This window comes from Plantactinospora sp. A48, assembly GCF_055793945.1.
Map to the genome: position 1 here is coordinate 1 of NZ_JBTIXF010000042.1, position 57,366 is coordinate 57,366.

General features: G+C 71.4%; 46 protein-coding genes, 2 tRNA genes and 4 pseudogenes (1 of these 52 only partly in view). 27 read left to right on the forward strand and 25 right to left on the reverse strand.

Translation table 11 applies throughout. From position 1 onward, the window contains the following. The 8 genes and pseudogenes from ACXN5W_RS20425 to ACXN5W_RS20460 form a co-directional block, all read right to left on the reverse strand. On the reverse strand, window positions 1-772 hold a 772-nt coding region (locus ACXN5W_RS20425; RefSeq protein ID WP_473159939.1), incomplete at its 3' end, for an IS3 family transposase. Beyond that, a complete protein-coding gene (locus tag ACXN5W_RS20430) occupies window positions 769-1,068 on the reverse strand; it encodes a transposase (RefSeq protein WP_269678633.1) in 300 nt (99 codons plus the stop codon). The genes ACXN5W_RS20425 and ACXN5W_RS20430, both read right to left, overlap by 4 nt. A 32-nt stretch (window positions 1,069-1,100) precedes the next feature. Further along, the gene (locus tag ACXN5W_RS20435; protein WP_473159940.1) at window positions 1,101-1,787 is read right to left on the reverse strand and encodes an IS3 family transposase; all 687 of its coding nucleotides are present in this window, start codon (window positions 1,785-1,787) and stop codon (window positions 1,101-1,103) included. Continuing rightward, window positions 1,784-2,083, reverse strand: coding sequence for a transposase (locus ACXN5W_RS20440; RefSeq protein ID WP_269678633.1), 300 nt, complete (start codon window positions 2,081-2,083; stop codon window positions 1,784-1,786). Before ACXN5W_RS20440 ends, ACXN5W_RS20435 begins: the two co-directional genes overlap by 4 nt. Before the next feature lie 250 nt (window positions 2,084-2,333). After that, window positions 2,334-3,919: pseudogene (locus ACXN5W_RS20445) on the reverse strand (IS1634 family transposase). 245 nt (window positions 3,920-4,164) lie between these two features. Next, window positions 4,165-4,611, reverse strand: coding sequence for a hypothetical protein (locus ACXN5W_RS20450; protein WP_473159941.1), 447 nt, complete (start codon window positions 4,609-4,611; stop codon window positions 4,165-4,167). Window positions 4,612-4,613: 2 nt separating this feature from the next. Continuing rightward, window positions 4,614-7,013 carry a hypothetical protein gene (locus ACXN5W_RS20455; RefSeq protein WP_473159942.1) on the reverse strand — a complete coding sequence of 800 codons (2,400 nt, stop codon included), beginning with the start codon at window positions 7,011-7,013 and terminating at the stop codon, window positions 4,614-4,616. 602 nt (window positions 7,014-7,615) lie between these two features. Further along, window positions 7,616-7,691: transfer RNA gene (locus ACXN5W_RS20460), tRNA-Lys, on the reverse strand. 358 nt (window positions 7,692-8,049) lie between these two features. On the opposite strand from ACXN5W_RS20460, the gene ACXN5W_RS20465 reads away from it, so the two are divergent. Continuing rightward, window positions 8,050-9,306: a L,D-transpeptidase gene (locus ACXN5W_RS20465; RefSeq protein WP_473159943.1), complete on the forward strand. Its 1,257-nt coding sequence runs from the start codon at window positions 8,050-8,052 to the stop codon at window positions 9,304-9,306. Between the two features lie 93 nt (window positions 9,307-9,399). Here ACXN5W_RS20465 and ACXN5W_RS20470 read toward each other — a convergent pair. Then, a tRNA-His gene (locus ACXN5W_RS20470) sits at window positions 9,400-9,475 on the reverse strand. A gap of 100 nt (window positions 9,476-9,575) precedes the next feature. Further along, the gene (gene orn, locus ACXN5W_RS20475) at window positions 9,576-10,172 is read right to left on the reverse strand and encodes an oligoribonuclease (protein ID WP_473159944.1); all 597 of its coding nucleotides are present in this window, start codon (window positions 10,170-10,172) and stop codon (window positions 9,576-9,578) included. A 67-nt stretch (window positions 10,173-10,239) separates the two neighbouring features. Between orn and ACXN5W_RS20480 the strand changes: the two are divergent. After that, window positions 10,240-11,511, forward strand: a pseudogene (locus tag ACXN5W_RS20480) (glycosyltransferase 87 family protein); the annotation flags it as partial. Between the two features lie 503 nt (window positions 11,512-12,014). On the opposite strand, the gene ACXN5W_RS20485 reads toward ACXN5W_RS20480, so the two are convergent. Further along, the gene (locus ACXN5W_RS20485; RefSeq protein WP_473159945.1) at window positions 12,015-12,776 is read right to left on the reverse strand and encodes a YcnI family copper-binding membrane protein; all 762 of its coding nucleotides are present in this window, start codon (window positions 12,774-12,776) and stop codon (window positions 12,015-12,017) included. Between the two features lie 14 nt (window positions 12,777-12,790). Beyond that, on the reverse strand, window positions 12,791-14,443 hold the full coding sequence (locus ACXN5W_RS20490) for a copper resistance CopC/CopD family protein (RefSeq protein WP_473159946.1): 1,653 nt from the start codon (window positions 14,441-14,443) through the stop codon (window positions 12,791-12,793). A gap of 443 nt (window positions 14,444-14,886) precedes the next feature. Here ACXN5W_RS20490 and ACXN5W_RS20495 point away from each other — a divergent pair, with 443 nt between their 5' ends. The 4 genes from ACXN5W_RS20495 (at window position 14,887) to ACXN5W_RS20510 (ending at window position 17,762) form a co-directional block, all read left to right on the forward strand. Continuing rightward, window positions 14,887-15,438, forward strand: coding sequence for a sigma-70 family RNA polymerase sigma factor (locus tag ACXN5W_RS20495; protein WP_473159979.1), 552 nt, complete (start codon window positions 14,887-14,889; stop codon window positions 15,436-15,438). 45 nt (window positions 15,439-15,483) lie between these two features. Further along, on the forward strand, window positions 15,484-16,002 hold the full coding sequence (locus ACXN5W_RS20500) for a MauE/DoxX family redox-associated membrane protein (protein ID WP_473159947.1): 519 nt from the start codon (window positions 15,484-15,486) through the stop codon (window positions 16,000-16,002). After that, complete coding sequence (locus ACXN5W_RS20505; protein WP_473159948.1) at window positions 15,995-16,711, forward strand: DsbA family protein; 717 nt, start codon at window positions 15,995-15,997, stop codon at window positions 16,709-16,711. The genes ACXN5W_RS20500 and ACXN5W_RS20505 overlap by 8 nt, the downstream gene beginning before the upstream one ends. Before the next feature lie 244 nt (window positions 16,712-16,955). After that, window positions 16,956-17,762 carry a sugar phosphate isomerase/epimerase family protein gene (locus ACXN5W_RS20510; RefSeq protein WP_473159949.1) on the forward strand — a complete coding sequence of 269 codons (807 nt, stop codon included), beginning with the start codon at window positions 16,956-16,958 and terminating at the stop codon, window positions 17,760-17,762. Window positions 17,763-17,969: 207 nt separating this feature from the next. On the opposite strand, the gene ACXN5W_RS20515 is transcribed toward ACXN5W_RS20510, so the two are convergent. Further along, a complete protein-coding gene (locus ACXN5W_RS20515; protein ID WP_473159950.1) occupies window positions 17,970-18,611 on the reverse strand; it encodes a CGNR zinc finger domain-containing protein in 642 nt (213 codons plus the stop codon). A gap of 376 nt (window positions 18,612-18,987) precedes the next feature. Here ACXN5W_RS20515 and ACXN5W_RS20520 point away from each other — a divergent pair, with 376 nt between their 5' ends. The 6 genes from ACXN5W_RS20520 (at window position 18,988) to ACXN5W_RS20545 (ending at window position 25,174) form a co-directional block, all read left to right on the forward strand. Then, entirely contained in the window at window positions 18,988-19,908 is a 921-nt protein-coding gene (locus tag ACXN5W_RS20520) for a proline dehydrogenase family protein (RefSeq protein WP_473159951.1), read from the forward strand. A 180-nt stretch (window positions 19,909-20,088) separates the two neighbouring features. Further along, window positions 20,089-21,819, forward strand: a complete 1,731-nt coding sequence (locus ACXN5W_RS20525; RefSeq protein WP_473159952.1) for a hypothetical protein — start codon at window positions 20,089-20,091, stop codon at window positions 21,817-21,819. Window positions 21,820-22,284: 465 nt separating this feature from the next. Beyond that, entirely contained in the window at window positions 22,285-22,497 is a 213-nt protein-coding gene (locus ACXN5W_RS20530) for a helix-turn-helix domain-containing protein (RefSeq protein ID WP_473159953.1), read from the forward strand. Window positions 22,498-22,688: 191 nt separating this feature from the next. Then, the gene (locus ACXN5W_RS20535) at window positions 22,689-22,790 is read left to right on the forward strand and encodes a 30S ribosomal protein bS22 (protein ID WP_007465623.1); all 102 of its coding nucleotides are present in this window, start codon (window positions 22,689-22,691) and stop codon (window positions 22,788-22,790) included. Window positions 22,791-22,913: 123 nt separating this feature from the next. Then, window positions 22,914-23,987: an NAD-dependent epimerase/dehydratase family protein gene (locus tag ACXN5W_RS20540; RefSeq protein ID WP_473159954.1), complete on the forward strand. Its 1,074-nt coding sequence runs from the start codon at window positions 22,914-22,916 to the stop codon at window positions 23,985-23,987. 314 nt (window positions 23,988-24,301) lie between these two features. Then, entirely contained in the window at window positions 24,302-25,174 is an 873-nt protein-coding gene (locus ACXN5W_RS20545; protein ID WP_473159980.1) for a lysophospholipid acyltransferase family protein, read from the forward strand. Window positions 25,175-25,483: 309 nt separating this feature from the next. Here the strand turns inward: ACXN5W_RS20545 and ACXN5W_RS20550 are convergent. Next, window positions 25,484-26,347, reverse strand: a pseudogene (locus ACXN5W_RS20550) (DUF5667 domain-containing protein); the annotation flags it as partial. Window positions 26,348-26,579: 232 nt separating this feature from the next. Further along, entirely contained in the window at window positions 26,580-27,548 is a 969-nt protein-coding gene (locus ACXN5W_RS20555; RefSeq protein ID WP_473159955.1) for an ECF subfamily RNA polymerase sigma factor, BldN family, read from the reverse strand. 660 nt (window positions 27,549-28,208) lie between these two features. Here ACXN5W_RS20555 and ACXN5W_RS20560 point away from each other — a divergent pair. Together ACXN5W_RS20560 and ACXN5W_RS20565 are read left to right on the forward strand one after the other, a co-directional pair. Continuing rightward, a complete protein-coding gene (locus ACXN5W_RS20560) occupies window positions 28,209-28,475 on the forward strand; it encodes a glutaredoxin family protein (protein WP_473159956.1) in 267 nt (88 codons plus the stop codon). Window positions 28,476-28,503: 28 nt separating this feature from the next. After that, on the forward strand, window positions 28,504-29,154 hold the full coding sequence (locus ACXN5W_RS20565) for an HAD family hydrolase (RefSeq protein ID WP_473159957.1): 651 nt from the start codon (window positions 28,504-28,506) through the stop codon (window positions 29,152-29,154). Between the two features lie 239 nt (window positions 29,155-29,393). On the opposite strand, the gene ACXN5W_RS20570 is transcribed toward ACXN5W_RS20565, so the two are convergent. Together ACXN5W_RS20570 and ACXN5W_RS20575 are read right to left on the reverse strand one after the other, a co-directional pair. After that, window positions 29,394-30,059 carry a response regulator transcription factor gene (locus ACXN5W_RS20570; RefSeq protein ID WP_473159958.1) on the reverse strand — a complete coding sequence of 222 codons (666 nt, stop codon included), beginning with the start codon at window positions 30,057-30,059 and terminating at the stop codon, window positions 29,394-29,396. Window positions 30,060-30,174: 115 nt separating this feature from the next. Then, window positions 30,175-31,494 carry a sensor histidine kinase gene (locus tag ACXN5W_RS20575; RefSeq protein ID WP_473159959.1) on the reverse strand — a complete coding sequence of 440 codons (1,320 nt, stop codon included), beginning with the start codon at window positions 31,492-31,494 and terminating at the stop codon, window positions 30,175-30,177. Window positions 31,495-31,940: 446 nt separating this feature from the next. Between ACXN5W_RS20575 and ACXN5W_RS20580 the strand changes: the two genes are divergently transcribed. The 6 genes and pseudogenes from ACXN5W_RS20580 (at window position 31,941) to ACXN5W_RS20605 (ending at window position 39,024) form a co-directional block, all read left to right on the forward strand. After that, complete coding sequence (locus ACXN5W_RS20580; protein WP_473159960.1) at window positions 31,941-32,702, forward strand: redox-sensing transcriptional repressor Rex; 762 nt, start codon at window positions 31,941-31,943, stop codon at window positions 32,700-32,702. After that, window positions 32,699-34,060: pseudogene (locus tag ACXN5W_RS20585) on the forward strand (glutamyl-tRNA reductase); the annotation flags it as partial. The gene ACXN5W_RS20580 and the pseudogene ACXN5W_RS20585, both read left to right, overlap by 4 nt. Window positions 34,061-34,161: 101 nt before the next feature. Then, window positions 34,162-35,133 (forward strand): hydroxymethylbilane synthase, encoded by a 972-nt coding sequence (hemC, locus tag ACXN5W_RS20590; RefSeq protein WP_473159961.1) that lies wholly within the window; start codon window positions 34,162-34,164, stop codon window positions 35,131-35,133. Beyond that, window positions 35,130-36,710, forward strand: a complete 1,581-nt coding sequence (locus ACXN5W_RS20595; protein ID WP_473159962.1) for a bifunctional uroporphyrinogen-III C-methyltransferase/uroporphyrinogen-III synthase — start codon at window positions 35,130-35,132, stop codon at window positions 36,708-36,710. Before hemC ends, ACXN5W_RS20595 begins: the two co-directional genes overlap by 4 nt. 20 nt (window positions 36,711-36,730) lie before the next feature. Continuing rightward, window positions 36,731-37,714 carry a porphobilinogen synthase gene (gene hemB, locus ACXN5W_RS20600; RefSeq protein WP_473159963.1) on the forward strand — a complete coding sequence of 328 codons (984 nt, stop codon included), beginning with the start codon at window positions 36,731-36,733 and terminating at the stop codon, window positions 37,712-37,714. Between the two features lie 743 nt (window positions 37,715-38,457). Further along, window positions 38,458-39,024, forward strand: coding sequence for a helix-turn-helix domain-containing protein (locus tag ACXN5W_RS20605; RefSeq protein ID WP_473159964.1), 567 nt, complete (start codon window positions 38,458-38,460; stop codon window positions 39,022-39,024). A gap of 165 nt (window positions 39,025-39,189) precedes the next feature. On the opposite strand, the gene ACXN5W_RS20610 is transcribed toward ACXN5W_RS20605, so the two are convergent. The 3 genes from ACXN5W_RS20610 to ACXN5W_RS20620 all read right to left on the reverse strand — a co-directional run bounded on the left by ACXN5W_RS20610 (window position 39,190) and on the right by ACXN5W_RS20620 (window position 44,895). After that, on the reverse strand, window positions 39,190-42,450 hold the full coding sequence (locus ACXN5W_RS20610; protein ID WP_473159965.1) for a lamin tail domain-containing protein: 3,261 nt from the start codon (window positions 42,448-42,450) through the stop codon (window positions 39,190-39,192). 162 nt (window positions 42,451-42,612) lie between these two features. Further along, window positions 42,613-43,644, reverse strand: coding sequence for a GNAT family N-acetyltransferase (locus ACXN5W_RS20615; protein WP_473159966.1), 1,032 nt, complete (start codon window positions 43,642-43,644; stop codon window positions 42,613-42,615). A gap of 72 nt (window positions 43,645-43,716) precedes the next feature. Then, window positions 43,717-44,895: a lytic transglycosylase domain-containing protein gene (locus ACXN5W_RS20620; RefSeq protein ID WP_473159967.1), complete on the reverse strand. Its 1,179-nt coding sequence runs from the start codon at window positions 44,893-44,895 to the stop codon at window positions 43,717-43,719. A gap of 38 nt (window positions 44,896-44,933) precedes the next feature. On the opposite strand from ACXN5W_RS20620, the gene ACXN5W_RS20625 reads away from it, so the two are divergent. From ACXN5W_RS20625 to ACXN5W_RS20635, 3 genes are all read left to right on the forward strand, one after another. Next, on the forward strand, window positions 44,934-45,155 hold the full coding sequence (locus ACXN5W_RS20625) for an FmdB family zinc ribbon protein (RefSeq protein WP_473159968.1): 222 nt from the start codon (window positions 44,934-44,936) through the stop codon (window positions 45,153-45,155). Between the two features lie 191 nt (window positions 45,156-45,346). Beyond that, on the forward strand, window positions 45,347-48,196 hold the full coding sequence (locus tag ACXN5W_RS20630) for an ATP-binding protein (RefSeq protein WP_473159969.1): 2,850 nt from the start codon (window positions 45,347-45,349) through the stop codon (window positions 48,194-48,196). Window positions 48,197-48,234: 38 nt separating this feature from the next. Continuing rightward, window positions 48,235-48,864: a TetR/AcrR family transcriptional regulator gene (locus ACXN5W_RS20635; RefSeq protein ID WP_473159970.1), complete on the forward strand. Its 630-nt coding sequence runs from the start codon at window positions 48,235-48,237 to the stop codon at window positions 48,862-48,864. A 41-nt stretch (window positions 48,865-48,905) separates the two neighbouring features. Here ACXN5W_RS20635 and ACXN5W_RS20640 read toward each other — a convergent pair whose 3' ends face one another. Both ACXN5W_RS20640 and ACXN5W_RS20645 read right to left on the reverse strand, forming a co-directional pair. Next, the gene (locus ACXN5W_RS20640; protein ID WP_473159971.1) at window positions 48,906-50,102 is read right to left on the reverse strand and encodes an FAD-dependent monooxygenase; all 1,197 of its coding nucleotides are present in this window, start codon (window positions 50,100-50,102) and stop codon (window positions 48,906-48,908) included. A 153-nt stretch (window positions 50,103-50,255) separates the two neighbouring features. Continuing rightward, the gene (locus ACXN5W_RS20645) at window positions 50,256-51,662 is read right to left on the reverse strand and encodes an aminotransferase-like domain-containing protein (protein ID WP_473159972.1); all 1,407 of its coding nucleotides are present in this window, start codon (window positions 51,660-51,662) and stop codon (window positions 50,256-50,258) included. On the opposite strand from ACXN5W_RS20645, the gene ACXN5W_RS20650 reads away from it, so the two are divergent. The 3 genes from ACXN5W_RS20650 to ACXN5W_RS20660 all read left to right on the forward strand — a co-directional run bounded on the left by ACXN5W_RS20650 (window position 51,661) and on the right by ACXN5W_RS20660 (window position 54,683). Then, the gene (locus tag ACXN5W_RS20650; RefSeq protein WP_473159973.1) at window positions 51,661-52,599 is read left to right on the forward strand and encodes a DMT family transporter; all 939 of its coding nucleotides are present in this window, start codon (window positions 51,661-51,663) and stop codon (window positions 52,597-52,599) included. The genes ACXN5W_RS20645 and ACXN5W_RS20650 overlap by 2 nt on opposite strands. A gap of 157 nt (window positions 52,600-52,756) precedes the next feature. Further along, window positions 52,757-53,389: an NADPH-dependent F420 reductase gene (locus ACXN5W_RS20655; protein WP_473159974.1), complete on the forward strand. Its 633-nt coding sequence runs from the start codon at window positions 52,757-52,759 to the stop codon at window positions 53,387-53,389. Between the two features lie 133 nt (window positions 53,390-53,522). Beyond that, window positions 53,523-54,683 (forward strand): hypothetical protein, encoded by a 1,161-nt coding sequence (locus tag ACXN5W_RS20660; RefSeq protein WP_473159981.1) that lies wholly within the window; start codon window positions 53,523-53,525, stop codon window positions 54,681-54,683. 16 nt (window positions 54,684-54,699) lie between these two features. Here ACXN5W_RS20660 and crcB read toward each other — a convergent pair whose 3' ends face one another. From crcB to ACXN5W_RS20675, 3 genes are all read right to left on the reverse strand, one after another. Beyond that, the gene (gene crcB / locus ACXN5W_RS20665) at window positions 54,700-55,059 is read right to left on the reverse strand and encodes a fluoride efflux transporter CrcB (protein ID WP_473159975.1); all 360 of its coding nucleotides are present in this window, start codon (window positions 55,057-55,059) and stop codon (window positions 54,700-54,702) included. Next, the gene (locus ACXN5W_RS20670) at window positions 55,056-55,613 is read right to left on the reverse strand and encodes a fluoride efflux transporter FluC (RefSeq protein WP_473159976.1); all 558 of its coding nucleotides are present in this window, start codon (window positions 55,611-55,613) and stop codon (window positions 55,056-55,058) included. Before ACXN5W_RS20670 ends, crcB begins: the two co-directional genes overlap by 4 nt. Window positions 55,614-55,893: 280 nt before the next feature. Then, entirely contained in the window at window positions 55,894-56,748 is an 855-nt protein-coding gene (locus ACXN5W_RS20675) for an alpha/beta fold hydrolase (protein WP_473159977.1), read from the reverse strand. A gap of 245 nt (window positions 56,749-56,993) precedes the next feature. Here ACXN5W_RS20675 and ACXN5W_RS20680 point away from each other — a divergent pair, with 245 nt between their 5' ends. Next, on the forward strand, window positions 56,994-57,366 hold the beginning of the coding sequence (locus tag ACXN5W_RS20680; RefSeq protein WP_473159978.1) for a magnesium and cobalt transport protein CorA. The gene runs 647 nt beyond the window's last position; only the first 373 of its 1,020 coding nucleotides appear in the window; its start codon is at window positions 56,994-56,996; its stop codon lies beyond the right edge, outside the window.

The following is a 57,366-nucleotide window of genomic DNA, read 5'->3' on the forward strand; positions in this document are numbered from 1 at the left end:
TCCTCAGGCGGGCTTCGGTGCGGGTGCGGAAGTGGCGGCGGTGGACGTACTCGACCTTGATGGTGGAGAAGGTGGCCTCGGCGACGGCGTTGTCGAAGCACGACCCGACCCGCCCCATGGACTGGCGTACCTTCCACCGGTTGCAGGCTCGGGCGAAGTCGGCCGAGGTGTACTCGCTGCCTCTGTCGCTGTGGAAGATCACCCCGTCGACGTTGCCGCCTCGGGTGACGGCGGCCATGTTCAGCGCGGCGACGACCAGCCCGGCGTCGTGGTGGGCGCCCATCGCGTAGCCGAGGATGCGACGGGAGTACAGGTCGATGACGGTGGCCAGGTAGAGCTTGCCCTCGTCGGTGCGGATCTCGGTCATGTCGCCGCACCAGGCGACATCCGGCGCGGGCGCGGTGAACCTGCGTTTGACCAGGTCCGGCGCGGCCGGACGTGTGCCCTGGCGGGTCAGGTTCCGGCGGCGGCGCCTGGCGCGGGCGGTCAGGCCGGCGTCGGCCATGAGCTGCGCGATCGTGTTGTCCGAGACCTGCCAGCCGGACTCGCGCAGCTCGACGCCGATGCGAGGGCTGCCGTAGGTGCCGCCCGAGTCGTCGAACACCTTCTGGACCGCAGCCGACAATCGGATACGCCGGTCATCGCGGCGAGTGGGCGTCCGGTCCCGCCACTTGTAGAACCACGACTCGGACACCCCCAACGCCCGGCAGGTCACCGCGTGCGGCACGGAATGCTCGGTCCTCTGGGAAGCGATGAAGGCGGCCACGCTCACCGGCCCGTCGCCTCTTTGACCCACAGGACCACGGATCGCTTGAGGACATCACGCTCCATCGCCAGCTCGGCGTTTTCCCGCCGCAACCGGGCCAACTCCGCCCGCTCGTCCTCGGCCAACTGCCCCGCAGCAGCCTCACCGCGAGCCTCGCGGTCCCTCTTCACCCAGTTCGCCAGGGTCCCGCTGTTGATCCCCAGATCGCGGGCGACCTGAGCGATCGACTTACCCGTCTCCCGCACGATGCGCACCGCGCCCGCCCGGAACTCCGGATCGAACTGCCGTCTCGTCTCAGCCATGAACCTCTATCCCTCAAGCTCTGGCCTCCACGCTACGAGGGGAAGGGCAACCCGACCCGCCCCATGGACTGGCGTACCTTCCACCGGTTGCAGGCTCGGGCGAAGTCGGCCGAGGTGTACTCGCTGCCTCTGTCGCTGTGGAAGATCACCCCGTCGACGTTGCCGCCTCGGGTGACGGCGGCCATGTTCAGCGCGGCGACGACCAGCCCGGCGTCGTGGTGGGCGCCCATCGCGTAGCCGAGGATGCGACGGGAGTACAGGTCGATGACGGTGGCCAGGTAGAGCTTGCCCTCGTCGGTGCGGATCTCGGTCATGTCGCCGCACCAGGCGACATCCGGCGCGGGCGCGGTGAACCTGCGTTTGACCAGGTCCGGCGCGGCCGGACGTGTGCCCTGGCGGGTCAGGTTCCGGCGGCGGCGCCTGGCGCGGGCGGTCAGGCCGGCGTCGGCCATGAGCTGCGCGATCGTGTTGTCCGAGACCTGCCAGCCGGACTCGCGCAGCTCGACGCCGATGCGAGGGCTGCCGTAGGTGCCGCCCGAGTCGTCGAACACCTTCTGGACCGCAGCCGACAATCGGATACGCCGGTCATCGCGGCGAGTGGGCGTCCGGTCCCGCCACTTGTAGAACCACGACTCGGACACCCCCAACGCCCGGCAGGTCACCGCGTGCGGCACGGAATGCTCGGTCCTCTGGGAAGCGATGAAGGCGGCCACGCTCACCGGCCCGTCGCCTCTTTGACCCACAGGACCACGGATCGCTTGAGGACATCACGCTCCATCGCCAGCTCGGCGTTTTCCCGCCGCAACCGGGCCAACTCCGCCCGCTCGTCCTCGGCCAACTGCCCCGCAGCAGCCTCACCGCGAGCCTCGCGGTCCCTCTTCACCCAGTTCGCCAGGGTCCCGCTGTTGATCCCCAGATCGCGGGCGACCTGAGCGATCGACTTACCCGTCTCCCGCACGATGCGCACCGCGCCCGCCCGGAACTCCGGATCGAACTGCCGTCTCGTCTCAGCCATGAACCTCTATCCCTCAAGCTCTGGCCTCCACGCTACGAGGGGAAGGGCAAATGCTCTGCCAGTTGAGCTAACGACCCAGGCATGGATCATCCCACCGACCGAGCCCATGCGGCTAGGGACTATCGGCACCGCCGAACCCGCGAAGGGAAAGACACGGCCCGCGCCACCGAGGCTACGCTCGCTGGCGCGCCCAACCGAGCGGATCTCAGCAGCATTACGGATGGTCGTCGTATGACCCGACTTGGCTCATTTAGTGCGTGCCGTGGATGAGGTTGAGTGCGGTTTGGAGTTCGGCGGGTAGGGGGTCGGCTGCGGTGATGCTGTGGTCGCCGGCCTGGATGGTGATCGTTCGGTAGCGGCGGGTGGTGGTGACGAAGCGTTTGATGGTCCAGCCGGTGGTGGTTTCGATCCAGCGGGACACGGCCAGGGCTGCGAACACGATGGTCAGGTGGGCTTCGATCGATTCGCGGGTGTGGTGGTAGATCGGCCGGGCGGCCAGATCGGTCTTGCTCATCCGGAAGGACTTCTCGACCTGGAGCAGTCGGCTGTAGGCGCTGATGACCTGTGGTGGGTCGGGGTTCGGGAGGTTGGTGATGTAGCCCTTGATCCCGGCCAGGGAACGGTTTTTGGCTTCCAGGCTCCGGTTGATGCTTTTGGTCGCGCCGGTCAGGCGCACGTACCGGTTCCGCTTGACCGCTGTTTTGCCGGCGACGGCGTTCTCGGCCTTGGCGACCTGGGTGTCGATACCGCGTAGGGTGCGTCGGGCCCGGTCAGCGCGGTACTGGTAGAAGATGGTGTGGTCGCGGCGTTTGTCACCGGGGCCGGCGGGCCAGGGTTGGATGAATACGTGCCCGTCGGGGACCCTGTGTCGGGGTGGGCGTCGCGCCAGGTCTGGACGACGTAGGGCACGTCGGGGACGCGGGCGCCGAGGATGAATGACAGTCCAGCTTGTTCGATCGCGCGTTTGTTCGCCTCGGACACCATCCCTGCGTCGGCGATGACGGTGACGTCGGACAGGCGGTGTGCGTCGAGGAAGGCCCGTAGGACCGGCAGCATGGTGGTGGTCTCGGCCCGGTTGCCCTCGAACGCGTGGACCATCAGCGGGAACCCCGACCCGCCGGTGAGCAGTCCGACGGTGATCTGCGGTTCGAGACGCCGCTCCTTGCTGAAGCCGGGCTCGCGGAACCCGTCGCCTTCGTCGGTCTCGAAGTACAGCGTGGTGACGTCGTAGAGCAGGAACGTCGCCGGCCCTAACCTGACGTGCGCAGCGCAGGCGCGTGCCAGCCTTGCCCGCCATGGACCACCGGCCGGATCACAGGTCGGCTCAGCGTCGTCGGCGACCGATACGCCCTCGGTCCTCTCGCCAGCGGCGGAAGCCTTGCCGCCCGTGGCATACAGCCGCAGCCGCCGCTTGATCGTCGCGTACGACGGCGCCCACGCGCCGGCCTCGTCCAACACCCGCACGGAGTCGAGTTTGCTGGTCGGCTCGATGATCCTGGCCAGGACCAACGCCTTGAACACAGCGTCCTGCTCGGCCGCCACAGCAAACCCCAAGGCGTCGTACCCACGACCCAACGCGTCCAACAGATGCCCGGCACGAGTGGACGTGATCGGCAACGGGCAGCCCCCGTTGGCCGGGCTGTCTGGCAGGCGCAGGTCCAACTCGCCCTGCCCCGCGGACAGCCGCTGCCGGGCCACCGCCTCGAGTAGTTCCAGGTCCGCGTCGGTGTGCGCGGACCCGATGTGCTCGATATCCCGCGATCCCCGACGCTGGGAGTGCACGATCTGCACCGCCCGCGCCCCGGACGCCGTCTTCACCGTCCGCACGTACGCCACAGCCGACACGATAGAACCCGACCCGTTTAGTGCGTGCCTCCCGACGCAACACCCCAGGTCACAGCCCCACAGACCCCAAAATCAGCAAACCGTGAGCCAAGTCGGGTTTCACAACAGGGTGGAGGCATGCAGCAGCGCCCTGAACCCCCACGATGGGCCCTCATGATGTCCCTGCCGTCAAGGGAGGTCTCACCGCCCTGACGGATAGCAGCGGACGCCGCCCGCTGCCATCCGTCGCCGTCGGTTTAGGTCCCTGTAGTGGCGATTAACAGCGGCAAGTCGCGCGCGGCGGCGACGTCTGCGAGACCTGGGTAGAGGTTCTCCTCAAGCGCGTCGACCGCCGACGTCCACGAGTCAAGATCCTCGCGGGACGGCACTGGATCCGGATTGCGGCCGTGAAGAATCTCGCAGATCGCCCCGTATGCCTCCAGCGCTCCCGCAATCACCCGCATGCGTCTGACCTGGGCTCCGGGCGACAGCCCGGGCTCGCCGATGCTGAGGTATAGCCGCCGTTCGATCATGGATATGTCTGGCTTCACGGCTATCACGCTCCGGGGCAGCTTGGCCGCTGCGCGTTCGATGCGGACACGGAGCACCAGCGCTGCCAGCGGCGCTTTCTCGGCTCTGCTCCCAGGCCACCCCTGATAAGCGGCTTGGAGATCCGTTATCTGCACGTCCGGGTAGGTGGCCATTTTCAGCTACCGATCTTTTGGACGGCTTTGATGATCTTCCGGGTTTGGCGCACCCAAAGCTGGGGTTCTCCGTCCGGGGCGCGGCCATGCGCGGCGCCGTTGAGCGCATGCACTGTCGGCGCAAAGCTGCTGATGTCGATGACCTGTAGGCCGGCGCGACGGGCGTAGTTGTTGAGCAGCGCCAGCTGATCGAGAGTCTTTCGCGCCTTCCGTAGTTCGGCGACGACTGTGGCCTCCGGCGAACCGATTCGTCGCCCCAGCATCTCGATCTGAGCGACTACTTCGGCGTCCACGGCCTGACGGCACATGGTCAAGGTCATCGCAGTGACGGCCTCCGGAGTTCCGATGGGCGACTCCTTCTCCGCGCCGAGGATCCGCTGGATTTCGTCTAGTCGCTGGATTCCAGGGCTGGCCACATGTCTCACCCGGACCTGCGGCCGGCCATCACCATGTCGGTCCATCCGGATGTGCGTCGGCATGGCGCCCAAGCCGCGAAGCTCGCGCCAAAGACGGTCGTCGTGGGTGAACACAACGACCTGGAAGCGCTCGGCAAGGGTGATCAGGTGCTGGGCCAGATACCGCACACGCCAGGTATCGAACGCGTGGATCGGGTCGTCAAGCATGAGGAATCCGAACGGGCTCTCCGACTGCGTAGCCCGGGGCAGGTACGTGGCCAGTGAGAGCGCGTTGCGTTGTCCGGTGCTCAAGACCGCGGAGCTGTTCTTGCCGGTCGGCAGCGCAACATCACCGTCAGCAAGGTCCAATGACACGCTCCGCCGGAGCTTCGTACCGCCGGTCAGCGCGATGCCGGTCAGTTTGAGGTCCGCGTCGGGGTTGAGCACCGACCACAACTCCATCACCTCCTTCCCAATAGGCGCGAAAATGTCCTCACGCGCGGTCCGGATCCATCGATCGACCCTCCGGTCCAACCGCTCGGCCACAGCAAGCCGCATCAGCGCCGGCCGTTCTCGGGCATGGACGTCCATCCACGCCCCAATGTGCGCACGGACCGTAGCTTGGGCGGAGATGACGTCGTCACGCCGGGCGAGAAGTCCGTCTCGAACCTTCCCGTACCAGGCGGCCAAGTCAGCGCTCTCGTCCAGCGCATCCGTCAGCGACGCCACGGACGGCGTGACAGTGGCGAATTCGGTGGCCATGCGAACGAGCCGGTCCCACTGCCTTATCCGGAGTTCGGTAGCCGGATCTTCCATCTCGCTAAGCGTCCGGCGCAGGGAGTCCGTCAACATGGCCGGAAAACATCCGCCGAGGTCCCGCAGCGCCCCTTCTGCCGCAGTGGTCGCGGCACGGAGGCCCCGGGTGGCCGTCCTCAGCCGGTCGGCTTCTTCGGTGGCTAGGCGAACCCACTCATGCCCCGCTGTCTGGCATACCGGACACACATCCCGATGACGGAGGTCGTCTAGACGCGCATCGCCAGTGACGAGGGCCCTCTGGAGCACGCCGAGGAGGGTGCTCGCCCCGGCCGCATCCGTACGGCCGGCGTCACTTAGCCGGACGAGGGCCCCGACCGCCCGGTCTCGAAGCCCGTCATCCACAGCCCAGTTGTCGGGCAAACCAAGTGGCGGTGGCGCCGTCGCCGGCAGGGTCTCGGCTAGCGCAACGATTCGTGCCTTCGTCTCATCATCCGGGAACGCTCCGTAGTCACGCAACATCATGGCCAGTTCCGCCTGACCGACCTTGACGATGCCGTTCAGCGCGCTCGCGTGCGCGGCCTCCACCGCTCGCCGAGCGGCCGTACCCTTCTCCCGATCAGCCTTGAGAATGGCTTGCAGTTCTTCCAGCGCGGTCAGCTCTAGCGCATCTTTCAGGAACGCATGGAGATTGCTCGGATCCTGAATAACCTGGGACATCTCCGGATACAGCAGCACCGGCATGTACCGTTCGAATGCCTCCGTCCATTCGCTGGGTGGCGTGCTGAGGCCACCGCCAACGTCCCGCCATCGGACGACTTCGTCCGCCCCGCAAACAATCTCTATTTCTCGACGTCCGTTACTGAGCGTGACAACGATGTCGCGATCTGGATAATGAACATTTCTCGCTAGTACTTGATAAGACCGCTTAGTTCCGCCACTGAGAGTGTGCCGGACGCCGTCAGCGATACTCGTCTTCCCCGTGCTGTTGCGGGCAGTGACGACGGTGAGGCCTGCGGTCGGACTCAGATCTAGGTCGACGGCTTCCTCGCCAACTCCGATGTGACCGCGCACGTGCACGCTTCTGACGTACCAGGGCCCGTCTGCGGTGGTGACGCTCGTCGTCGCATCCGGGTTCTTCGCTCGGATCAGTTCCAGGAGTAGATCCCGCGTGTCGGGCTCAAGACCCGCTGCTGCGACGGCGATGTCACCCCAGGTGAGCAGGACACGTTGCGGAGAGTGTTCGGCGACCACGAAGATCCCTTCAAGTCTGCTGGCCGTGGACAGTCGCCGCGTTTGCCTCGTGCCTGACAACAACGGATGGAGTGGGCCTACAACCGACCCAGCAGCGAGCCGCACAACATATCGCAACCACCACCTCACACCAAACACATTCAATGACGAGTTATCGGGACTCTTTGTACTGGTGTTCTAAATAGCAGGTCAGCGAGCCAAGGTGAGACTAAAACACATTGGCGACTCACCGCAAAAGGTTCGAACATCTGTAGCACCAGCCATTCGCAACCATGATCGTTATTGTCAACGACCTCAGCTGGACGCGAGATCGACCGAGAAGGTTGAGGACACAATTGGCAGGAACATTGGACAGGTCGCCGCTCTTATGCCAGTCTTCAGGGCTCCTGACATCGCCGCTCGCCGGCCAGGCGACGATCACCCGTTCCATGAACGATCGCCAGCGAGGACGACCCGATGCGACGTCCACCAAGGCGACACCAGTCCGCCGCTGGCCAGATCGGTCCAACGGCTCCCGAGCACCCACCGAAGCACCGGGCCGCCGCCGAAACACGAAAAAGGCCCCGACCGGCAGAGAACTGCCAGATCAGGGCCTTGCTCGTTGGTGCGCCGCCAGGGACTCGAACCCCGAACCCGCGGATTAAGAGTCCGCTGCTCTGCCAGTTGAGCTAGCGGCGCTCGCTGACAACGGGGGAAACCCTAGCACGCCGTCGGGAGCGGTTTCCAACCAGATCGACGAGCCGGGTCGCCACCTCCGGGACCGGTCCCGGACCGGCCCAAACAGCCCATCCGGGACGACTCACCCCGAGCATCAACGGCGACTGCCGGGCCGTCGACGGGTCCAACGTGCCACCGGTACGGGCCACTCCGCCTACCCGGCCATCCGACGGCCTCTCCAAGCAGGTGAATTATGTTGAATATTCTCCGCGATAGTCGCTTTTGCGGCGTGGCTCCGCTCACCGCTCGGATCCGGGAGGGCCGCTCGCGCGTCTGTGGGGCACGATGGACGCCGGGGACCAGGACTGTGAGGGGATCAATGCGAGTGACCGGGGACCGGATCCGATGGGTGGGGGCGACACGATCGCGGGCGCTGGCAGCGGTGATCCTCGCCACGATATTGGCGTTGACCGCCGGCTGTTCGGACAAGGGCGGCGGCCCGTCGTGGCAGGGCGGTGGCCAGGTCGGCGATTCGAAGCCCAAGGCCAGCGTGACGATCAGCGCACCGGCGACGGACGCGAAGGATGTTCCGGCCGCCACCGCGATCGCCTTCGAGGCCAAGGACGCCACCAAGAGCACGGTCGAGCTGAAGGACGCCGCCGGCAAGGCCGTTGAGGGCGCGCTGAGCGCCGACGGCAAGAGTTGGCTGCCGGACGGCGCGTTGCAGTACGGCACCGCGTACACGGCGACGGTGAGCGCGACCGGCGACGACGGCAAGGTCGCGACGGCGACCAGCAGCTTCACCACGATGGCCAAGCCGGCCAACCAGGTACGGGTGACCAGCTTCATCGGCGACAACCAGGTCGTCGGCGTCGGCATGCCGCTGATCGTGAAGTTCGGTCGGGCCATCCCGGAGAACGTCCGGGCCGACGTGCAGCGCCGGATGACGGTGCGGACCACGCCGGCCCAGGAGGGCGCCTGGCGGTGGATCAGCCCGACCGAGGTGCACTTCCGGCCCAGGGAGTTCTGGAAGGCCAACACCCGGCTGGAGTACAAGATCCAGGTGGGTGGCCTGCCGATGGGCGCCGGCTGGTACGGCAAGTCGGACCTGACCATCGACGCCAAGGTCGGCCCGTCGTTCGTGATGACCGTCGACAACAGGACCAAGCGGATGACGGTCACCAAGGACGGCAAGGCGATCAAGACCATCCTGGTGAGCCTCGGCAAGAAGAGCACCCCGTCGTCCAGCGGCACCATGCTGGTGATGGAGAAGTTCCGGCACACCGTCTTCGACACCACCACCGAGCTGGGTCCGGATGACGGCTACCGCACCGACATCGACTTCGCCCAGCGGATCACGTACGGCGGGGAGTTCATCCACGCCGCGCCCTGGTCGGAGGGCAAGCAGGGCTCGGTCAACGTGTCACACGGTTGCGTGAACGTCTCGATGGCCGACGGCGGCTGGCTGTTCGGCCAGACCCGGATCGGCGACCCGATCACCGTGAAGGGCACCGAGCGTCAGTTGCAGAACGGCAACGGCTGGACCGACTGGAACCTCGACTGGGACGACTACGTCAAGGGCAGCGCGATCCCGTACCAGCCGGGGCAGACCACCAGCACGGCGCCGGGCGAGTAACGGGAGCGGACGACCGCCCCCGACATGGCCCCTACAGCACTCAGGCCCCCTCCGACGGAGGGGGCCTGAGTGGTAGTGGAGAAAATCCACTGATGGGGTGACTGATGGGATTTGAACCCACGACACCCGGGACCACAACCCGGTGCTCTGCCAACTGAGCTACAGCCACCATGTCGCCGCGCCGCGCGGCAGCGCCGGACGGGACGTACGAATGATAGCCGTATCCCCCGCCGCCGCGTCGAGCGGGTTCCCCCGACGGCGTCGCCGGCTCAGAGTTCCGCGGCGATCGCCTTGGCGCTGCTGACGTCCGGCCCCGGCAGGGGTACGAAGATCGTCCGGCGGTAGTACTCCAGTTCCCGGATGCTCTCCCGGATGTCCGCCAGGGCCCGGTGCGCGAGTCCCTTGGCCGGCTGCCCGAAGTACACCCGGGGGTACCAACGGCGGCACAACTCCTTTATCGACGAGACGTCGATCATGCGGTAGTGCAGGTGCGCGTCGAGTCGCCGCATGTCCCGGGCCAGGAAGCCCCGGTCGGTGGCGATCGAGTTCCCGCACAGCGGGGCCGTGCGCGGATCCTTCACGTGGCTGGTCACGTACTCCAGCACCATGTCCTCGGCCTCTTCGAGGGTGACGGTCGAGCGCCGCGCCTCCTCGGTGAGCCCGGACTTCTCGTGCATAGTCCGCACGATCTCGGGCATGGCGCCGAGCGCGTGCTCATCCGCGTGGATCACCACGTCCACGCCGTCGCCCAGCACGTTGAGATCCCGGTCGGTGACCAGTGCCGCGACCTCGATCAGTTTGTCCGTCCCGAGGTCGAGGCCGGTCATCTCACAGTCGACCCAGACAAGGAGATCAGCCACCGACACAGCGTACGCGCCGCCAGACGGTACGCGCCTCGGCACGGCGGCCGGTGCCGCCCGCTAGGGTTTCTCCGTGCCCGCCGAACCCGCCGCATCCCCGCCCCGTCCCCAGGTCGGTAGGGGCGGCGCACGCACCGGGGGCCTCATCGCCACCGTCGCGCTCTTCCTCGCGGTCCCCCTGCTGTACCTGCTCGGCACGCCGCACAGCTTCTACGACCTCAAGATCTACATCAGCGCCATGCGCTGGTGGGCGGACGGGCACCCGCTCTACGACTACGCGCAGCCGGACTTCCTCCAGGGACACCTCTACTTCACCTATCCGCCCCTGACCGCGCTGCTGCTGCGGCCGTTCGCCGCCGTACCGGGCGGTCACGCGCTGGGGATCACCATTGTGATCTTCACGATCCTCACCGTCGCCGCCGTCGTGCTGACCACCTGGTGGCTGGTGGCGCCGATCGCCGACCGGCGCGGCTGGTCCCGCTGGCTGGCCGCCGGCATCGCGGTCCCGCTGGTGTTCGCCGTCGAGAGCACCCGTGAAACGATCACCTTCGGCCAGATCAACATGCTGCTCGTGGTGCTCATCCTGGCCGACCTGCTGATCGTCGTACCCCGGCATTCGCGCTGGGCCGGCGTGGGGATCGGGCTGGCGACGGCCCTCAAGCTCTACCCGGGCATCTTCATCGTCTACCTGCTGGCCACCCGGCGGTGGCGGGCGGCGGCCACCGCCAGCGCCACGGCGGCCGGAGTCACGCTGCTGGTCGCGGCGGTCACCCCGGGCGACTCGTGGCGGTTCTGGACCCACGAGCTGTGGAACGCCGACCGGGTCGGCAGCCGGCCGGACTACACGGGCAACCAGTCGCTGTACGGGCTGCTGTGGCGGTTGACCGTGCCGGACCGCCCCGACCGGCCACTCTGGCTGGCCCTGGTCCTCGTGATCGCCGCGCTCGGGCTGTGGCGGGCCGCCCGCGCCGCCCGCGCCGGCGACGAACTGACCGGGCTCACCCTCACCGGGCTGGTCGGGGCGCTGGCCAGCCCGATCACCTGGACGCACCACGTCTACTGGTTCATCCCGGCCGTCGTGGTGCTGGTCGACGCCGGGCTCGGCCAACGGGACGGGCGGACCGCCGGTCCGGACGGGCCGACGTCCGCGCCGCGCCGCCGGCGTCGCGGGTGGCTGGTCTTCGCCCTGCTCGTGTACGCCGGCAGCGTCTACGGGGTGGTGTCCTTCCACGACTGGGGCATCCGGCTGGACCGCACCGACGATCCCGCGGCCTTCCTGCTGCGCAACCTGTACGTGGTGCTGGCGCTGCTGCTGATCGCGGTGCTGCCGGCCCGCCGTCGACCAACCCCGGCCACCGCGGCCATCGCCGCCACCGCGACCACCCCGGCCACCGCGACCACCCCGGCCACCGCGGACGAGCCGGCCACCGCGGACGAGCCGGAAGGCAGGGCCGAGCCGGGTGTTCTGGCCGAACCAGGTGATGAGACCGAGCCGAGCGCCGGGGCCGACCGTGACACCGGGGCCGACCGTGACACCGGGGCCGACCGGGACGCCGGGTTCCTGCGCGCCGACCACCCCCGGTAAATCTCGTTCCTATCCGAGATCCTGTTCCTATCCGAGATCTTGGAGTTCTCTTACCCCCGGCGGGGTAGCAGAATTCCAAGATCTCGGTGGCTGGCTGGACCCGACCGGCGGGCCAGGCTGGGAGGGCCGGACGGCGGGCCAGGCCGACCGGCCGGCCGGCCGAGCCAGGCAGGGGCGGCCGAGTCAGGCAGGGGCGGTCGGCCGGCCGAGTCAGGCAGGGGGGCCACACCGGCCGGGTCAGGCTGGGAGGGCCGAATGGTGGGTCAGGCTGGGGGGGCCGAACGGCGGGTGCGCAGGAAGGCCAGCCCGCCGAGGATCAGCCCGGCCAGACCCACCACCAGGCCGGCCACCCCGAAGCCCAGCGCCGTCCCGGCGCCGTCGTCAGCGCCGTCGGCGTCGGATGCGTCGGACGCGGTCGTCGTACCGGCGGAGGTCACCGGCGCGCCCGACGCCGGGCCGTCGGTGGGTTCGGCCGACGCGGCGGTCAGGGTCAGCACCGGGGCCGGGTCCTCCGGCTCGTCGGCGCCGGCCTGTGGCTCCTCGATCCACCGTGCCACGGTCCCGTCCGAGTACGTCTGGAGCACCTTGAAGACCATTTTGTCGGCCTGCGGCAGCGGCCCCAGGGAGACCGGGAACTCCTGGAACTGACCGGGCTTGACGGCGGCGTCCCCGGTGGCGGTCCAGGTGATCGTCGCGGGCGCCTCGGTGACCTGGCTACCGTGCAGCTCCACCGGCTTGTCGAGCTTTCGCTTCTCCACCAGCACGGTCCAGCCGGCCACCGGCATCGTGGAGACCGAACCGACCGGCGCGTTCTCCGGCAGCGTCACCTGCACCTTGGTGGTGGAGGCCTTGTCGCTCTCGTTCGGCACCCGGAACGCGACCCGGGCGTACCCGCCCTGGACCGCCTCGTTCGGGTTGACCGTGACGTGCGCGGCGGCCGGTGCGGCCAGGCCGAGCACGCCGAGTGCGGCGGTGCCGACGGTGAGGACGGCGGCCACCAGGCCGCGACGCCGGTATCGGGACATTGAGAAGGTCCTTTCTAGCGGATCGGCACGGTGGCGGTCACCGATGCCTGGTCGATCTCGGAGATCCGCAGCGTGAAGCGCAACTGCCAGGAGCCGGCCGTGGGCGTGCTGATCTCTCCGGAAGCGTGGTTGTCGGTGATCGGCAGCAGCGGGATGCTGATCGGATCCACCCCGCGTTCGGGCAGGGCCGCCGTCGCCTTCCACTCCAGAACCCGTAGCGGCTGGTTGCCCGGGGTGTACGCGTACAGGTGCAGCGTGTTGTTTCCGGTCCGGGCCGGTTCGATCTCCACCTGCAACGAGTAGAGCGAGCTGGTCAGGTTGGCCGAGTAGTACGTCGGCGCGCCCGGGGTGCCGCCACCGGCCGCCGTGCGGGCCGGGGTCTGCTGCACCAGGGTGGCCGAGAGGGCCAGCACCACGGCCAGCACGGCGATCTCCAGCCAGACCAACCGGCGCAGTCCGGTCGCCACCTGGCGCCGCACGGCCCGCCGGGAGAAGGCGGCCACCCCGAGCACCAGCCCGAGCAGTCCGATCTTGACGAGCAGCAGCCGGCCGTACCCGGTGTCGACCAGCGCCGCCGGGGTGCCGACCTCGATCAACGCCTGGACCGTCCCGGCCAGCACCAGCGCGGTGACCGCGAGCGCGGCCCACCGGGACCAGATGGGCAGGATCGCCCCCAGCTCCTCGTCGGTGGCCCGGGGCAGCAGGAACCCGGCCAGCATCACCAGGCCGCCCAGCCACACCGACATGCTGGCCAGGTGAACCACGTCCATCACCACCGAGACCACCGGCACCGGGGAGGCCGCCGGGTGACCGGCGACCGCCCAGGTGCCCAACCCGGCGACCGCGAGGACGCCCAGCAGGACCAGATCGGTCCGGCCGGCCTGACCGGACAGCACCGGCCGCAGCAGGATCAGGGCCGCCACCAGTACGCCCAACCGGACCAGCAGCGCCGCCCCGAAGGTGCTGCCCAGGACGTCGCCGAGCTGGCTCGCGCGCACGTCGAACAGCCCACCGCCCGCGCTGTACGGCACCTGGAGCCACAGCCCGGCCACGGTGGCCAGCGCCACCAACCCGACACCGGTGTACGCCACCCGGGCCGGCCCGCGCCGGGACAGCCGGCGCGGCCACAGCAGGGACACCACCAGGAGCGAACCGATCAGCAGCGCCAGACCCGCGTACCCGACGTACTTGGCGACCTTGACGGCGGTGGACACCACCGGGTCGACCCGGCTGGTGCCCTGGCTGTCGACGGGCGGCGTCGAGGGTGCCCCCACCGAGTACGTGTAGCCGCCCGCCACCGGGTGGGTGTCGGCCGAGATCACCCGGTAGGTCACCAGGTAGGTGCCGTTGGGCCCGGACGGGTCGACCTTGATGGTCAGCACACCGCCGGACACGGTGGGCTCGCCCCGGTCCACCCGGCTGCCGTCCGGCCCGATCACCCGGACCCGGTCCGGCACCCGCCGCACGCTCTCGCTGAAGGTGAGCACCACCTCGCTCGGGGCGCTGGCGACGACGGCGCCGTTCGACGGGCTGCTGCTGACCAGGACGGCGTGCGCGCTGGCCGGCGACGCCGGCCCGAGCAGCGCCAGCAGCGCCGTCACCAGTAGACCGACGGCCGCGGCGACCCGCGCCGCCCGGGAATGCTTCGCAGGGGTCATGCCGGACATGTTCGCTGATCACGCTCGGGTCGGCGAACCGCGGGAGGCCACCCCTGGCGCACCGACCGGACCCGCCCGGCCCTGGCGGCGCCGGACACCGCGCCGGCGGCGCCGCTCCGCCCAGAGGCTGTGGTCACGCACCGGTAGTCGGCGGTGCCGGCCGGAAAGTTCCCGGCCACCGCGACCGGCGCCCGCCGAACCGGCAACCGGCCGATCCACCGGAGGCCGACGCCACCGCCACCCCGAACCCCGACCATCGGAAGCCGGCGCCGTCCCGAACCCGGGCCATCGGTCGGTTCGTCGGCAGCCCGAACCCGGATGAGCGGCGGGTTCCGGCCGGGAACCGGACGACAAGGGCCGAACGGTCCAGCTTCGGCCAGGTGGCCCGCGTACCCTCTGTTGACGTGATCCCCGCCGACGAACCCGACAGCGCCCACGACCCGGACCCGGCGCTGGCCGCCGGGACGCCACCCGGCCCGGACGCGGTGACCGGCTGGGCGCTGGCCGCCCGCGCCGGTGACCCGGCCGCCCAGGCGGCCTTCGTCCGGGCCACCCAGGTGGAGGTCTGGCGGTTCGCCGCCGCGCTGGTCGACCCCGGCAGCGCCGACGACCTGACCCAGGAGACCTACCTGCGGGCGTTCCGGGCGCTGCCGAGTTTCGCCGGCCGGTCCAGCGCGCGCACCTGGCTGCTCGGGATCGCCCGCCGGGCCTGCGCCGACCACCTGCGCACGGTCGTCCGCCGGCGCCGGTTGGACGCCCGGCTGACCGCGCAGGCCCGCACCCAGACACCGCACCCCGACCCGGCCGGCCAACTCGGCGCCGCCGACCTGCTCCGGCGCCTCCCGCCCGACCGGCGGGAGGCGTTCGTGCTCACCCAGGTGCTCGGCCTGTCCTACGCCGAGGCCGCCGAGGTCGAGGGGGTACCCGTGGGCACCATCCGGTCCCGGGTGGCCCGGGCCCGCGCCGACCTGGTGGACGCCGTCGGCCAGGCGATGGCGAACTGACCTCATGAACCGGAACCCGCACCCCGATCGGAACGACTAACCACCGTGACTGCCTCGACCGCTCCCCCCGCCCGCTGGCCGGTGGTCCGTCCCTGGCTGGGCACCCTGGTCCGGCTGGGACTCGCCGCCGTCTGGCTCGTCGCCGGCGCCAGCAAGGTCGGTGACCTGGCCGCCTCCGGCCGCGCCGTCAACGCGTACCGCCTGCTGCCGTACGACGTCGCCACCGTGATCGGCGCGGCGCTGCCGTTCGTGGAACTCGCCCTCGGGGTGCTGCTGCTGGTCGGCCTGGCCACCCGGCTCGCCGCCGGGGTGGCCACGGCGCTGCTGGCGGTCTTCATCGCCGGCATCGCCTCGGCGTGGTCCCGTGGCCTGTCCATCGACTGCGGCTGCTTCGGCAGCGGCGGGCAGCTCGGTGCGGGCCAGCACCCGACATACGGACCGGAGATCCTGCGGGACATCGGGTTCGTCATCCTCGCCGGCTTCCTGCTGATCTGGCCGCGTACCGCGGTGTCGGTGGACGGTTGGCTGGCGCACGACACCGGTACGGAGGAGATCGATGAGTAGTCGCAAGGACCAGAAGAGTTCGGCCCGGGTGGTCCGCGAGCAACTGGCCCGGGAGCGACGCCGGAAGCGCACCCTGTGGACCTCCATCGCCGCCGTGGCGGTCCTGGTGATCGCCGGCCTGATCGGGTACGGCGTCTGGGCGAGCCAGCGGCCGACCGACACCACCGCGCCGTCCGGCACCGTGGCCGACGGCACCGCGGTGGCGCTCGGCTCCGGCCCGGTGACCATCGACATCTACGAGGACTTCCAGTGCCCGGTCTGCAAGCAGTTCGAGCAGCAGTCCGGGGCCACCATCGACCAGTTGGTGGCTGACAACAAGGTGAAGGTGCAGTACCACCCGATCGCCATCCTGGACCGGTTCTCCTCCACCAACTACTCGACCCGGTCGGCCGCCGCGGCCGGCTGCGCGGCGCCGACCGGCAAGTTCCGGGACTACGCGAAGGCGCTGTTCGCGCAGCAACCGGCCGAGGGCAGCGCCGGGCTGACCAACGACCAGCTCGTGGACATCGGCACCCAGGCCGGGATCAGCGGCGGGGACTTCGCCAGCTGCGTACGGGACCAGCGGTTCAAGGGTTGGACCCAGAGCACCACCGAGGCGGCCACCAAGTCTGGGGTGAACGGCACGCCCACGGTGCTGGTGAACGGCACCAAGATCGACACACCGACCCCGGACAACATCACCGCCGCCGTGCAGGCGGCCGCGAAGTAAGGGTGTGGGGTTGGGGTTGGGGGCCGGACGACCCGCTCTGGGCGGTCAGGCTTGATCCCGACGCGGGTCGCCCGGCCCCAACCCTTCGCTGGGTGGCCCGCTCTGGGCGGTCAGGTCTGGTCCCGACGCGGGTCGCCCGGCCCAACCCTGCTCCGGGCGGCTCGCTCTGGGCGGGCAGGTTGGCACTCGGGTGGCGGGGCGGCTGGCGCGGGTGGGGTGAGCGGAACGGGGCTACGCTGAGGACGTGACTTCCCGCGTCCCGGTCCTGCTGTCCAGCTCCTCGGTCTTCCCGGAGCCGACCGCGGCGGCGTTCGAGCTGGCCGCCCGGCTCGGCTACGACGGCGTCGAGGTGATGGTCTGGACCGACGCGGTCAGCCAGGACGCCGGAGCCCTGCGAGGCCTGGCCGAGCACTACGGGGTGCCCGTGCTGTCGGTCCACGCGCCGTGCCTGCTGGTGACCCAGCGGGTGTGGAGTTCCGATCCGTGGGAGCGGCTCCGCCGCGCGGCCGGGCTGGCCGAGAGCCTGTCGGCGCCCACGGTGGTGGTGCATCCGCCGTTCACCTGGCAGCGTGACTACGCGCGTACCTTCGCCGACGGGTTGACCCGGCTGGAAGGTGCGCACCCTGACCTGAGCTTCGCCGTGGAGAACATGTATCCGGTCCGGATGGCGGGGCGGAGCTTCGTTCCCTACCTTCCGGGCTGGGACCCGACGGAGGCCGGCTACTCGGCGTACACCCTTGACCTGTCACACTGCGCCGCCGCCCACCAGGACTCGCTCGAGATGGCCGACCGGATGGGCGCAGGCCTGGCTCACGTACACCTCGGGGACGGCACGGGGGAGGGGCGCGACGAGCACCTCGTGCCGGGGCGAGGCAACCAGCCCTGCGCCGAACTGCTCGCCTCCCTCGCCGGCCGGGGCTTCGCCGGTGCGGTGGCCGTCGAGGTCGCCACCCGGGGCGCCCGGAGCCGGGCCCAGCGCGAGGCGGATCTGCGGGCCTCCCTGGAGTTCGCCCGCCAACACCTCACCGCGCCGAGCCCGGTCCGCAGCTGACCGTCGCGGGCCAAGGCTTCTGGACGCGGCTGACCGCCGCGGGCCAAGGCTTCTGGACGCGGCTGATCGTCGCGGGCGGGGCTTCGGGGCCCGCGGTGGTCACGACGTCGAGCCTGGTCCGTCGGCTGTCGCGGGTCGGGTCCGGGCTCCGGACACGGGTGATCGCCGCGGGTCGGGATTCGGGCCGCGGTTGACTGGCGGGCGGCGTCAGCCGACCGGTGCCAGCGGGGCCGGCACGGCTGCCGGAACCCGCTCCGCGGCGCTGGCCTGCGCGCCCACGGTCGCGCCGGCCTGCACGCCCACGGTGCCACCGGCCTGCGCGCCGACGGCGGCCCGCTTGCGAGCCCGGTGCGCTGCCACATGCGACCGGGTCGCGCAGCGCTCCGAGCAGAAGCGCCGGCAGCAGTTCGACGAGGTGTCCAGATACACGTTGCCGCACCTGTCGTCCGCGCAGACCCCGAACCGGGAGCCGCCGAACTCGCAGAGCCAGACCGACAGCCCCCACACCGCACCGGCGATGAACTCGGCGCTGACCGAGGCCCCCCGGCTCGTGACGTGCATGTGCCAGTCCCGTTCGTCATCGTGACCCGAGATGCGCGGCTGGACCGGGAAGGTCTCCAGCAGCGAGTTCAACTCGGTCACCGCTTCGGCGTCCCGGCCGGTCGTGCCCAGCTCGAAGACGTCACGCAGGCGCTTCTGCGCCCGCCGGAAAATCGCCAGATCCCGCTCGGCGACCTCGTCCCGCATCCAGAGGTTCTCGTCGCCGAACACGGCCCGCAGGCCGTCGAGGTCGTCCAGCCGGGCGTTGACCAGATCAACCCCGGTCCGGGCGTACGCGTCGAAGTCCACCCGACAACCGTAGACGACTCACGGCGGTTGCGGTGTGTCCCCGTAGCGTGACGGGAACCCCCCGTGTTCGTCGATGGGCGCCAGGGAATTCCGGCGGTCCGTCCGGGAGCATCGGCGGTGCGTCCGGAAGCGTCGGCGGCGCGTCCGGGAGTGTTGGCAGCCCGTCGGGAGTGTTGGTGGCCCGTCCGGAAGCGGCCGGCGGCACCCTGGGCGGGGCCAACTGGGCGTGCACGGCCGGGCCGGAGCGGTCCGGTATTAACGGCCGGGCTTCCCGTACCACCACGCTGGTGGACAGCCGCGCCCGCCGGAGCGGTCCGGGCGGCGGGGCGGTCCGGTGCCCAGGACCGGTCGTCGGGTCGGGAGTTAGGCTCGGGCCATGCTCCGATCGGTAATTCTCGCCGCGTCCCGGTCATCCCGGGTCGAGCGGCTCGTCGCGACGGCCCCGTACACCCGGGACGTCGTTGGCCGGTTCGTCGCCGGCACCACCTCGGACGACGCGCTCCGCGCCACCCGCGAACTCGTCGCCGTCGGGCTCAACGTCACCCTCGACCATCTCGGCGAGGACACCGTCACGGCGGAGCAGGCCGTCGCCGTCCGGGAGGCGTACCTCGAACTGCTGGCCGGGTTGCGGGCCGCCGGCCTGACCGGGTCGGCCGAGGTCAGCGTGAAGCTTTCGGCCGTCGGCCAGGCCTTCGACGAGAAGCTGGCGTACGAGAACGCGCGGGCGATCTGCGCCGCCGCCGCCGACGCCGGTACCACGGTCACGCTGGACATGGAGGATCACACCACCACCGACTCGACGCTGGACATCCTGGCCAAGCTGCGGGTCGACCACCCGGATACGGGCGCCGTCCTCCAGGCGTACCTGCGGCGGACCGAGTCCGACTGCCGCGAGTTGGCTGGCGCGGGGTCCCGGGTGCGGCTGTGCAAGGGGGCGTACAAGGAGCCGGAGTCGGTGGCGTACCAGTCGGGCGTGGACGTGGACAAGTCGTACATCCGGTGCATGAACGTACTGATGGCCGGCGAGGGATACCCGATGCTCGCCACCCACGATCCCCGGCTGATCGCGATCGGCCAGGACCGGGCCCGCTGGTTCGACCGGACCCCGGACTCGTTCGAGTTCCAGATGCTCTACGGCATCCGACCCGATGAGCAGACCCGGCTGGCCGGCGAGGGTCACACCGTGCGGGTGTACGTCCCGTACGGCGACCAGTGGTACGGCTACCTGATGCGCCGGCTCGCGGAGCGGCCCGCCAACGTCGCCTTCTTCGCCCGCGCGCTCGCATCGAGGAAGTAGCGCGGAGGTCACCGGGGATTGCCACCCCGGGTGCAGAGATCAACACGAGTTCGGCGAAATAGGGGTATCCGGCCGGGTGGGACACCCCTGTTTCGCCGACAATGAGATGATCTCCGCCCGCTGTCCAGGTCTGCCGGACGGGCGGTTGGCGTATCTCGGACAGGGCCGTAGTCTCCGCCCGTGACCGACCGGACACCGCAGCCCGCAGAGACCCCGACCGGCTCGCCGGCCGGAGTGCCGGCACCGGTGCCGACCGCGCCGGTGCCGACCGCGCCGGTGGCGCCCGCGTCCGGGTCGCCGGCCGGTGTTGATGTGCCGACCGCGCCGGTGGCGCCCGCGTCCGGGCCGCCGGCCGGTGGCGATGTGCCGACCGCGCCGGTGGTGTCCGCGTCCGGGTCGCCGGCCAGCGCCGATCATCCGGTCAATCCGTCAGGTGCCGACCCGGCGAACCCGATCCGCCCGAACAGCGCCGAGTCGACTCTGCCGGTCCACCCGGTCAGTGTCGGACCGGATCAGCCGGATCAGCCGGAACAGCCGGGGCAACCGGAACAGCCGGGGCAGCCGGGGCAGCCGGGGCAGCCGGGGCAGCCGGGCGGTGTCGGGCGTGCGCCGGAGGATCCACCGGGTGGGCCGGTGCGTCGTAGCCGGTGGCCGCTGTGGCTGGCGCTCGGGCTGGTCGGCGTACTCCTGCTCTGCCTGACCCCGCTCGGCGTGCTGGCGGCGACCCTCGTCGACCGGCAGGGTGGTCCGGCGCGCGGACCGGCGCCCAGCCCGCGCGCCGGTGACCCGTCCACGGTCACCGGCGCCTGGCTGCGGGATCGGGTCGCGGAGCAGCTCGACCGGCAGTCCGCCGCGTTGCTCGCCGGCGACCAGGCGGGCTTCCTCGCCGTGGGTGATCCAGCCGGGACGGCGGTGGCGACGCTCAAGCACCAGTACGCCGCACTCCGGGCGCTGCACGTGCGGGTCTGGCGGACCGAGGTGGGGGCCCGGCCGACGCCCGTCGCGGACCGGCCGGGTGAGTGGCGGTTCCTGGTGACCTACCAGTACTGCTTCGAGACGGCCGCCTGCGCGCCGAGCCCGTTGGTGGTGGCCACCCACTGGGCGGACGACGGGCGTGCGCCGCGACTGCTGTCCATCGAACCGTCGGGCGCGGATGTCAACGGCCCCCGGCCTTGGCAGGTCAGCGATCTGGTGGCGGTCGCCGGCCGGCGGGTGACCGTGGCCACCACCCCGGCCCTGCGGGGGCGGCTGCCGGATCTGCTGGACCGGGCGGAGCGGGCGGCGGTGGTGGCCGACCGGTACGCCGTGACCGGGGTACCGCCGGGCCGGTACGTCGTCTACTACGCGGGTCCGGCCGAGTGGCGCAGCTGGTACGGCGGCGACCTGCCGAAGTGGACCGGCGGTTACGCCACCCCGGTCGGCGGTGGGCACCACGACGTGGTGTTGAACGCCGACGACCTGACCGGCAACCACGCGGCCCTCGATCCGTTGCTGCGGCACGAGATGACACACGTCGCCTCGCTGTCCGACCGGAACCGGGTCGGTCCGGAGAACTGGTGGCTGGTGGAAGGGCTGGCCGAGCAGGCCGCCGCCAACGGCCGGCAGCCGAGCCGGTCCCCGGATCTCGGCGCGGTCCGGCGGCTCGTCCGGGACGGCTGGACCGGTCGGCTGGCTGACCTGCGGCCGGGCGACGACACCCCCGACTGGCGGGTGGTGGCCGGTTACGGGGGTAGCTATCTCGCGGTCCACCAGTTGATAGAACGGTTCGGCCGGGCCGCCACCTTCGAGTTCTTCCGCGCCGTGGTGCAGGAGGGGAAGACGTCGGATCAGGCGTCCCGGCTGGCGTTCGGGGGAGCGTGGGAGCCGCTTGCCGCGGACTGTGTGACGTACCTGCGCGACCTGGCCGGCTGATCCACCCACCGGCGCGACCGGCCGGTCGATCCACCGGCGCGACCGGCCGATCCACCGGCGCGGCCGACCCGGTCCGGTGGGACGAGGGTCACGGTGTGGTACAGGTCGATGATCCGGCCGAAAAGGTTGCCGACCGACCGCGCCAGCCGGCGGCGAGCCTGGGATAGTGAACGTCGCTCCCAGCGCGGAGCCCCGGTCCGCGTCCGGAAGCGAACCGGGGCACCCGTCCGGTGGTCACGGTGGCGCCGCCGTGACCACCGGGCGCCCGTCGAAGGGCGCCGGACGTCTCCCGAGTCACCTGAGTCACAGACCGGTCAGTGCGAAACTTTCATGATCAAAGGCCCGAAGGCATCGCGCCGGTAACAGCCGTCCCGCTACCGTACTGGTAACACGCGCGTTGCCCGCCGTGACGGACACGGTCGTCATCAGGTGGCCCGCGCCGGGGATGGGATGGGTTGGTGAGCCATGGCGGGATCACCACAGTCCGACGGTCGGTTGTCGGAGGTCAGGTTCCTGACGGTCGCCGAGGTGGCGTCGCTCATGCGGGTGTCCAAGATGACGGTCTACCGACTGGTGCACTCGGGTGAGCTGACCGCGGTCCGGGTCGGGCGGTCGTTCCGGGTGCCGGAACACGTCGTACACGAGTATCTGCGGGGAGCGTTCCAGGAGAGCGCGTAGCGTCCGGACGCCTTCTCCCCGGGGCCGCGTTGGCCTTGATCGGAACCGGCGGTTACCCTGGACCGCGACCGTGACCCCATTCCGGTGTGCTATGCCACCAGCCGGGTCCGGTCCGTTGTCCAGCTCGGTTCCCGGGTTACCCGATTGTGGTTCCCGGGCCGACCCGCACGTTGCATCAGAAGGGCTGTCGTATGGGCTCGGTGGTCAAGAAGCGCCGCAAGCGCATGGCTAAGAAGAAGCACCGCAAGCTGCTGCGCAAGACCCGCGTCCAGCGTCGCCGTCTCGGCAAGTGACCCGTTGGCCGGGCCCCGGCCCGGCCAACGGAAGCGCCGGCCCTTCGTCGACCTTCGGAGGAACGCGGTGATCAGCTCCCGGCAGCCCGGTCTCGACCGGTCCACGCCGGCGGGAAGCACGCCATGACCCTCGGCCACACCTTCGGTGTGCCGGGGGTCGTCGTGGTGACCGGGGTCAGCCGCTACCTCGGCGCCAACGTCGCCGCGCGGCTGGCCGCCGACCCGGCGGTGGGGCACGTGGTCGGGCTCGACCCGCAGGACCCGCCACTCGAGCTGGCGCCGCTGCTCGACGGCGTCGAGCGGATCCGCGCGGACGCCGGTTCGGTGCCCACGGTTGTCGCCGACCTGCACGCGGAGGCCGTCGTACACCTTGCGCTGGTCACGGCACCCGACAAGCAGCAGGGTGGCCGGGCGGCGATGAAGGAACAGAACGTCATCGGGACGATGCAGCTGCTCGCGGCGTGCCAGCGAGCGCCGATGCTGCGCAAGCTCGTGATCCGGTCGTCGACCGCCGCGTACGGCGCGTCGTTCCGGGATCCGGCCGTGTTCACCGAGGAAACCGAGCCCCGCGAGGTACCGCGGGGCGGTTTCGCCCGGGACATCCTGGATATCGAGGGGTACGTCCGGGGCTTCCGGCGGCGGCGGTCCGAGGTGACCGCCACGGTGCTGCGGTTCGCCCCGTTCATCGGGTCGGCCGCCGACACCACCCTGACCCGGTACTTCTCCCGGCCGGTCGTGCCGACCGTGCTCGGCCGGGATCCCCGCCTCCAGTTTCTGCACATCGACGACGCGCTGGAGGTGCTGCACCGGTCGGTCGTCGAGGATCACCAGGGCACCTTCAACGTGGCCGGCGCCGGTGTGCTGGCACTGTCCCAGGCCATCCGCCGGGCCGGCCGGATCCCCCTGCCGGTGCCCGAACCGGGGCTGTCCGGGGCCGCCGGGGTGGCCCGTACCCTCGGATTCGACCGTTACGGCCTGGACCAGGTCGACCTGATCGTCCACGGCCGGGTGGTGGACACCACCCGGCTGATCAGCGAGTTCGGCTACACCCCCCGGACCACTGCGGCGGCCTTCGACGACTTCATCCGGGCCCACCTCGACGGCGCGCTGGTGCACGGTAACCGGCTCGCCGCGGCCGAGCAGGCGATCCTGGACGGCGTCCGGCAGGTCCGCGCGTCCGCTCGGCGGTCGTCATGAGCGAACGTGATGACCACCGGGACGCGGTGTCGACAGGTGACGCCGACTGCGGCAGCGTCCCGTCGGCTGACGCCGACTCCGGCAGCGTCCCGTCGGCTGACGGCGGCTCCGGCGCCGGTCCGTCGGAGCGGAGCAACGGTCACCGTCCCGAGCCGCCGGCTGGACTGGCCGGACCCTCGCGGAACGGCACGGCGGCGGGCGGCTCGTCGCGGAACGGTACGGCGGCGGGCGGCTCGTCGCGGAACGGCACGGCGGTGGGTGGCTCGTCGCGGAACGGCATCGCGGCCAGCGGATCGCCGCTGAACGGCGCGGCGGTGGGTTCGCCGGCGGTGGCCGACCAGCCGGGTGAGGTGTGGGACCGGCGGGTCGCCCGGGGGCTGGCCTTCCTGCGCCGCCGACTCTCCGGGCAGTACGAGGTGGACGAGTTCGGGTTCGACCCGGAGCTGACCGACCAGCTCTTCCACCCGGTGCTGCGACTCCTCTACCGGGACTGGTTCCGGACCCGGATCACCGGAGTCGAGAACCTGCCGGCCACCGGACCGGCCCTGCTGGTGGGCAACCACTCCGGGACCGTGGCGTTGGACGCGCTGATCCTGTCCGCCGTCGTACACGATCGGCACCCGGCGCGGCGGCACCTGCGGCTGCTCGGCGCGGACCTGGTCTTCCGGATGCCTGTGGTTTCCGAACTGGCCCGCAAGTCCGGCGGCACGGTGGCCTGCAACCCGGATGCCGAACGGCTGCTCAACCGGGGGGAGCTGGTCGGCGTCTTCCCCGAGGGATTCAAGGGGATCGGCAAGCTCTACGCCGAGCGGTACCGGTTGCAGCGGTTCGGCCGGGGCGGCTTTGTCTCGGCGGCGCTCCGTACCGGCACGCCGATCGTCCCGGTGGCCATCGTCGGGGCCGAGGAGACGTATCCGATGCTGGCCGACGTCAAGCCGCTGGCCCGACTGCTCAAGCTGCCGTACTTCCCGGTCACGCCGACCTTCCCGTGGCTCGGCCCGCTCGGCGTCATCCCGTTGCCCAGCAAGTGGCTGATCCAGTTCTGCGAGCCCATCCCGACCGAGCACCTGACCGACCAGGCCGATGACCCGCTGGTCGTGTTCAACCTCGCCGATCAGGTCCGGGAGACCATCCAGCAGACCCTGCTGGAGTTGCTGCAACGCCGTCCCGATCCGTTCGGCCCCTGACCGGGCCAGGGTCTGAGGCCCGAGTCGGGTCCGACCGGTCCGACCCGACGTCTGAGCCGGGTCGACCCGAGTCGGGCCCATGGTCCGAGTGGGGTCCATGGCCCGAGCCGGGTCAGAACCGGGAGAGCGCGGTTGTCAGCGGCCCGAGTCCGCGGGCTGCGGCGGAGCCAACTTCCCGTGGTCGTCGCCGGGCAGGCCGGTGATCGGGGTCATCGACGGAAGGTCACCCCGGGTCCCACGGGGTTGGCTGGACGGTCGGACCAGCGACCGCTCCGGCGTCGGGTCGCCGGGATCGGCGGCGGCGGGCTGCCGGCTCACCGGGCAGGTGCGGGGCAGCGGGCCCAGCGAATCCGACCGGATGGAGGGCTCGACACCGCAGGCCAACCCGGCGGACAGCGCCCGGGTCCGGGCCTCGATCTCGTCCAGCAGCGCGAGGGACGCGGTGGTCCGATCCCGACCCGGCCGGTCCGCCTGGCTGGCCAGGGAGTTGAGCTGCCGGCGCTGGTCGGCGGCGAAGGAGCCGATCAGGTCGAGGGAGTGCTGGTCGCGGCGCTGCACCGCGGCGTCGGTCAGCAGTCGTACGCCCTGCCGGGAGTCCGCGTCCATGTCGTCGAGCACCGCGGCGAACCCGATCGCGTCCCGCATCTCGGCCGCCTCGGCCAACCGGGTCCGGGCGAAACCGAGGAAGAGCTGACCGCGTCCGGTTTCGGAACCGCTGAGTGCGAGTTGCGCGCGTTCGGTGGACCGCTTCATCCCGTACAGCGCGTCACCGGGGACGGCGTCCTCGCTGGCGGCGGAGATCCCGGACAGCGCGACCGCACCGGATGCGATACCGATCACCAGGGCCGCGCGGATCCGGGTACGCCGGCCCAGCTTCAGCAATCCACGTCGACCCTCCTGACCAACGGACTCGTCAACGGTCTCGATCCCCGGGCGGGTGCCCAGGCCCTCGCGGTCGGCGGTGGCCAGCAGCGAGGCACGCAGCTCGGCCCGGAAGCCGGGCGCGACGTCCGCACCGAGGGGTTGCTCACCGCGCAAATGGTCACTGAGCGCGACCAGACCGTACAGCTCCTGGTCGAGCCGGGACCGGGCCCGATGACGGCGGCCTCCGTCGGCCTCAATGAGTTGCGCGAATCGTTCGGCGCGCCGGCGATTGGTGACCGGGTTGACCATGCCGCACCTCCCTTCGCTGATCACGACCGCGCGGTCGGCAACCCGATGCGGCCGTTGCGATGGCGGCGACAGAAACCGAGACCGGTAACGATCACGAAGGGGCCGGAGTATCGGCCCGTCAGATCCGGGGAAGGTGGGCAACCGCCGTTCGCACCCGGAAAAACGGTCGGTGAACCAAACCGGTTACGGGGTGGTCAACATGTCGGGCGAAAGGGTGAGGGGCCCCTCGGCGTCACGGCTGAAAACCCTCGGGCAACAATCGGGCCAGGGCGCGGACCGCACGGTACTGGAGAGCCTTGATCGCGCCCTCGTTCTTTCCCATCGTCCGTGCCGTCTCGGCCACCGAAAAGCCCTGCAGGAAGCGCAACACGATGCACTCCTGCTGCTCGGGGTTGAGCTGCTTGACCGCGGTCAGCAGAGCGACGTTGGTGATGTGCTCCACCACCGCCGCCTCCGGGCTGCCCTCCGGGCCCCGGTCCTCCCGGTCGGCGTCCAGGACGTCCCCGGTGGTCACCTCCAGCCGGTACCGGCCGGACTTGAAGTGGTCGGCCACCAGGTTGCGGGCGATGGTGACCAGCCAGGCACCGAGGTCACGGCCCTGCCAGGTGAAGCTGCCGATGCGTTTGAGGGCCCGTAGGAAGGTGTCCGAGGTGAGGTCCTCGGCCAGTTGCCGGTTGCCCACCCGGAAGTAGACGAACCGGAAGACCGTGTCGACGTACCGGTCGTAGATGAGGCCGAACGCCTCCGTCTCGCCGGCCTGGGCGCGTTCGACCAGGCTCCAGACCTCGGTGGCCGGATCCGAGGGGTCCGGACGGGACGGGAAGCCGGTCGAGGGACGTGGCACCCCGGTCGGTGGCTGCTCGGGAATGATCGGCAGGATCGTGGTCTCGGTGTTCGACGAGTCCACCGGCGGTGGGTTCGGGGCCCGGTGCTGTCCCGGCCCCGGTTGTGCCGGCATCGTCGGCCGGGTCGGCGCGGCTATTCGGCCGTTGCCCAGTGGCTTGTTGCCGGATGGCAGGTGCCGGGCCGGTGTGTCGTTGTGCGGTGGACGGTTTTGGGTCCGACGACCCACGCCACCGCCCCGCACGGCGGCGCTCAACATGTCCGTGACCGACGTACGCAACTGGGCGAGTCCCTCGTTGCTCTGGGCTCCGCGCTGGTCGCGGCCGGCCGGCCCGTCTGAGTAGGCGTGTGCGGTCACTTGCCCTCCCCAACCCGGCCGCGCCCGTACCGGGCCGGCCCTCGGGTCCCATCGGTGGCGGTGTTGCGGTGAGGTGTCGGGCCGGGGTGCCTCGCGGCGGGATGTGTGCGCTCGCGGAGCTGACGCGCACCCATGAGGTGCGGGTCCGATGCACTGACAGGCACGGGCGGCCTCCTCGGGCTGAGGGGTGTCGACTCACAGCAAAAGGGGTGAGCCGACCCGAGTGATGATAGGGCCAACGTCACCCGTATGTGGTGAGTCCGTTACACAGAGCCAGAGTATTTCCCAGGTCGGCATACGGATGCCGGACACTTTGTCCGCTGTCGGATGCCGGACAATTGGCAGGCTGGACCGTTTGGGCACGACTCGGATAGCGCGACACGCCGAGGTCGGGACGATTCACTCGGCGTGTCGAATATGTGATCGGAAATGGACCCTGGCGTTCGGCTCAGATGCGCCGACGGCGGTCCCATTCACGGTACCGCTGACTGTCTCGGATAGTCGAGAGATCGTGGATATCTAAGTGCAAATTGCCAGTTGACCCTGAAAGTTCCTCGCCACCGCCGCGTTTTCCCGGACCTCGGCGTCGGTAGGGTGCGCAGGACGCCGCTGGCGGCCGGTAACCGGCCGCGGGTGGGCGGGAGACGGTGGAGGTGTCGGATGGGTGTGGACGTGGACGCCCGGCTCACATTGATCACCCGACCGGGCTGTCACCTGTGCGAGGTGGCCCGGGAGGCGATCGGGCGGGTGGCGGCGGCCACCGGGGACCGGTGGGTCGAGGTGGACGTCACCAACGATCTGGAGTTGGAGCGGGAGTACGGCGACCGGCTCCCGGTCGTGCTGTTGGACGGGCGGGAACACGGGTACTGGCGGGTCGAGGAGGACCGGCTGCGGCGCGATCTGACCGCGTCACGCCGGACCGGATGACGTCGTCCGGCTGGCGTATCGTGCCAGCATGGCCCCCGCGCGTACCCACCTCGTCTGGGACTGGAACGGCACCCTGCTGAACGACCTGACCCTGGTCGTCGACTCGACAAACGCGGTGTTCGCCAGCCTCGGCGGACGGGCCGTCACGGTCGACCAGCACCGGACGCTGTTCCGCCGGCCGATCGCCGACTACTACACCGAGGTCCTGGGTCGGGTGGTCGACTCCGACGAGTTCGAGCGGCTGGACAAGCTCTTCCACGACGCGTACCGGTTGGGGCTCACCTCCTGCGAGTTGGCCGCCGACGCGACCGGCGCGATCCGGTCCTGGTCCGGCAGCCAGTCGCTGCTGTCCATGTGGTTCCACGACGAACTCGTACCGACCATCGAGACGTACGGGCTGGCCGGGCTGTTCCAGCGGGTCGACGGCCTGCGCGGCACCGTGGGCGGGGACCGCAAGGCCGAGCACCTGGCCCGGCACCTCGCCGCGCTGGAGATCGACGGCAGGTCCACCGTGCTGATCGGTGATTCCATCGACGACGCGGACGCGGCAGAGTCGGTCGGCGCCCGGTGCGTGCTCTACACCGGTGGCTTCACCGACCCCGAGCGGCTGCGCTCCTCCGGGAGGCCGGTCGCCGACTCACTGACCGACGCCGTCCACCTGGCCACCACCCTCACCTGAGCACCCAAGAGGTTCGCTGGCACCCACGGTTCCACCGATGCCACCGCGGGTTCCGCCGACCCCGCCGACGGCGGGTCCGCCGATCCGACCCGCGGGTTCCACCGACCCCGCCCACGACGGGATCAAGCCTGACCGCCCAGAGCGGGCGGGGTCGGTGGAACCCGCAACCCGCCCCCGCATGAGGCGGAATCCGCCCCATCGGTGGAACCCGCCCCCGCATGAGGCGGAATCCGCCCCACCTATCCCCGCAGGTACGCGAGCACCGCGAGCACGCGGCGGTGCTGCTCCTCGTCGGGCGGCAACTGGAGTTTCGTGAAGATGTTCCGGACGTGCTTCTCCACGGCGCCGTCGCTGACCACCAGGGTCCGGGCGATGGCGGTGTTGGACCGGCCTTCGGCCATCAGCGACAGCACCTCACGTTCGCGGGGCGTCAGGTCCCGCAGCGGGTCGTCGCGGCGGCGTCGTACCAGGAGTTGACCCACCACCTCCGGGTCCAGCACCGTCCCGCCGGCCGCCACCCGGCGTAACGCGTCGAGGAACTCGTCGATCGCGGCCACCCGGTCCTTGAGCAGGTACCCGATCCCGCCGACCGGCCCGCCTCCGGTGCTGCGCACGGTCGCGAGCAGGTCGTCGGCGTAGGAGACCTCGACGTACTGGGAGAGGACCAGGACCGGCGTCCGGGGGACGAGCCGGCGGGCTTCGACGGCCGCCCGCAGCCCCTCGTCGGTGTGCGAAGGGGGCATCCGGACATCCACGATCGACACGTCGGGCCGGTGCGCCACCACGGCCTCGACCAGGGCGGGGCCGTCGCCGACCGCCGCCACCACCTCATGTCCCTGCTCGGTCAGCAGGCGGACCAGGCCCTCCCGGAGGAGTACGGCATCATCGGCGATCACCACGCGCATGGGTTCCGTGTCTACCACCCCGCCGCCGCCACCGTCACCCGGTCGGGCTCCGTCCGTCGGATGGCTCGGGGTTCGGTACGCCGGTCGGGTCGGCCGTTCCCCGTACGCCGGTCGGTCAGCGCGCCGGATCCGGCCGGGCCGGCAGTTCGGCGCGCAGCAAGGTGGGCCCACCCGGCGGGCTGGTCACCGAGAGGTCGCCGTCGGCGGCTGTGACCCGGTCACCGATGCCGGCCAGGCCGTGTCCCTTGGCGACGTGCGCGCCGCCGGCACCGTTGTCGGTCACCTCGACGACGAGCCGCTGGCCGGAGAGGCTGACGGCAAGCCGGCACTCGGTGGCCCGGCTGTGCTTGGCGACGTTGGTCAGCGCCTCGGCGACCACGAAGTACGCGGTGCTCTCGATCGTCGGGTCCAGTCGGCCGCCGGCGGCGCTCAGCCGGGGGTCCACGGTCAGTTCGATCGGGATGATCCCGCGGGCGGCCAGCGCCGCCAGGGCGCTCGGCAGACCCCGGTCCACCAGGATCGGTGGGGCGATGCCCCGGGACAGCGCCCGCAGTTCGGTGAGGGTGTCCCGGGTTTGCGCGACCGCCTCGTCCAACGTCCGTCGGGCCGCCTCCGGGTCGACGGCGAGCTGCTGCTGAGCCCGACCGAGGTCCATCGCCAACCGGACCAGCCGCTGCTGCGGGCCGTCGTGGATGTCCCGTTCCAGCCGGCGCAGCGCGGTCGCCTCGGCCGATGCGGCGGCGGCCTTCTGCCGCTCCAGCACGGTGATCCGGTCGCGCATCTCGGCCACGCCGGTGAGCAGCGCACGGCCCAGGCTGGCCCGCAGCAGGGCGCAACCTCGGACGACCAGCGGCAGGGTGATCAGGAAGAACGCGCCGATCGCGGTGTTGAGGCCGATCCGGGCGGTGGCGGAGTCACCGAGCCCCAGCAGCTCGTTGAGGCCGGTCTCGTCCGGGGAGCGGGGGATCGCCCAGTCGTATGCCCAGTAGAGGCTGCCGCCGATCGCCCCGAGCCACCAGACCAGGGTGATCACCGTGGTCACGATGGAGAGGGGGAAGCTGAGGAAGCCGTGCGCCAGGTCGAGCCAGGACTGGGCGTCGGTGATCGGGGTCACGATGCGTCGCCAGACACCGGCGGTCGTTGGGGCCTGGCGGTACTGCGGGCGTACCCGGGGGCGGTGGAGGATCGGCGCCATCCGGAGCCGTTCGATATCGGCGAGGGCCCGCGCCGCGTAGAGGGCGCCGGCCACCACGGGCAGGCCGATCACGGTCACCGCGAGACCTGCGCCGAGCGAGATTCCGACAATCAGGACGGCGAAGCCCAGTATGCCCAGCGGGAGCCCCAGCAGGACGTACCCGGTGTCGATGGCGAGCTGGCGGAGGAGGTTGCGGGTGGGAGCTTGGGGAACGGGGTGCGCGGCGGCTGCGGTGGTCATGCTCCTGACGTTAGGCATCTCGGCGCTCCCTCCCCATCCCGTCGGCCAGCCTCTCAACGGTAGGGCTGGCCTCACCAGCCGAGTGCCGGCCGCCGCCGGGTGGTGGTCGGGAAGGGTTGGCTGGCGGTGTCGGGCGCGGGTCGTGGGTCTCGCTGGGTCGAACGGCGGTCGCGGCAAGCCGGACTCGCGCGATTGGCGTTAGAAGTCGGAATTGAGCAATAATCGCCGAGCGCCCTGGCGGGGTGCTGAATCCGATCTTCGAAATGGAGCGCCTGGTGAACGCCCTCCGTGATCTATCAAGATCGCGATTTGTGCACACCTTCACAAGCGCCTACTCTGTAGTTCCGGCGAGCCCCGCTAGCACAGCCGGTCGTTGCGGCCTCCGGCGGGCGCCCCGCAGCGGCCCGCCTGTTCGGGCGGTCGAGGATCGCATCGCACGGAGTCACATGAGTCAGCAGCGTCCCACAGGCACGCCCGGCCGCGCCGGTTCGGTTCCGGCGCTCCCGGACCTCCCTGAGGCGACGGTCGCCCGGCTGCCCGAATACCTGCGTGCGTTGCATCACCTCGCCGAGACCGGGCACGACACCGTGTCCAGCGAGGGGCTCGCCGCAGCCGCCGGGGTCAACTCGGCCAAGCTGCGCAAGGATCTGTCCCACCTGGGTTCGTACGGCACCCGTGGGGTCGGCTACGACATCGCGCTGCTCGTCGAGCAGATCGAATTCGTGCTCGGGCTCACTCAGCGCCGGTCCGTGGCGCTGGTCGGGATCGGTAACCTTGGTCACGCCCTCGCCGGCTACGCCGGCTTCGGCAGCCGGGGTTTCCGGATCACCGCGCTGTTCGACGCCGATCCCGGCCGGGTCGGCGAGGAGATCAACGGCCTGGTCGTCCGGCACGTCGACGAGATTCAGCGGTACGCCGTCGAGGAGCCGATCGCCATCGGGGTGATCGCCACGCCCGCCTCCGCCGCCCAGCGGGTCGCCGACCAGCTGGTCGAGGCCGGTGTGACGAGCATCCTGAACTTCGCCCCGTGCGTCCTCTCGGTGCCCGAGAACGTCGACGTGCGCAAGGTCGACCTGGCCATCGAGCTGCAGATCCTGTCGTTCCACGAGCACCGCAAGGCGACGTTGACGGGTCTGCCCGGGACTGGTTTCCCGGCGCTGCCCCGCGCCCTTCCCGACACCGGTACCCAGGAGGCGGTCGGCACGTGAACCTGCTCGTCGTCGGCGCGTCGTACCGCACCACTCCCGTCGCCACGCTGGAGCGGCTCGCGGTCGCACCCGCCGAACGCAACCAGCTCGTCGGCCAGCTCGTCGCCCAGCCGTACGTCGGCGAGGCGGTGGTGGTCTCCACCTGCAACCGGGTCGAGATCTACGCCGCGGTCTCCGGCTTCCACGGCGGCCTCGGCGACATCTGCGCGGTGCTCGCCGCCCACGCCGGGTACCCGCCGACCGAGCTGGCCAACCACCTGTACGTGCACTACGACGGCGCGGCGGTCGACCACGTCTTCCGGGTCGCCGCCGGGCTCGACTCGATGGTCATCGGTGAGGCGCAGATCCTCGGGCAGCTCCGGGACGCCTACCACGCGGCCACCGAGGCGGACGCGGCCGGCCGGCTGCTGCACGAGCTGATGCAGCAGGCCCTGCGGGTCGGCAAGCGCGCCCACACCGAGACCGGCATCGACCGGGCCGGTCAGAGCGTCGTCACCGCCGCCCTGCAACTGGCGGCCACCCAGCTGCCCGGCGGGTTGACCGACCGGCCCGCCCTGGTGGTCGGCGCCGGCGCGATGGGCGCGCTGGCCGTGGCCACGCTGAGCCGGACCGGCGCCGGGGCCCTGTCGGTGACCAACCGTGGCGCGGACCGGGCGGCGCGGCTGGCCGCCTCGTACGGCGCCACGGCGGTACCGATCGAGGACCTCGCCTCGGCGGTGGCCGGCGTGGACGTGGTGGTCGCGGCCACCGCGTCGACCACGCCGGTGCTCACCCGGGCGGTACTGACCCGGGCGCTGGCCGAGCGTGCCGGGCGCCGGAGCGCCCCGCTGGTCCTGCTCGACCTGGCCGTGCCCCGGGACGTCGAGCCCGAGGTGGCGGAGCTGCCCGGGGTGCTCGTGGTCGACATCGACCGGTTGGCCACCGAACTGCCGGCGGGTCCGGCCGCCGCCGACGCCAGGGCGGTGGCCGAGATCGTCACGGCCGAGGTGGAGACCTTCGTCACCTGGCTGCGTGGTGCCGACGTGGCGCCCACGGTCGCGGCGCTGCGTGGTCGAGCGGACGAGGTCGTCGGTGCCGAGCTGCGGCGGCTGGCCAAGCGCCGGCCCGAGCTGACCGAGGAGCAGCGCGGCGAGGTGGCCCACACGCTGCACCGGGTGGTGCAACGCCTGCTGCACTCGCCGACCGTGCGGGTCCGCCAGCTCGCGGCCGAGCCGGGTGGCGACCAGTACACGGCCCTGCTGCGCGAGTTGTTCGATCTCGATGTGCCGCACACCGCGGCCGCCGAGGTGGTTCCGGACATCGCCGCCGAGGGCGGGCCGGGGTCGCCGGTCACCGGGATGGCGCCGACCGCCGGAGCGGAGCTGACCGCCGGAGCGGAGCCGACCGCCGCGGCGGAGCTGGCCGCCGGGCCGGCGCCGGGCGAGGTCGCGCCGGACGGCACCGGGACGGGAGGCACCAGATGAGGCGGCTGCGCCTGGGGACCCGTGGAAGCGCGCTGGCGATGGCGCAGTCCGGTCAGTTCGCCGACGCGCTGCGGGCGGCCACCGGTCGAGAGGTCGAGCTGGTCGAGGTCGTCACGGCCGGTGACCGGTCCACCGCGCCGGTGCACCGACTCGGCGTCGGGGTCTTCGTGTCGGCACTGCGCGACGCGCTCACCGCCGGTGAGATCGACTTCGCGGTCCACTCGTACAAGGATCTGCCCACGGCGGCCCACCCCGGCCTGGTGGTGGCCGCCATCCCGCCCCGGGAGGATCCCCGGGACGCCCTGATCACCCGGGACGGCCGGGCCCTGGCCGAGCTGTCCCCGGGTACCACGGTGGGCACCGGCGCGCTGCGCCGGATCGCCCAACTGCACGCCCTGGGCCGCCAACTCGTGGTGACACCGATCCGGGGCAATGTCGACACCCGGCTGCGCCGGGTGCGCGGCCCGGAGGCCGACCTGGACGCCGTGGTGCTGGCTCGCGCCGGCCTGGCCAGGTTGGGCCGGGTCGACGAGATCACCGAGACCCTCGATCCGATGCTGATGCTGCCGGCGCCCGCCCAGGGTGCGCTGGCGGTCGAGTGCCGGATCGATGACGGGGACCTGATCGAGCTGCTCGGGGTGCTCGATCACACAGACACCCGGGCCGCGGTCACCGCGGAACGAGCGCTGCTGGCCACCCTGGAGGCCGGCTGCTCCGCCCCGGTGGCCGCGTACGCGGTCGTCGCCGAAGGAGAGACCGACGGCGACGACGAGATCTACCTGCGCGGGGCGGTGATCAGTCCGGACGGGTCCCGAGACCTCCGGCTGTCCCGCACCGGTACGCCCGCCGAAGCCGCGGAGATCGGAAAGGCACTCGCCGCCGAACTCCTCGACCTCGGCGCCGACTCGATCCTCGGTACGGATGCCGTGAGCAGGCCGGGGACCCAGCAGTTTGGGAGCACAGGATGACCCGCACCCGTAAGCCCGCCGGCCACGTCACATTCGTCGGGGCCGGCCCCGGGGACCCAGGTCTGTTGACCCGCCGGGCGCACGACGCACTGGTCGACGCCGACCAGGTGATCTACGACCGGAATGTCCCCGAGTCGTTGCTCGACGTGATCCGGGCCGAGGCCAAGCCGGACGCCCAGTTCACGCCGGCCGAGGGGGCGCCGGGTGATGTGGCCAAGGTGCTGATCTCGGCGGCCCGGTCCGGGTTGACGGCGGCGCACCTGGTGGCAGGTGACCCGTTCGGGCACGACGCCGTGGTCAAGGAGGTGCAGGCGGTCGCCCGTACCGCCGTACCGTTCGAGGTGGTACCGGGCATCGGCCAGGCCGAGGGCGTGGCCAGTTACGCCGGGGTGCCGCTGCCGGCGGTACGCACCAGTGCCGACGTCGACGACGTCAGCGCGTTGGACTTCGACGCCCTGGCCGCGGCGGTGGCCCGGGGTTCGCTCGCGCTGGCCGTGGACGCCGGCGATCTGGCGACGGTCCGGGACGGTCTGCTGGCCGCCGGGGTCGACGGCGGAACCCCGGTCGCGGTGACCGGGGACGGCACGGGCGAGACCCAGTACACCACCACGTCGACCGTGGACAACTACGTCGCCGCCGCGCTCGGCTTCACCGGCCGGGTCGTGCTCACCCTCGGTGAGGGCGTGCCGCAGCGCGACAAGTTGAGCTGGTGGGAGAACCGCCCGCTGTACGGGTGGAAGGTGCTGGTGCCCCGGACCAAGGAACAGGCCGGCGTGATGAGCGCGCGGCTGCGGGCGTACGGCGCGATCCCGTGCGAGGTGCCGACCATCGCGGTCGAGCCGCCGCGTACCCCGGCCCAGATGGAGCGGGCGATCAAGGGCCTGGTCGACGGCCGGTACGCCTGGGTGGTCTTCACCTCGGTCAACGCGGTGCGAGCGGTCTGGGAGAAGTTCGCCGAGCACGGGCTGGACGCCCGGCACTTCGGTGGCGTCAAGATCGCCTGTATCGGCGAGGCGACCGCCGGGGCGGTGCGGGCCTTCGGCATCCAGCCCGAGCTGGTGCCCAGCGGTGAGCAGTCCTCCGAAGGGCTGCTGGCCGAGTTCTCGCCGCACGACGAGATCCTGGACCCGGTCGGTCGGGTGCTGCTGCCGCGCGCCGACATCGCCACCGAGACGCTGGCCGCCGGGCTCACCGAACGGGGCTGGGAGGTGGACGACGTCACGGCCTACCGGACCGTGCGCGCGGCGCCGCCGCCGGCCGACATTCGCGACGCGATCAAGTCCGGCGGGTTCGACGCGGTGCTGTTCACGTCATCATCGACGGTGCGGAATCTGGTCGGCATCGCTGGGAAGCCGCACGCGCGTACCGTTGTGGCCGTGATCGGGCCCAAGACGGCCGAGACGGCCACCGAGTTCGGCCTCCGGGTCGACGTCGAGCCACAGGTGGCGTCCGTGCCGGACCTGGTCGAGGCGCTCGCGTCGTACGCGGTGGAGTTGCGGGAGAAGCTCGCGGCCATGCCAGCGAAGCAGCGCCGCGGTTCCAAGGTGCAGGGTCCGACCGCCCTCAGGTTCCGGTGACCGTTCGGAGGTAGCCAGTCATGCCGTACCCAGAGATCCGGCCGCGCCGGCTGCGACGCTCCCCGGCGCTGCGCCGGCTGGTCGAGGAGACCCGGTTGGCGCCCGCCGAGCTGGTGCTGCCGATGTTCGTCAAGGAAGGGCTGACCGAGCCGCGACCGATCGCCACGATGCCCGGGGTGGTGCAGCACTCCCGGGAGTCGCTGCGCAAGGCGGCGGCCGAGGCGGTGCAGGCCGGTGTCGGCGGGATCATGCTGTTCGGCGTCCCGACGACCAAGGACGAGACCGGCTCGGGCGGGATCGATCCGGCCGGCATCCTCAACGTGGCGATCCGGGACGTCGTGGCCGAGGTGGGCGACGCGACCGTGGTGATGAGCGACCTGTGCCTGGACGAGTTCACCTCGCATGGGCACTGTGGGCTGCTCGCCCCGGACGGAACGGTGGACAACGACGCCACGCTCGCGGCGTACGCGCAGATGGCGGTCGTCCAGGCCGAGGCGGGCGTCCACGTCGTGGGCACCTCCGGGATGATGGACGGCCAGGTCGGGGTGGCCCGGCGAGCCCTGGACGCCGCCGGTCACACCGACGTCTCGATTCTGGCGTACGCCGTGAAGTACGCTTCCGGGTTCTACGGCCCGTTCCGGGACGCCGTCGAGTCGTCGTTGCAGGGCGACCGGCGCACGTACCAGCAGGACCCGGCGAACCTGCGCGAGTCGCTCCGCGAGGTCGAGTTGGACGTGGCCGAGGGCGCCGACATCGTGATGGTCAAGCCGGCCCTGCCCTACCTCGACGTGCTGGCCGCGGTCCGGGCCGCCGTGGACGTCCCGGTCGCGGCCTACCAGATCTCCGGCGAGTACTCGATGGTCGAGCTGGCTGCCGCGAACGGCTGGGTGGACCGGGAACGGGTCATCCTGGAGACGCTGACCTCGATCCGCCGCGCGGGCGCCGGAATCATCCTCAGCTACTGGGCGGTCGAGGCCGCCCGGCTGCTGCGTCAGCGCTACTGACCCGACGCTCGCATCGAGAACTGCTTGACGGGCCCGCGCCCCTGGCCGGCCGGCGACACATCGGGCCCGCGCGCCGGCCCGGAAGTTGACATCGGGCCGGCGTGCGTCGGTCCGGAAGCCCCAACATCGGGCCGGCGTGCGTCGGTCCGGAAGCCAGCATCCGGCCGGCGTGCTGGCCCGGAGGCTACCCATCGGGCCGGTGCGTCGGCATTGTTCCGCGAGGGCCTGCCTGGGAAAACCCCGGTCGGTCAGTTTGGCCGCGAACGGACGTGGCAGGGATGCTCCGGGCGACCGGCCGGTGTGCGCGTACGGACGTGGCAGGGATGCCCGGACGACGGCCAGCGCGCCTTACTCACAGTAATTGATCCTTCGGGTTCAAAGGTTCCACCCCGACTCCCTTTGCAATGCTTCCCTCACGGCTACAGCAACGGAGCGTGAGGTGGTGGTAAAACCGTTCGCGCGGTCGGATTGAGCATCTCCCCAGCTGAGATCCCTTGTAGCCGTGAGGGAAGCATTGCAAAGGCGGGCGGGATGGGTTCCGTGTTCGGTTGGCGATGGCTACTAGGCGTAAGCGTCGTAGTGGGCCGTCGGAATTGCGGTGAGTAACCACTACGGTTCGAGCATCCGCGGCGTCCGCTGCGTCTGCCGGTTGTCGGCCGCTGTTCAGCGGGGTTATCCACAGGTTATCCACAGGCGCTGGATCCTGCCTTGAGGACCGGGACGCTGGCAGGCACCGTGGGTGCATGGCCATTCCACCGAACCGGCGTGCTCGCCCTCGGCCCGTACACACCGGTCCCGAGCCGGACCGGCACCGCGTCGGTTCGTACCCGGTCTCCGGGCTTGTCCGGCGGGCCAGACGGATCGGCGACCTGAGTCAGCGGCAGCTGGCTCGGTCGGCCCGGGTGTCACCTTCCACCGTGGGCAAGGTCGAATCCGGGACCATGATGCCGAGCCTGGACGTGCTGGAACGGCTGCTCGGCGCCGCCGGCCTGTACCTCGCGGTGGTGGACCAGGACGGCCACGTCATCGTGCCGATGTACGACCGCGAGGATCTTCGCGACGGTGCGGACAAGCGATACCCGAGCCACCTCGACGCCATTCTCGACCCGAAGCCGGGAGAGTGGTGGGCGGATCTCTACGGGCTGGCCAGACCACCCGAGACGTACTACCGGGACCGGGTGGTACGGGACGCGCAGCGTCGCCGCAGTGTCTGGGAGGTGCGGGTCAAGCAGAACCGCAACGCGCCGCCGCCGTGGAAGGACCACCTGCGGGACCGGTACTGGGGGCGGCCGGGCTGGGACGGCTACTGAACCGTCCCCGAGACCTCGGGGAGCCGCCCGGGAGGATGACGGCCCCGGGCGGAGAACCACCCGGGGCCGTACCGACGCCGACCGACAGGAATCAGTCGTCGTTCACACTGACCTACTCAGCCGCCGTTCAGACGAGCTACTCAGCCATCGTTGACGCTGGACCCATCAGTCGTCATTGACGATGGTGCCGAAGGCCAGTGGATCGGCCAACGTCACGCCGGGTAGCCCGGCCACGATCAGCGAAAACTTCTCGTCCGGCTCCCGGCGCTGATCGCCGTGCGCCAGCACCGGGAAGGCCACCGAGGTCTGGCCGGCGGCCAGGGTCCGGCAACCGGCGTACGACTGGAAGTCCGAACCGGCCGAGGCGGTGATGCCCAGCGTGGTGGCGCAGACCAGCACCGGCTGGGACAGCGGCCGGGACACGGTGACGGTGAAGGTCATCGGGGTGTCGCCCTTGTCGCCCTCCCGTACCGACACGTCCGCGACACCCAGCGACGCCCGGGAGCGGAACCGGGCGACCTGCGGGTCGTGGTCGCTGGCCCCCCGGTCGCCGATGCTCTCGGCGTCCGCCGGCTGGTCGGCGTTGATGTGCGCCGACCGCATCTGCACGAGGTCGCCGTACAACCTGTCGTTGACGAACAGGTTGTCCAGGGTCTGCGCCTGACCACCGAAGGTGTACGAGTACGCCGCCACCGGCACCTCGGCGACCAGGTTGTCCCACAGGTTGTGCAGCCCCGCGTCGTACAGCGGCCCCAGCTGGTCCGACGGGTTCGGGTTCGCCGCCGTGGCGATGGGATCATCGGGCCGGGGGAAGACGTTCAGGTCCCCGCCGTAGATCACCCGGGCGTTCCCGTCGGCCGCCTCGATCGCCCGTACCAGTGCGGCGCCGTACGCGGCCTGCTCCCGCCGCTGTCCGACCCGGGCGTCCGGGGTCGAGGAGTAGTGGTTGCTCACCGCCCACAGGGTGTAGTGCTCGGCCGAACCCGGCGCGGCGGCCACGGTGAACTTCCCGACCTGCGGCGCCCGGGTGTAGACGTTTGCGCCATCGACCCCGGTGGAGGTGTCCACGTCGGCCGGCAACACCGCGTTGAGCGCCTTGGGGTTCTGCACGTCGGAGTTGACCGGCAGGCCCGCCGACCGGTACGTCACCGTCGGCGCGGAGCCGAGGATCGGATCGGCCGGATCGGCCGGGGCCAGCGACAGCCGGTCGGTGCGGTAGAGGAAGGCCGAGGTGATGCCCCGGGCGTCCGAACCGGTCCGGTCGTACGCGGCCGCGTACGCCGGGCCACCGTTGGCCGCGATGGTCAGCGCCAGTTCCTGCACGGTGTCCGGTGCGCCGTCGGCGTTGTTGGTGTCGCCGCAGACCAGCGTGCCACCAGATATCGAGCAGATGTCCTGGTCCTCGGCCTCCTGCACCATGACCAGGTCGGGGCTGCGCAGGCTGTTGACGATCTGCCGGGCCTCCACCCCGAGTCGGGCGGTGTAGTCGGCAGCGCTGGCCGGCACATAGTCGAACGGCGGGCTGACTCCCGGGCAGCCGGAGTTGCCGGTGAAGTCGCAGCCGTCGAACGGGTCGTCCCGGTAGTCGTACAGGTTCTCCAGGTTGTACGTCGCGACCGCGACCTCCCGGGACCGGTCGGCCGGCTGCGGCGGGTTGTTCGCCGCCGGGTCGACGCCGGAGGCGAACGAGACCGCCTCAACCTGCACGCTGAACTTGCTGAAGGCGTAGTAACCGGCTCCGTAGGCGTCCGTCGAGACCGTGTCGAAGGTGCGGGCCGGGGGCAGCAGCGTGCCCGAGTCGCCCGCCGTGGCCTTCACCCCGCCCCCGCCCAGCAGGATCCGCTGGCCGTTGCCGTTGTCGAACAGGCCGGGCTGGTCGTCCAACGGATGCGCGTCCCGGAACACCCGCCGGGCGTACGGGTCGGCCCGCTTCATCAGCGGGTCGTCCCGGTCGACGACCCAGACCTCGGAGTCGGCGGTGGAGCCGAAGACATCCCGGGGCCCGGTCACCCCGCTGCCCGCGCGGACCCGCAGCCGCATCCCCTCGTGCCGCTCCCAGAACCGGTCCGCGGCGTCCGCGTCGGCCGGCGGGACGGCGTCGGTCACCTCGACCGAGGCGTTGACGTCCAGCCCCGAGTCCAGCTTGCGGACCAGCGAGGCGCTGGAGAGCTGGGTCAGGTTGTAGTACTCGGAGACCTTGCCGCGCAGTACCACCTCGTCGCCGACCGTCGGCGCGTAGCCGCCGATCAGGGTGTTGAAGCCACCCATGAAGACGTAGATCCCGTCGGAGGTCGACGGGTCACCGTCGGCGCTGCCCAGCCGGCTCTGGAGGAAGAACCCGTACTGGTCGGCTCCGGCGGAGGAGAGCGTGAGCAACTTCTGGGTGATCACACCCCGTACGTCGTAGGCGGTGGCGCTGGTGCCGTTGCCGGACGCCGGCGCCAGCGGCGACCGGTCGGTACGCCCGGACTCGTCGTCGCGGGTCTGCCCCTGCACCTCGCCCACCGACAACACGGTGGTGACCTGCACGGTCAGCGTGCAACTCGCGGTGCCGCCGTCGGCGTCCGTCGAGGTCACCGTCACCGTGTAGGAACCGGCCGGCAGGTCGGCGCCGGCCGTCACCGTCGCCGTGGCGGTGCCGCCGACGTCACCGGCGGGGCTGAACGCGGTACGGCTGATCGCCCCGGTCGTCGGGGTCACCGCGGTGACCGCCAGGTCGGTGATCGTGTCGTCCTGGTCGGTGGCCGTCACCTCGCGGGTGGCGGGGGTGCCGAGTTCGGTGGTGAGCGGGCCACCGCAGGCCAGCGTGGCGGGATGGTCCACCGGACCGCCGCCGATGCTGTGCGCGCCCAACCCGTCGAAGGTGTCGGTGGGATATCCGGTCCACTGGGCGGCCGGGTCGAACGGATCACCCGGATCGGTGTCACCGCTGGTCACCGACGGCAGCCGACGCAACGTGTTGTCGGCGGTGCTGGTCAGCCCGGAACCCCACTCGGTGCCCGGGTCGACACCCACCTGACCGAAGGCGTCGAGCACGGCGCCGCCCCTGGCCAACACGACGGCGTCGTCGCCGTTGAACAGGGACGCCCCGGTGGTCTGGTCGGCCTGGGCCAGGACGGCCGGCGCGGCAGAGGCGGCGGCGAAGACGAACACGTCGCCCGCGGCCACGGTGCCGGTGAGCGGGATCGACGTCGGCGAGGTGCCGCCGTTGAAGTAGAGCCGAAGCTGGTATCCGCCGGCCGCCAGGTCAATGGCCGAACCGGTGCCGTTGTACAGCTCGATCGCCTTGTTGTTCGACGAGCCTTCCACGTATTCCGAGATGAACAGGTCGGTCGGCGCGGCGCTTGCCGCGATCGGTGCCAGGGCCACCGCCGGGATGGTGACGGCGACGGCGGTGGCGAGCGCGGCGAGGGTACGCGGGCGCATTAAGCCTCCACGATGGGTGGATGGGAACCCACGCACGGTAAAGGGTCGCCATGGCCGGCGTCCATACCATGAGTGAACGGTGTCGGTCGCCGAACGGTGGGAAAGGAAGGGCCCCCTGTTATCGCTTTTTGTATAGGAAGGGCCCCCTCCTAACCACCGAGGTCAGGTTCCCGAACTGAGCCGGTGGACGAGTTGGCCGACCTCCACGCCGTACTCGTACCACTCCCGGTCCGGGGCGAAGCCCAGCTCCGAGTTGACCCTGCGCATCGGTTCGTTGCTCTCGGCGTTCCAGGTCTGCACCTCGGCCAGTTTCGGCTCGGCCGAGCGCAGTTCCAGCAGCATCCGCGCCTTGATCGCCCGGTCGATGCCGAAGCCCCGGTGGTCCCGGCCGACGATGGTGTCGTACTGGTCGGCCCGGGTCGGGTGCTGGGCCGGCACCACCACCTCGGTCAGCGCGGCCACCTCACCGGTGTGGTCGTGCCGGGCCAGCACGATGTACGGCTTCATGCCGCGCCGGTGCAGGCAGTCGAGACTGTCCCGGAGCCGCTGCGGATCGTACGAACTGGGCCGCAGTTCCAGGTCGCCGTCGTCGCCGTCCTCGGCGTCGCGTACCTCGGCCTTGGCCCGCGCGTACGCCTCGATCAGATCGTCCGGTGGCCCGCCCGAATAGAACCGCACGGTGTAGTCGAGGGGGGTCGCGTCGGCCATCTCCGTCACGGCCGCCCAATCCACCGTGGACAACCGGAGCACGCTGCGGGTCTCCACGTACTCCCGGCTGAACCCCAGCGACGAGTAGAAGCCGACCGCCGGGGTGCCGCCCGGCACCTCGACGCCGAGGGCGTTGAAACCCTCCTGGTAGACCCGGTGTGCGGCGGTGTCGATCAGCCGTCGTCCGAGCCCGCTGCGCCGCTGGTCGGGGTGGACCAGGAGTTCGATGACCCCGATGTCGCCGAGCAGCAGGACCTGGATGTGCCCGGCCACCCGCCCCGGCCGACCGTCGGCGGTCGGCTCCTCCCCGGCGATCCAGGAGATCCGGCGCTCGCCCGGCATGACCTCGGAGAGGTATTCACGTAGCGCCGCATCGTGCCAGGGCGGGTCGTCGGGTAGATCGGTCGCGAAAACCGCGTTGAGCGTGTCGAGGAATGACCCGATCTCGGCGGCAGACGCGGTTCGTGGATCCCACTCGCGCACCATCACCCGTACAGCTTGCCGTCATCGTTCGTCGGGGGGAAGTGTCCGGTCCGTCAAGGTGTGGGAGCCATTACGCTACGTGCGGCTGGCCGCGCCGTACCGGTTCGCCGCGTCGTAGACCGCGCGCGCGTACGGCTGGACCTCGTTGTACGAGAGAATGGCGGCCCACCAGTCCTCGGTGATGCTGAGGTTCCGCCCGCCCGCGCAGAGGTAGTTGGCGGCGGCCAGCGCGGCGTCGTCGACGTCCTGCGGGTCGATCTGGCCGTCGTTGTCGGCGTCCATCCCGGTGGTGCGCCAGGTGGACGGGATGAACTGCATCGGCCCGAGCGCCCGGTCGTACTGCCGGTCGCCGTCGAGCTGGCCGCCGTCGGTGTCGGCGATCCGTTGCCGGCCGCCCGCGCCGTCCAGCGGCAGGCCGATGATCGCCGGCTGCACCTTGCCGTCCGGCAGCAGCTTCGAGCCGTTGACCGAGCCGTGCGCGGATTCGACCTTGCCGATCGCGGCCAGCGTGGTCCAGGTCAGCCCGCACGAGGGCTTGGTCTGACCGAGGACGAGTTCGGCGTAGCCGTACGCCTGCAGGGCCACGACCGGAATGTCCACCCGGGTCGCGGTCTGCCGCGCCCACCCGGCCAGCGCGTCGGCGGGTCGTCCGCCCGCGGCGTTGCCGCCGGCTGGCGGGAGGCTGGTCCCGGCCGACGGGATCGGTCCGGTCGGCTCGGCCGACGCACTGGCCCCGACGGCCGGCGCGGCCGCGGTGGTTGGCGCGGTCGGTCCGGCGGCGACCTGCCGGGGTGGCCGCGCGGTGGCGGGGACGACAAGCGCGCCGGCCACCCCGGCCGTGGCGACCAGGACCAGCAGCAGGACCGCCGGCACCGCGACCCGGCCGGCCGGCCGCCGGGACCAGGTGTGGACCGCCCGCGCGCCCTGGGTGACCGCCCGCCGGACCGGCATCCGGCGAGCCGCGTGCGCGAAGGGTATCCGGCGCCGGGAACGCACCGGTGCCAGGTCGGGTCTGGTGGCGTCGAGGGTGGGTTCGTTCGCGGCGGTCGCAACTTCCGCCGCCGGACCGTCTGGTGTGCTCGGGCCGTCCGGCGTGGTCGGGCCGGCCGATGCTGTCGGGCCGTCCGGTGTGCTTGGGCCGTCGGGTGTGCTCGGGCCGTCCGCCGGGATCCGCTGCCTGGGTACCGCCGGCCGCAGCCGATAGGTGCCCGGCCGAATCTCCTCGCCATCCGCCACCCGTCGAGTATTCCCCATACCGCCGCGATCGTCAGGTGCGGTCGTACGCTTGCCGCATGCCCCGTTACGAGTTCCGGTGCCGCGCCTGCGGCGACACCTTCGAGGTCAACCGATCGATGACCGAGTCCGCGAACCCGGCGACCTGCCCGCAGGGACACGATGACACGGTGAAGCTGCTGTCCACCGTGGCCGTGACCGGACGCTCGACCGGCGGCGCGGCGGCGGGTGGCGCGCCGGCCGGCGGTGGTGGATGCTGCGGCGGTGGCTGTGGTTGCTGATGATGTGGCGTCCGTGATTTCCTAGGTTGTCGCTTCTCGCCTGATCGGTGCGGTAGAGCCGCTTGGTCGAGAACCTCACTCGATCACCGGTTGGCACCTTGGTACGCCTCGCGCCACCCGTTTCTACGATGCGCCGGGAAGCCGTTGTGCGGCAGCATGAACGCGACTTCCAGGGGGCGGAGGTTCGACGTATGTCGGCACGGAATCACCTGCCCAGCGGCCTGGTGACCTTCCTGTTCACCGACATCGAGGGCTCGACACGGTTGGCCCAGATGCTCGGTGCCGGTTACCGACCGGTGCTCAGCGAACATCGCCGGTTGCTGCGCACCACGCTTGCCGCGAACGGTGGGACTGAGCTGTTCACCGAGGGCGACTCGTTCTTCGTGGCGTTCCCGGACGCCTCGGCGGCGCTGCATGCCTGCCTGGTGGCGCAGCGGGCGCTGGCCGAGCACGACTGGCCCACCCCGGAGTCGGTGCCCCGGGTCCGGATGGGCCTGCACACCGGCCACGCCGAACCGCTGGCCGGGGAGTACGCCAGCGCCGAGGTCCACCGGGCGGCCCGGGTCGCGGCCGCCGCGCACGGCGGCCAGGTTCTCTGCTCGGGGGCCACCGCCCGGCACGCGACCCCGCTGCCGTCCGGTGCCTCCCTGCTGGATCTGGGGCTGCACCGGCTGCGCGGCTTCGACGACCGGGAACGCCTGTTCCAGCTCGTCGCTCCCGGGCTGGAACGCCAGTTCCCCCGGCCCCGTACGGCCGACAACATCCCGCACAACCTGCCCACCCAGGCCACCTCGTTCGTCGGTCGCGGCGCGGAACGGGCCGAGCTGCGCCGGCTGACCCAGAACCACCGGCTGGTCACGGTGGTCGGGGCCGGCGGTTCCGGCAAGACCCGGCTGGCCGTCGAGGTGACCGCCGGGATCGTCGAGGCCCATCCGGACGGCGTCTGGTTCGTCGACGTCGCCACGGTCACCGACCCCGGCCTGGTGGCGTTCGCCATCGCCGCCGTGCTGGGCCTGCGTCCGGAGCCGGGCCGGCCGATGCTTGAGACGCTGGTCGAGTACGCCGCGTCCCGGCGGGTGCTGTTCCTGCTCGACACCTGCGACGCCCAGCCGGCCGCGACGGCCGAGGTGATCTCCCGGCTGCTGGCCGGCGGCGGCGGGGTCCGGGTGCTGGCCACCAGTCGTGAGTCGTTCGGGCTGCCCGGTGAGGTGATCTGGCGGATTCCGCCGCTGTCCGGCGAGCCGAGCCCGGACGGCGGACCGAGTGACGCGCTCGCGTTGCTGCTCGACCGCACGGCCGCCGCCCGGGGTGGCCGGCCCGCGGCACCGGCCGAGACCGAGGGACTGCAGCGGGTGGCCGTGCGGCTCGACGGACTGCCGCTGGCGATCGAGCTGGCCGCGGCCCGGCTGCGGGTGCTGTCGGCGGGTCAGCTCGCCGAGCGGTTGGACGACGTGCTCGGGGCGCTGGACGCGGGCCGGGAGGGCCCGGACCGGCCGGCCGTGCAGAATCGCAGGTGGATGGGCAACCAGCACGACACGGTGGATCTCGCGGCCGCCGCGATCGGCGCGGCCCCGGCACCCGCCGCGCGTGCCGCGCAGCGGTCGGCGATCCAGCGGCACGTGACCATGCAGGCCACGGTGACCTGGTCCTACCGCACGCTGAGCCCCCGGGCCGCCCGGCTGCTGCGCTGGCTGGCCGTGTTCTGCCGGCCGGTGGAGCTGGCGACCGTGGAGTGGCTGCTCGAGGACGAGGATCCGCTCGACCCGCTGTCGGTGCTGGTGGACAAGTCGATGGTCCAGGCCGAACCGCACGCCTCGGGCAGCACCTACCGGATGCTCGACCCGATCCGGGCGTACGCGGCACGCCGGCTCGCCGACGCGGGCGAGGAGGAGACCGCGCGCAACCGGCACGTGGCCTGGTGCCTGCACGCGCTGCGCCGTGCCTGCCTCGGGCCGGACGGCCAGCCGATCACCCTGTCGCTGTACGCGCTCGACCCGCTCGCCCACGAACTGCGGGCGGCGTTGCGCTGGACCGCCACCGGGGGCAGCGCCCGCAGCGGGCTGCAACTGGCCGGCGGGATGGACCAGTGGTGGCGGGAACGCGGCCTGGCCCGGGAGGGTCGGTTGTGGCTGTTCCGGCTGTACGGGCGGATCGCCGAGACCGGCGAGCAGATCCCCGAGGCGGAACTCGCGGCGGCGTACCACATGCACTCCCTGCACGCCGGGGCCGACGGTGAGCTGGCCGAGGAGCTGCGGTTCTCGCAGCGGGCCGAGGCCGCGGCCCGACGAGCCGGTGACGCCGGCCTGCTGGCCCGGGTGCTGGCCGGGCGGGCGGCGCCGCTGATCGACATGGCCCAGTTCAGTGAGGCCGAGCGGGTCTGCCGGGAGGTGATCGGCTGGGCCGACGACAACGGGGTGCCGGGGGACGCGCTGTTCGCGGTGTTCCGGCTGGCGGAGCTGCTGTGGCGACGGGGTGCCCTCGACGAGGCCGCCGAACTGCTCGCCGCGGCCCGGCCGATCGAGGCGGGGCTGCCGGCCTCCCGGGGCCGGCGTACCGTCGACATGGTGCTCGGGATGGTCGCGCTCGGCCGTGGTGATCTGGTCGCGGCGCACGATCACCTGGTGGTGGCGTTGCGCTCGCGGATGACGCACGGCTTCCACGGTCGGGCCTGCGAGACGTTGACCGCGATGGCCGTGCGCTGCGCCTGGGGTGACGAGCCGACACTGGCGGCCCGGTTGTTCGGCGCGGCCCAGGCCACGGCGACGGCGTTGCGGTGCGCGCCGAGCATCTACAGCGGCTACTGGCTCCAGGAGCAGACGGCGGTCCGGGAGGTGCTCGGCGACCGGGCGTTCGACGCCGCCTACACCGAGGGCGGGCGGTTGAGCCTGGAACAGGCGGCGGCCATCGCGCTCGCCGTGGAACACCCGGACCTGGCCGTCGACTCGGCCCGGTTCACCGCGCTGGATCCACCCAGGCAGCGCGCCGGTGACGGGGACGCGTTGGTGCAGTGGCGGGCCACGGACCGCGGCGACGGCGGCTGACCGACGGGAAGACGTCCAATCCGGTTAGTGTCCTGTACATGCGTTCAGCGTTTGATGATCGGACTGCGAAGGCGGTCATTCGCGACGAGGCTCTCGAGCTGTTCGCCCGGTTCGGTCCGGACGCGGTGACGGTGCGGCGGATCGCCGCCGCCGCCGGGGTGTCGCCGGCCCTGGTGGTGCACCATTTCGGATCCAAGGAGGGACTGCGACAGGCCGTGGACGAGCGGGTGGCCCTGGTCTTCGACGAGCTGTTCGGGGCGGTGACCGCCGATCCGGCCGCTTTCGACTGGGCGATGGCGGAAACTGACGCCTCGCTGGCCGCGCTGGTCATGGGTCGGTTGCCGCCGGACTCGCCGATCCCGGCGTACCTGCGGCGGTTGTGGCTGACCGGGGACGAGGCCGGCTCGGCGTTGTTCCGGAAGTGGTACGACGCGAGCGTGGCGATGCTCGACGCCCTGCAATCGGCCGGAGTGCTGACCGGGTCGGCGGATCCACCCTTGCGTGCGGCGTTCGTGATGGTCAACGATCTGGCCGTGTTGTTGCTGCGTGACCAACTCACCGCCACTCTCGGGCTCGACCCGCTGGGTCCGGACGGGTTGCGGAGATGGCTGGGCGAGGCGATGGCGGTGTACCGGGATGGACTGTTCGCCGGCCCGGCACCGCACTGAGCGCCGACATCCCGGACTCACAACCGGGTGCGGCAGCCGGCTCACCGTCCCACCTGTGCGGCTTGGTCCGGACCGCCGTCGGTTACGACACTGGCCGTCGGCCCGGCCAGCACCGCCTGCGCCAGCCGGACGCCACCGGGCAGCCGGGTGGTGGCGAGCGCGAGCGCCCGTGCGGTAATCCGCCACCGGCTCGACGGCACCAGCCACTGCGCGGTCTGCCGACCGGCCCGCTGCTTGACCCGCACCGACGGACGCACCCGTTCCTCGTAGCGGGCCACCGCCCGCTCCGGCGCATCCAGGCGCAACTGCTCGGCGAGCACGTACGCGCCACCCATCGCCATCGAGGCGCCCTGCCCGGCCAGCAGCGACACCGCCTGACACGCGTCCCCGACCAGGGCGACCCGGCCCCGGGCCCAACCGTCCAACTCGATCTGGGCCACCTGGTCGTAGTACAGATCACGCCCCGACGGGCAGTGTCGCAGGGCCAGGTCGACCAGGTCACCCATGCCACCGTAGGTGCGAAGCAGCGCGCCGCGCGGGTCCTGCGGCAGCCGCGGGTCGGCGCTGTGGTGGGTCAACCAGACCGCGAGCCGACCGTCATTGGTCGGATACAGACCGACCTGCCGGTCCGGCACGGCGGTGAGCAGGAACCGGGCGCCGACGCGGGCGCGCAGGTCGTCGTCGGCGCACAGGTAGGACGCGGTGTGGAACCCCAGGTACCGCAGCAGCGGCGGTTCGGGGCCGAAGGCCAACTCCCGCACCCGTGAGTGGATCCCGTCCGCACCCACCAGCAGGTCGGCCCGTTCGACAGTGCCGTCGCTGAGCACCACCTCCACACCGTTCGCGGTCTCGGCCACGCTGTGGACGGTCGTCGCGTAGCGCACCGGCACTCGATCACCGAGCACGTCGTACAGGACACGCTCCAGGTCGCCGCGCATGAATGTGAACGCCCGCCCGCCGAGTGCGGCGGCGAAGCCGTCGTAGTCGAACCATCCACGTCCCCGTCCGGCCGGATCCAGGTAACGCAACACCGTGTTCACCGTCTGGATGTCACGCAGGCGCGGGAGCATCCCCATCCGTTCCGCCACGTCGTACCCGGAGCCGACGAAGTCGATCATGTAACCGGCGTCCCGTGGGCCGGCGGCATGCTCCACCAGCAGTACCTGCCAGCCGTCTCGCTCCAACCACCAGGCCAACGTCAGGCCCGCGATCCCCGCACCACAGATGACCGCCCGCACGATCCCTCCCTCAGGGCTGAACGCTTGAACCGTAGACCGAACAACTGTTCAGTCTCGATGGCAACCCTAGCCGCGGTGGGATGCAGCTGGCAACCATCGCGCTGCCCGACGAGGGCGGCGTGCGGCGCCTGTCGGGTCTGCTACCCGGTCCGGCTATCGCGGTGCCGTCCCGCCGTGCCAGGCGCGGGCGAGTCGGCGCACCGCCTCGTCCATGAGGTCGGCCGGCGCGGCGGCGTAGCTGAGCCGCAGGTGCGGCGCCGGAGGCTCGGCGGCGTACCAGGGGCGGCCGGGGAAGACCACGACCCCTTCAGTCGCCGCGGCGGCGGCCAGCGCCACGTCGTCGGTGCCCTCGGGCAGGCGTACCCAGAGGTGCAGGCCGCCGCGCGGGACCGGCCGCTGGTCGAGCTCGGGAAGGTGCCGGCGGAGTGCGGTCAGCAGCGCGTCGCGGCGGGTCCGCAGCGCGGTGCGCAGAGCGCGGCGGTGGCGGGTCCAGGCCGGCGCGGTGACGAACTCGATGGTGGCCTGTTGCAGCGGACCGGCGACGAAGAAGTCGTCGAGCAGCCGCGCCGCGCGCAGCCGGGCCCCGGCCGGACCACGGGCGCCGAGCGCGGCGATCCGCAACCCGGGCGCCGCCGACTTGGCCAGTGAGCGCAGGTAGATGACGTGTCCGTCGGGGTCGTCGGCGGCCAACGGCGGCGGGCTCTCCCCGTCGATGGTGAGGTCGCGGGCGTAGTCGTCCTCGATCAGGAACGCGCCGGCTTCGCGTACCGCCTCGGCGACCCGGGCCCGGCGGTGTTCGGCCAGGGTGGCGCCGTTCGGGTTGGCGTGGAGCGGCTGGCAGTAGTACAGCCGGGCACCGGTGCGGGCGAACGCGGCGGCGAGGTGGTCGGGCCGTACGCCGTCGGAGTCCACGGGCACGGGCACCACCCGCAGCCCGGCCGCCCGGGCGGCGGCGAGCGCGCCCAGGTAGGTGGGCGACTCGACGAGCACGGTGTCGCCGGGCTCGGCGAGCGCGCGTAGCGCCGTCGACAGGGCGGCCTGCCCGCCGGGACAGATCAGCATGTCGTCGGCGCGCAGCCCGGCCCCGGCCTCGCGGGCGAACCAGGCACGCAGGTCCGCGCGTCCTTCGGTCGGCCCGCGCTGCCAGGAGGTGGGCTGGCGGGCCGCGCGGGCGAGCGCGGCGCCGAGCGCGGCGGCGGGCTGCAGATCCGCGTCCAGGTAGCCGCCGGACAGCGGGATCGCGCCCACGGGCGGTAACGCCAGTAGCGCCTGCATCTCCGCCTCGCCCGGCCGACGGGGACCGAGCGCGACGGTCTGCCAGGACAGGTCCGGGGCGGGTGGCTCGTCGGGGCGGGCGGTCACGAAGGTGCCCCGGCCGGCTCGTGCCTCGATCAGGCCCTCCGACACCAGTTGCCGGACCGCCTCGGCGACGGTGACCGGTGAGGCGTGATGTCGGGCGGTCAGCTCGCGTACCGAGGGCAGCCGCGTTCCGGGGAGTGCGGTGGCCACCATGCCACGCAGATCTTGGATAACGCGCTGGGCTGCGTTACCGTTATTCATGAGGGGTAAGGGTAGCGTTACTGTCAAGGAAGCGATAACGGCGGATCGGTTGGCCGGCCTCGCCCTCGGGGCGCTGGGCGTGCTCGCCTTCAGCCTGTCGCTGCCGGCCACCCGCGTCGCGGTGCGCCAGCTCGATCCCTGGTTCGTGGCCTTCGGCCGGGCCGTCGGCGCGGGGCTGCTGGCGGCGGCGTACCTCTGTCTCACCGGCGCACCCCGACCCACCCGACAGCAGTGGCGGCGGCTGTCGCTGGTCGCCCTCGGCGTCGTCGTCGGGTTTCCGCTGTTCACCTCGTTGGCCCTGACGACCAAGACCTCAGCGCACGGCGCGGTCGTCATCACCGTGCTGCCCGCGATGACCGCCGTGTTCGCGGTGCTGCGGGCCGGCGAACGCCCACCACCGTTGTTCTGGGTCGCGAGCGCCGGTGGGCTGCTGGCGGTGCTCACCTTTCTCGGCGCCAGCGACGCGGTACACGGTGCGCTGTCCGCCGCCGACCTGTTCCTGCTCGTCGCGGTCGTGCTCTGCGGGCTCGGGTACGCCGAGGGCGGCGCGCTGGCCCGCGACCTGGGCGGGGCGCGGACGATCTGTTGGGCGTTGCTGCTCTCGCTGCCCGTCACCGTGCCCGTCGCGGCGATCGTCGCCACGATCCACCCACCGCACCCCGGTGCGGTCGCCTGGTCGGCCCTCGGCTACCTCACCGCGGTCTCCATGTTCCTCGGGTTCTTCGCCTGGTACGCGGGCCTGGCCCGGGGCGGAATCGCGCAGGTCGGCCAGATCCAACTCGCCCAACCGGTGCTCACCCTGATCTGGTCGGCGCTGCTGCTCGGTGAGGCCGTCACCCCGGCCGCCATCGCGGCGGCCCTGGTGGTGCTGGCCTGCGTCGTGCTGATCCAACGCACCCGAGGCGGCGCGCGGGCCGCCGTGGTCGAGCGGGCCTGACCCGGCGGCGCGCCCGCATCGGCCCCGGTTCACGCGGCCCAGCGACCCGGCGACGCAGCGGGCCGGTCGGCTCGGACTGCGTTGCCCCAGCGGCCCGACAGGCGCGGTTTGCACCGGTCGGCGCGGGGTACGCGGGCCGCGGCGGAAGGAGGACGCGGTGCGGATCGGTATCATCGGCTGCGGCCGGATCGGCGGCACGTTGGCGCGGCACTTCGCGGCGGCGGGCCACGAGGTCGCGGTGGCGAACTCCCGGGACCCGGAAACCCTGGCGCCGGTGGCGAACGAACTCGGTGCGGTACGCGCCACCACCGTGACGGCGGCGGCCACCTTCGGCCCGGTGGTCGTGGTCAGCATCCCGTTCGGCCGGTACCGGGAACTGCCCGCCGCACCGCTGGCCGGGCGGATCGTCGTGGACACCACGAACCACGAACCGGACCGGGACGGACCGCTCCCCGAGCCGGCGGCCGGGCGGCCGGGCTCAAGCGAGCTGATCCAACGGCACCTGCCGGACAGCCGGGTGGTCAAGGCGTTCAACACCATGCGCTGGGACCACCTGCGCGACTACCACCACGAGGCCGGCGCGCTGGAGCGGTACGCCATCCCGGTCTCCGGCGACGACGACCGGGCCAAGTGGACGGTCCTCGACCTGGTCGAGCAGATCGGTTTCCAACCCGTGGACGTCGGCGACCTGCGACACGGTGGGCGGCGACACGAACCGGGCAGCCCGGTCTTCATGGCCGACCTGACCGCCGGGGAGCTGCGGGCCCGGCTCGGTGAACCGGTGCGCTGACGGACAGCCGGCACCCCTTTGCCGTACCCGCACTCTTAGCCGCACCTTAAACCCGGAGCCGGCGGTTTCCGTCCCCGCCGATGCGCCCTAGCATCGTCGGGTGCGTTCCCGTGCCCTCCCCCTACTGACCGGCCTGGTCGTGCCGTTCGTCGCCGGCCTCGCGCTGGCCGGCTGCGGCGCCAAGGGCGACCCACCGGCGCAGCCCCAGTTCGTCGCCGCGTCCCCGCAGGCCGACGCGACCCAGCCGGCCACCACCCCGACGGCGTCGCCCAGCCCCAGTGGCCGGCCGCGCCCCTCGACGAGCCCGGCCGCCCGACCGCCGAGGGCGGGCAACCCCAACGGACACGCCAGCGTGCCGGCCGAGGCCCGCGCGGTGGACACCAGCCATCCGACCCGGCGGATCGGCACCGGTACGGCCGCGAGTTGCACCTCGAAGGCCGTCGTGGCGGCCGTCGCGGCGGGTGGCGTGATCACGTTCGACTGTGGTCCGGCACCGGTGACGATCCGGATGACCGCGACGGCCAAGGTGCGCAACGCCAGTTCCCGGGTGGTCCTGGACGGCGGCGGAAAGGTCACGCTCAGCGGTGGTGGAAGCCGGCGCATCCTCTACCAGAACACCTGCGACCAGGCCCTGGGCTGGACCACCTCGCACTGCCAGAACCAGTCGAGCCCGCAGCTGGTGGTACAGAACCTGACCTTCACCGCCGGCAACTCGACCGGGGACCGGACCGAGGGCGGTGGCGGCGGCGCGATCTTCGTCCGGGGTGGACGTTTCAAGGTGGTCAACTCGCGGTTCACCGGCAACCGCTGCGACTCCAGCGGGCCCGATCTCGGCGGCGCGGCCCTGCGGGTGCTCAGCCAGTACGACAACGCCCCCGTGTACGTGGTGGACAGCACCTTCTCCGGCGGCAGGTGCGCCAACGGCGGAGCCACCAGCAGCATCGGGGTGTCCTGGGTGTTCCTGAACAGCGTGCTCAGGGACAACTCGGCGATCGGCAGGGGGGCCAACCCGGCCCGGGGCGGCACCCCCGGTGGCGGCAGCGGCGGGGCCGTCTACTGCGACGGCAACGAGTTCACGGTCCGGATCGCCGGGACGGTGATCGAGGGAAACCACGCCAACGAGGGCGGCGGGGCCGTCTTCTTCGTCAGCAACAACCGGACCGGCACCATGCGGATCGAGGGCTCGACGCTGCGCGGCAACCCCAGCGCCGGATTCGAGACGCCCGGCTTTCCCGGCATCTTCTTCCTCGGTGCCCGGAACCCGTCGGTGACCCGCTCCACCCTGCGCCGCTGACCAGCAGTCCGCTCGCTCAGGTCAACGCCCAGGCGAGGATCAGTCCGAGGTACGCCGCGCCGAGCCCGCCGACGATGCTGACCAGCACGTTCGCCAGGGCGTACCAGTGGGCGCCGGTGCGGGCCAGCCGCACGGTCTCGTAGCCGAAGGTCGAATAGGTGGTCAACGCGCCGCAGAAGCCGGTGCCGGCCAGGGCCGCCAGGGTGGGATCCGCCGGCAGGCCGGCGAGGAACCCCAGCAGCAGTGAACCGGCGATGTTGACGGTCAGCGTGCCCCACGGGAAGACCGAGCCGTGCCGGGCCTGCACCGCCCGGTCGGTGAGGTACCGCAGGGGGGCGCCCAGGGCGGCGCCGAGGGCCACCAGCAGCAGGGTCACCGGGCACCCCCGGCCCGCTCGGTGCCGGGAACGGATTCGGGGTCTCCCGTACCGCCGAGGAAGGACCCCGGGGCGGCGGGGACCAGCCGGCCGGCGACGGCCGTACCAACCCAGACCGCGACCACGGCGGCGAGCAGGGTCGCCAGCAGGTAGGTCAGGGCGGTGAACGCGGCGCCGGCGGCGACCGCGCGCTGAATGTCCACGACGTACGTCGAGAACGTGGTGAAGCCGCCGAGCACGCCGACGCCGAGGAACGGGCGGACCAGCCGGCGCCGCGACCAGAGCCGCTCGACGAGCACCATCAGTACGCCGATGAGCAGGCATCCGGTGACGTTGACCGCGAAGGTGGCCCACGGAAAACCGTCCGGGGTGGCCGGCACCGCCCGTTGCAGGGCGGCTCGGGCCACCGCGCCGAGCATCCCGCCCGCCGCGATGGCGCCAAGCACCGCAGGCGCGGCGGTGGGAAGTTCGCGGCGGTCTCGTCGCAGCCGCAGATCGACGTCGGGATCGATGCGGGGGTCGATCGGCGGGGGCGGTCCGGGACGGTCGGGCACGGAATCCTCCTACCAGATCGTTTCCTGGTAGGGACCGTTGGCGTACGTTCGCGGTTCTCCCGGACGGGACGGCGGGCCCCACCGCCGGATCGATGCCACTATAGCCGGCGCCCTCGCCGCACCCACCGGTCCCGGTGGGCCACCCGGGCAGCCGGCGGATCGGGACCGACTCGACCGCCCGGGTGGGCTGGGGCTCGCCCGCGTGGGCTGGGCCTCGCCCGCGTGGGCTGGGCCTCGCCCGCGTGGGCTGGGGCTCGCCCGACTGGGCGGGCGGGCGTGGTCAGCGAGCCATGACCGGTTCCTGGGCGCCGAGGAACTGGAGCATCGCCCGGTTGATCTCGTCGGGATGCGTCCACGGAATCCCGTGCGGGCCGTCCTGGATGGTCACGAACTGGCTGTCCGGCAACATCTCATGCACCCGAGGTGAGGTGTTCGGGTAGGGCAGGACCTTGTCCGCCGTACCGTGGATGATCAACAGTGGTACGTCGATCCGTGGCACGTCCATCCGGAAGTCCGTCATCCAGGTCTTGATGCACTCGTACGTGCCGATCGGTGACGCCCCGACCGCGACGTTCCAGTGGCCCCGGTAGGCGTCCTCACTGACCCGCTTGCCCCGGGTGTCCGGCCAGTTGAAGAAGTTGTTCATGAACGTCGTCTGGAAGGCGAACCGGTCATCCGCGCAGGCGTCCAGGAAGCCCTCGAAGAGACTCCGGTCCAGCCCATCCGGGTTGTCGGCGGTCTTCAGCAGGAACGGCGGGATGTTACTGATCAGCACCGCCCGGTTGACCCGTGCCGACCCGTACGTGCTCAGATACCGGGTCACCTCGCCGGTTCCCATCGAGTGGCCGACCAGCACGGCGTCCTGGAGGTCCAGCTCGGACATCACCACGTTGAGATCCGAGGCGAACGTGTCGTAGTCGTACCCCGTACCCGGTTGGCTGGAGTTGCCGAAGCCACGGCGGTCGTAGGTGATGGTCCGGTAGCCCGCCCCCAGCAGGGCGGGGATCTGCTTCTCCCAGGCGGTTCCGCTCAGCGGGAACCCATGGATGAGCACCACCGGCGGTCCCTCGCCGTGATCGGTGTAGTACAGGTCGATTGGGGCGGAATTCTCCGCGCCGACCGCGATGAAGGGCATCGGAATCTCCTCCGCTGAGAAACTGTCCGGTCCGGACCCGCGTTCCCGTTCGGAGTGGCGACATGCCCCGGGCGCTCGACCCGGCCGGCCCGGCGTTCCAGACGACGTCAATGCCGCGTTCCAGGCGGCGTCAAAAGGGGGCCCTTCCTATACAAAAAGCGATAACGGGGGCCCTTCCTTTCATCGGAGGCGTCGGAGGTGGGAAAACGGGTAACCGGGCTCCCGGTTGCCCTCAGGAGGCCCGGATGTCCGTCGTCGACGCTGCCGTGTACGTCGCCGGTCACCGCCTCGCGTCGCCGAAGACGCTCGCCGACACCTATCGTTGCCTGCGTTCGCACGACGGCGCGGTGGCGTGGATCGGGCTCTACCGGCCGGACGCCGCGCAACTCGCCTCGCTGGCCGCGGAGTTCAAGCTGCACGAGTTGGCGGTGGAGGACGCCATCACCGCCCACCAGCGGCCCAAGCTGGAAAGGTACGGCGACACCGTGTTCGTGGTGCTGCGGGCGGCCCGATATCTCGAATCCCGCGAGGAGGTCGGGTTCAGCGAACTGCACGTCTTCATCGGCACCGGGTTCGTGGTGACGGTGCGGCACGGTGAGGCGCCGGACCTGGCCGCCG

Bases quoted from the DNA above. Each gene is read 5' to 3' on its own strand.
- ACXN5W_RS20430 (WP_269678633.1), bottom strand. From the start codon at position 1,068: ATGGCTGAGACGAGACGGCAGTTCGATCCGGAGTTCCGGGCGGGCGCG.
- ACXN5W_RS20440 (WP_269678633.1), bottom strand. From the start codon at position 2,083: ATGGCTGAGACGAGACGGCAGTTCGATCCGGAGTTCCGGGCGGGCGCG.
- ACXN5W_RS20450 (WP_473159941.1), bottom strand. From the start codon at position 4,611: ATGGCCACCTACCCGGACGTGCAGATAACGGATCTCCAAGCCGCTTAT.
- ACXN5W_RS20465 (WP_473159943.1), top strand. From the start codon at position 8,050: ATGCGAGTGACCGGGGACCGGATCCGATGGGTGGGGGCGACACGATCG.
- ACXN5W_RS20485 (WP_473159945.1), bottom strand. From the start codon at position 12,776: ATGTCCCGATACCGGCGTCGCGGCCTGGTGGCCGCCGTCCTCACCGTC.
- ACXN5W_RS20490 (WP_473159946.1), bottom strand. From the start codon at position 14,443: ATGTCCGGCATGACCCCTGCGAAGCATTCCCGGGCGGCGCGGGTCGCC.
- ACXN5W_RS20505 (WP_473159948.1), top strand. From the start codon at position 15,995: ATGAGTAGTCGCAAGGACCAGAAGAGTTCGGCCCGGGTGGTCCGCGAG.
- ACXN5W_RS20520 (WP_473159951.1), top strand. From the start codon at position 18,988: ATGCTCCGATCGGTAATTCTCGCCGCGTCCCGGTCATCCCGGGTCGAG.
- ACXN5W_RS20530 (WP_473159953.1), top strand. From the start codon at position 22,285: ATGGCGGGATCACCACAGTCCGACGGTCGGTTGTCGGAGGTCAGGTTC.
- ACXN5W_RS20535 (WP_007465623.1), top strand. From the start codon at position 22,689: ATGGGCTCGGTGGTCAAGAAGCGCCGCAAGCGCATGGCTAAGAAGAAG.
- ACXN5W_RS20540 (WP_473159954.1), top strand. From the start codon at position 22,914: ATGACCCTCGGCCACACCTTCGGTGTGCCGGGGGTCGTCGTGGTGACC.
- ACXN5W_RS20560 (WP_473159956.1), top strand. From the start codon at position 28,209: ATGGGTGTGGACGTGGACGCCCGGCTCACATTGATCACCCGACCGGGC.
- ACXN5W_RS20565 (WP_473159957.1), top strand. From the start codon at position 28,504: ATGGCCCCCGCGCGTACCCACCTCGTCTGGGACTGGAACGGCACCCTG.
- ACXN5W_RS20570 (WP_473159958.1), bottom strand. From the start codon at position 30,059: ATGCGCGTGGTGATCGCCGATGATGCCGTACTCCTCCGGGAGGGCCTG.
- ACXN5W_RS20575 (WP_473159959.1), bottom strand. From the start codon at position 31,494: ATGACCACCGCAGCCGCCGCGCACCCCGTTCCCCAAGCTCCCACCCGC.
- ACXN5W_RS20580 (WP_473159960.1), top strand. From the start codon at position 31,941: ATGAGTCAGCAGCGTCCCACAGGCACGCCCGGCCGCGCCGGTTCGGTT.
- hemC (WP_473159961.1), top strand. From the start codon at position 34,162: ATGAGGCGGCTGCGCCTGGGGACCCGTGGAAGCGCGCTGGCGATGGCG.
- ACXN5W_RS20595 (WP_473159962.1), top strand. From the start codon at position 35,130: ATGACCCGCACCCGTAAGCCCGCCGGCCACGTCACATTCGTCGGGGCC.
- hemB (WP_473159963.1), top strand. From the start codon at position 36,731: ATGCCGTACCCAGAGATCCGGCCGCGCCGGCTGCGACGCTCCCCGGCG.
- ACXN5W_RS20605 (WP_473159964.1), top strand. From the start codon at position 38,458: ATGGCCATTCCACCGAACCGGCGTGCTCGCCCTCGGCCCGTACACACC.
- ACXN5W_RS20610 (WP_473159965.1), bottom strand. From the start codon at position 42,450: ATGCGCCCGCGTACCCTCGCCGCGCTCGCCACCGCCGTCGCCGTCACC.
- ACXN5W_RS20615 (WP_473159966.1), bottom strand. From the start codon at position 43,644: ATGGTGCGCGAGTGGGATCCACGAACCGCGTCTGCCGCCGAGATCGGG.
- ACXN5W_RS20620 (WP_473159967.1), bottom strand. From the start codon at position 44,895: ATGGGGAATACTCGACGGGTGGCGGATGGCGAGGAGATTCGGCCGGGC.
- ACXN5W_RS20625 (WP_473159968.1), top strand. From the start codon at position 44,934: ATGCCCCGTTACGAGTTCCGGTGCCGCGCCTGCGGCGACACCTTCGAG.
- ACXN5W_RS20630 (WP_473159969.1), top strand. From the start codon at position 45,347: ATGTCGGCACGGAATCACCTGCCCAGCGGCCTGGTGACCTTCCTGTTC.
- ACXN5W_RS20635 (WP_473159970.1), top strand. From the start codon at position 48,235: ATGCGTTCAGCGTTTGATGATCGGACTGCGAAGGCGGTCATTCGCGAC.
- ACXN5W_RS20650 (WP_473159973.1), top strand. From the start codon at position 51,661: ATGAGGGGTAAGGGTAGCGTTACTGTCAAGGAAGCGATAACGGCGGAT.
- ACXN5W_RS20645 (WP_473159972.1), bottom strand. From the start codon at position 51,662: ATGAATAACGGTAACGCAGCCCAGCGCGTTATCCAAGATCTGCGTGGC.
- ACXN5W_RS20675 (WP_473159977.1), bottom strand. From the start codon at position 56,748: ATGCCCTTCATCGCGGTCGGCGCGGAGAATTCCGCCCCAATCGACCTG.